The sequence below is a fragment of the Sphingomonas sp. GW821-FHT10F09 genome, from assembly GCF_058809195.1.
The window spans coordinates 1-57,671 of the sequence record NZ_JBXASI010000002.1 but is presented as its reverse complement, the minus strand read 5'-3'; the positions used below and the strand labels follow the sequence as shown (position 1 = coordinate 57,671).

The window sequence follows — 57,671 nt, the reverse complement described above, 5'->3', positions numbered from 1 at the left end:
GGAAAGTCGAGATATTCGCGGATCGCCCAGGGCCCCGCCTCGGATTGCAGCCCGGCATCGTCCCAGAAGCAGAGCGCGGAGCGGAATACCGGGTCCGGGCCGTCGGGGGCGTCGAGCATCACGAGATCGGCGGTGTCGCCGCGCGCGAGGGCGGCGACGGAATTGGTGGTGCCGAAATCGAGGCCGAGGGCGAGAGGTGTGTCGGTCATGCGGCGGCCGTCCTCACACGCGATGGCGGGGTCCGGTCAAGGGGCAAGGGTGCGCACGATCCGCACAGAGCGCGGCTATCGCGCCGGCGGTAAACCGGATAACGCGGTATGGTCGAACGGAAATTCCCTCCGGTCGTCAGGCCCCCGAAGCAGGATAGCGGCGCGTGCAGCAAGGACCGAAGATCGCTTCCACCGGAATCGCCGGGCTCGACGATATTCTCAACGGCGGGCTGACGCCCGAACGCCTGTATCTGGTCGAGGGCACGCCGGGGACGGGCAAGACCACGCTGGGGCTGGGTTTCCTGCTCGCCGGCGCCGCGGCCGGGCAGAGCGGATTGTACATCACGCTGGCGGAAACCGAGGTCGAATTGCGCGCGGTGGCGGCGACGCACGGCTGGACGCTCGATCCGATCACGCTGTTCGAGATGGTGCCGGCCGACGGCCTGGGCGACGATCAGGAACAGACGCTGCTCCATCCGAGCGAGGTCGAGCTGGGCGAGACGGTGCGCGCGATCATGGCCAAGGTCGACGCGCTGCGGCCGGCGCGGGTCATCATCGACAGCCTGTCCGAACTGCGACTGCTGGCGCAGAGCCCGGTGCGCTATCGCCGCCAGATCCTGGCGCTGAAGCATTTCTTCTCGACCCGGCAGTGCACCGTGCTGGTGCTCGACGACAAGAGCGCGAGCGGCAGCGACCTGCAATTGCACAGCATCGCGCACGGCGTGGTGTCGCTCGAACAGTTGCTGTCGGGCTTCGGGGCGCAGCGGCGGCGGCTGCACGTCGTCAAGATGCGCGGCCTGCGCTATCGCGGCGGCTATCACGATTTCGAGATCGAGCGCGGCGGCCTTGCCGTCTATCCGCGGCTGGTCGCGTCCGAACACGGCATCCGCCACGAGATGGGCTTCGTGTCGACCGGATCGCGGGAATTCGATGCGCTGCTCGGCGGCGGACTGGTCGTCGGCACCGCGACGCTGCTGACCGGGCCGGCCGGCGTCGGCAAGACCACGACGATCGTGCAATGCGTCTATGCGGCGCTGGAGCGGGGCGAGAAGGCCGCCTATTTCCTGTTCGACGAACGCGCGCCGACGCTGCTGGCGCGATCGGCAGCGCTGGGCATGGACCTGCAGCCGTTCATCGATGCCGGGCGGCTGGCGCTGCGCGCGATCGATCCGGCCGAGCTGTCGCCCGGCGAATTCGCCGCGGCGGTGCGCCGCGCGGTCGAGGAGGACGACGCGCGGGTGATCGTCGTCGACAGCCTCAACGCCTATCTCCAATCCATGCCGAGCGAGAAGTTCCTCATCCTGCAGATGCACGAACTGCTCACCTATCTAGGCCAGCGCGGCGTGGTGACGATGCTGATCCTCGGCATGCACGGGGTGATGGGCGACGTGCGCGCCGACGTCGATCTCAGCTATCTCGCCGATACCGCGGTGCAATTGCGCTATTTCGAGGCGTTCGGCGAGGTCCGCCAAGCGATCTCGGTCATCAAGACGCGCACCGCCAAGCATGAACGGACGATCCGCGAATTCCGCATCGATACGCAAGGGTTGCAGTTCGGCGAGCCGCTGACCCATTTCCAGGGGGTGCTGACCGGGGTGCCGACCTTCTCGGGCGAGGGCAAGTCGCTGCTCGCCAGCCGCGCCGATCCCGACGCCGGGCGCGGAGGGTCGGCCGGCTAGGATGGACGGCGCCGTCCTCATTCTCGCGCCGCGTGGGCGCGACGCCACCGTCGCCGCCGACCTGCTGCGCCGCGGCGGCATCGATGCGCAGGTGGTGCCGACGCTGGCGGCACTGGTCGCCGGCCTGTCCGGCGCGGTCGCGGCGGTGCTGATTACCGAGGAGGCGCTGGCGGCGGAGGACCGGTCCGCGCTGTCCGCCTGGATCGCCGCGCAGCCGACCTGGTCCGACCTGCCCTTCGTCATGCTCGCCAACGGCGGCCGCGCACCGCGATCGGCGCAGGCGACGGCGCGGGTCGGCGACCTCGGCAATGTCGTGCTGCTCGAACGGCCGCTGCATGCCGAGGCGATGCTGGGCGCGGTGCGATCGGCGATCAAGGCGCGGGTCCGACAGTATGAGGTGCGCGCCGCCGCGGCGACGCTGGAGGATGCGGTGGCGCAGCGCACCGCGGAGCTGGAATCGGCGCGGAGCAACCTCGAATTCGCGCTGGAGGCGGCGGGCATGGGCAGCTGGGAGCTCGACCTCGCCACCGGTACGATCGGGCGCAGCCTGCGTCACGACGAGATCTTCGGCTATGCCGAGCCGCAGTCGCACTGGTCGGTCGAGCGGATGCTCACGCATGTCGACCCGGCGCAGCGCGATGCGGTCGCCGCCGCCTTCCGCGCCGCGCCGCAGACCGGCAGCGTCGACGTCGAATGCGCGATCGAGGGGGCGGACGGCAGCCGCCGCTGGATCACCAAGAAGGGGCGGCTGCGCTACGACGCCGGTGGCGCCCCCGAACGGCTGGTCGGCGTGGTCACCGACGTCACCGTGCGCAAGGAAGCGGACGCGCAACTGGCGCAGGCGCAGAAGATGGAGGCGGTCGGCCAGCTGACCGGCGGCGTCGCGCACGACTTCAACAACCTCCTCACCCCCATCGTCGGCAGCCTCGACATGGTCCGGCGCCGCCACAAGGACGACGAGCGGACGCAGCGGATGGTCGGCGGCGCGCTGCAGGCGGCGGAGCGCGCGGCGACGCTGACGCAGCGGCTGCTCGCCTTCGCGCGGCGGCAGGCGTTGCAGCCAGTCGCGGTCGATATCGGCGCGCTGATCGACGGCATGGCCGATCTGATCCGCCGCTCGCTCGGCCCGACGGTCCGGGTGGTGCTGGAGGTGCCGGGCGACCTGCCGCCGGCGCGGGTCGATCCCAACCAGCTGGAGCTGGCACTGCTCAACCTCGCGATCAACGCGCGCGACGCGATGCCGGGCGGCGGGCAGCTGACGATCACCGTCGCCGCCGCCGAGGTCGACGCGCGCAACGCGGTGACGCTCACCGCCGGGCGCTACGTGCGGATCATGGCGAGCGATACCGGCATCGGCATGGACAAGGCGACGCTGGCGCGGGCGACCGAGCCGTTCTTCTCGACCAAGGGCGTCGGCAAGGGGACCGGGCTGGGCCTGTCGATGATCCATGGCCTCGCCGCGCAATCGGGCGGCACGCTGACGCTGGCGAGCGAGGCGGGACGCGGCACGCGCGTCGAACTGTGGCTGCCGGTGACGCTGGACCAGCCGAGCGCCGCCGCCGACCGGCGCAGCGAACCGGTCCCCGCGCGCCGCGCCGCCAAGGTGCTGCTGGTCGACGACGAGGAGATCGTGCGCACCGCCACCGCCGACATGCTGCGCGACATCGGCTATCAGGTGATCGAGGCGGCGTCTGGCAGCCAGGCGCTGGCGGCGATCCGCGGCGGTGTCGACGTCGAGCTGCTGGTCACCGATTATCTGATGCCGGGCATGACCGGCGCGGCGCTGATCGCCGAGCTGCGCGATACCGGCCATGGCCTGCCCGCGCTGCTCATCACCGGCTATGCCGCGACCGGCGCCGACGTGCCTGCCGACGTGCCGCGTCTGGCCAAGCCGTTCCGCCAGATCGACCTGGCAGCGCGGGTCGACGAATTGCTCCACCTGCCGCGCGGTCATGGCGGCGGCCTGCGCGTGGTGCGCTAGACCCGACTCTGGCGCGGCAGCAGGAGCCAGCTGCCGCACGGCGGCACGGCATCGATCATCCGCTCCAGCGGCTGGCCGGCGAACAGCGTGCACAGGGCGGCGATCGGGCCGCCGTGGCTGACGACCAACGTATCGGCGTCGGTCGGCAGCGCATCCCATGCGGCGCGGGCGCGGGTGGCGAGGTCCTGCCCGCTCTCGCCGCCGCCGGGGTGGAAGCCGGCGGGATCGGTCATCATTCGGTCCATCAGGTTGCCGGTCTCGCGCCAGATCGCGTGCCAGCGCCGCCCCTCCCATGTGCCGAAGTCGCGCTCCAGCCAGCGGGGATCGGCGACCAGCGGCCGGCCGGTGAGGCGTGCGATCCGCCCGGCGAGCAGGCGCGTGCGGATCGCGCCGGAATGGACGATGGTCGTGAAGGATTGCGCGGCGAGCTGCTCCGCCAGCATTCGCATCGCAATGGTGCCGGCGCGGCTCAGCCCCATGTCGGACCGGCCGTAGCAGCGCCCCGACCACGCTCTGGCAACCTCGGTGTGCCGGACGACGAGGACGCGTGCGGTCACGTTGCCGCCGCGAGCAGCGCCAGAAGCTGCGCCATATAGGCGGCAAAGCCGAGGCAGTCGCCGGTGCTGCCGCCGATCCGCGCGCGCAGGAAGCGGGCGAGCCACCAGAGCAGCAGCGCGGTTACGACCGCCGCGGCCAGCAGCGCGGTCGGGCGCAGGATCGCCAGCGGCAGCAGTCCGGGTATTGCGAGCAGCAGCGCCAGCGCGACGCGGCGCGGCGGCATACCGCTGCCCATCCGCGCGGCGGCGCCATCCGCCTGCGCCGCGGGCAGGATCGCGGCGAGCAATATGGCGCACAGCCGGGCGAGCGTCGCCGCTCCGACGATGGCCGCGACCGCAAGCGCGGGCAGCAGCGCGACGATCGCGGCGACGCGCATGGCTACCGCGAGGCCGAGCCCCAGCGCGCCATAGCTGCCGATGCGGCTGTCTCGCATGATCCGCAGCGCCGCCTCGCCGCGCGCGGTGCCGCCGAAGGCATCGCAGAAATCGGCGACGGCATCCTCGTGGAACGCTCCGGTGAGCAACGCCTCGAGCGCCAGCGCGAGCAAGGCGGCGAGCAGCGGCGGCCACCATTGGCCCGCGGCGACGAACGCGGCCGCGGTCGCCGATCCGATCAATGTGCCGACCGGCGGCAGCCACGCCATCGCACGGGCCAGTCCGTCCGCGGCCTGTTCGGGCGTCAGGCGCGCGAGGACCGGCACCGGCAACCGGGTGAGGAATTGCACCGCCAGCAGCGGCGGCGCCCAGACCGGTGCGCGGCCCATGTCAGTCGGCCCGCTCTGCACCGATCGCGTCGAGCCGCGCGACGTCGTTCAGCACCGCCGCGGCGGCATCGAGCAGCGGCAGCGCGACGAGGGCGCCGCTGCCCTCGCCCAGCCGCATGCCCCAGTCGAGCAGCGGATCGAGGCCGAGATGGGCGAGCGCGGCGGCATGGCCCGGCTCGGCGGAGCGATGCCCGGCGATCATTGCCGTCGCGGTGCCGGGCGCGAGCCGCTCGGTGACCAGCGCCGCGGCGGTGGCGACATAGCCGTCGAGCAGGAGCGTCGCGCCACGCGCTGCGCCGCGCGCAAAGAACCCCGCCATCGCCGCGATCTCATAACCGCCGACCGCGGCGATCGCACGGATCGGGTCAGTGGCGTGCGACGGTGCCGCGCGAGCGACGGCATCGGCGACGATACGCGTCTTCGCCATGAGGATCGCGTCGTCGGCGCCTGCCCCGCGGCCGACCGCATCGGCGGCGGACGTACCCGTCAGCAGCGCCGTCAGCGCGGCCGCGGGGGTCGTGTTGCCGATGCCCATCTCGCCCGCGATCAGCACCGCCGCGCCGTCGTCCGCCGCGCGATCGGCCTCATCCGCGCCGACCTGCCATGCCGCCTCGAACGCCCCCACGTCCATCGCTGCGCCATGCGCGAGGCTGGCGGTGCCGTTGGCGACGCGGGCATCGCGGAAGAACGCCGGCGGCGCGGCGACGTGCGGGCCGGCGACCCCGACATCGACCAGCCGCAACGGGCAGTCGTGCGCGCGGGCGAGGGCGTTGCTGGTCGCCCGCCCCGCCAGGATCGTCGCGACCATCATGCCCGTCACCGCCGACGGCCAGGCCGACACGCCGTCGGCGACGCAGCCGTGATCGCCCGCGAACAGTACGATCCGCCGCGGGTGGCTGCGCGCGTCGATCCGCTGCTGGGTCAGCGCGAGCCGGACCGCGAGTTCCTCCAGCTGGCCGAGGCTGCCGCGCGGCTTGGCGAGCGCGTCGAGATGCGCCCGTACGTCGGCTTCGGTCATGCGGCGATCCTTGCAAGGGCGATGAGCGCGTCGATGTCGAGCGCGCGTTCCAGCGTAGCGGCGATCCCGTCGAGTGCGGCGTCGATCACCTCGTGCCGGTCGAACCCGTCCGAGCCGATGCCGAGGGGTGCGATCAAATGCGCGCGTGCGGTGGCGCGGTCGAACAGGCCGTGGACGTAGCAGCCGGCGATCCGGCCATCGCGCGCGACGGCGCCGTCGGACGTATCGTCGTCGAATCGGAGCAGCGGCGGCGTGCCGGGATCGACTTGGGTGACCCCGGCATGGATCTCGTAGCCCGCGAAGCCCGCGTCCGATCCGGCAAAGGTGCCGATCACCGCGCGCGTCCGCTTGTCGGCGGCAATCACCGTATCGATCGGCAGCAGGCCGAGCCCGGCGACCGTCCCGGCCTCGCCCTCGATCCCCTCCGGATCGGCGACGGTGCGGCCGAGCATCTGATAGCCGCCGCAGATGCCGAGCACGCGGCCGCCGCGGCGGACGTGCGCGGCGATGTCGACGTCCCAGCCCTGCGCGCGGAGGAAGCCGAGGTCGGCGATCGTCGCCTTGGTCCCGGGCAGCAGCACCCAGGCGGCATCGCCGGGGATCGGTTCGCCGGGCGGGATCATCGCCAGCCGGATGCCGGGTTCGTGCGCCAGCGCGTCCATGTCGTCGAAATTGGCGATCCGCGACAGCATCGGCACCGCGACCAGCGCGCCCTCGCCCGCCGCCGTGTCGCGCCCCAGCGCCACCGCATCCTCCGCGGGCAGGCGCGCGGCATCGGCCAGCCACGGCACGACGCCGATGCTGCGCCAGCCGGTGCGGTTCGCGATCTCCGTCAGGCCATCGTCGAACAGCGACAGGTCGCCGCGGAACTTGTTGACGATGAAGCCGTGGATCATCGCCGCATCGGCGGGGTCGATGACCGTGCGGGTGCCGACCAGCGACGCGATGACGCCGCCGCGGTCGATATCGCCGACCAGCACCACCGGCACGCCCGCGGCGCGTGCGAAGCCCATGTTGGCGATGTCGCCGGCGCGCAGGTTGATCTCCGCCGGCGAACCCGCGCCCTCGACCACGACGATGTCCGCCTGCGCCGACAGGCGGCGGTAGGCGGCCATGACCTCGGCAAGCAGATCGGGCTTGCGACGGCGATAGTCGCCCGGCCCCATCGTGCCGCGCACCCGGCCGCCGACGACGAGCTGCGCGGTGCGGTCGCTCTGCGGCTTGAGCAACACCGGGTTCATGTCGGTGGTGGGCGCGACGCGCGCGGCGATCGCCTGCAATGCCTGCGCGCGGCCGATCTCGCCGCCGTCGGCGGTGACCGCGGCGTTGTTCGACATGTTTTGCGGCTTGAACGGGCGGACGGCGAGGCCGCGGTTGGCGAACACGCGGCAGAGGCCGGCGACCAGCACCGACTTGCCGACGTCGGAGCCGGTTCCCTGCAGCATCACAGCGCCCATGCGACGGCTCCCGTTGCGATCAACAGGCCGATGCAGGCACGCCGGTAGACGCGCAAGGCCCGGCCGAGGTCGGCAACCGACGCCGCCGGCCCGTTGCCGAGGACCGCGCGCATCGCCGGCTCGCCGTCATAGGTGACCGCGCCGCCCAGCCGTCGGCCGAGCGCCCCCGCCATCGCCGCCTCCGGCCAGCCGCCGTTGGGCGAGGCGTGGTGACGGGCATCGCGGACCATCGTCCGCCAGCCGCCGGGCCCGGCGAGGCAGATCAGCGCGCCCGACAGCCGCGCGGGCAGCCAATTGACGACATCGTCGGCGCGGGCGCAGGCCCAGCCGAACCACAGCAGCCGCGGCGTGCGGTGGCCGACCATCGAATCGGCGGTGTTGATCACCTTGACAAGGAACAGGCCCGGCAGGCCTGCGATGAGCAACCCGGCGGCGGGCGCGACGACGCCGTCGCAGAAGCTTTCCGCGAGGCTTTCGATCGCGGCGGCGGCAATGCCCGCCTCATCCAGCGCAGCGGTGTCGCGACCGACGATCATCGCCACCGCCCGGCGCGCGGCGGGCAGGTCGCCCGTGGCCAGCGGCGCGAGCACCGCGGCGACGTGATCGTGCAGGCTGCGCTGCGCGAGGCCGGTGGTGGCGACCAGCACGACCGCGACCAGGCCCCAGCCCTCGCCCGCGACATGCTGGACGATCCAGCCGAGCGCGGCGGCGAGCGTGACGAGGGTCAGCAACAGCGCCACCCCCGCCAGCCGCTGCCGCGTCGGCCCGCCGCGGTTCCAGCGCCGCTCGCAGCCCGCGATCAGCCCGCCCGCCGCCTGCACCGGATGCGGCCAGCGGCGCGGATAGCCCAGCGCCGCCTCCGCGATCAGTGTCGCGAGCAGGAGCGCCGCAGCGTTCACCGCGCGATCGGCAGGATGAAGCGCTGGCCGCCGGGGGTGACGCCGATCTCGACGTCGACGCCATAGGCCTGGGCGATCAGCGGCGCGGTCAGCACGGCGTCGGCGGGGCCGGCGGCGACGATGCCACCGCCGCGCATCAGCACCGCATCGTCGGCGATCCGCGCGGCGAGATGGAGGTCGTGCAGCACCAGCACGACGCCGCTGCCCGCATCGGCGACGGCGCGCAGCCGCGCGAGCACGTCGAGCTGGTGCGCGGGGTCGAGGCTGGCGAGCGGTTCGTCGGCGAGCAGCCAGTCGGGTTCGCCGGCCAGCACGCGGGCGAGCAGCGCGCGGCCGCGCTCGCCACCGGACAGCCGCTCGACCCCGCGGGTGCGCAGCGCGGTCATGTCGGTCGCCGCGAGCGCGCGCTCGACCGCAGTACGATCGGCGGCACCGGCGCCCCAGCGGCCGTGATGCGGCAGGCGGCCGAGGCCGACCAATGTGGCGACGTCGACGTCCCAATGCACGTCGGCGGCCTGCGGTAGGAAACCGATCCGCCGCGCTCGCTCGCGCCGGTCGAGGCCGGCGACGTCGGTGCCGTCGAGCCGGGCCGCGCCGCTATCTGGCGCGCGCAAGGCTGCGAGGCAGGACAGCAGGCTGCTCTTGCCCGCACCGTTCGGGCCGAGCAGGGCGGTGACGCGGCCGCGACGGAACGCGACGCTGATGCCATCAAGGACGCGGTTGCCGCCGAGCGACAGGCCGATGGCATCGGCGGTCAGCGCGGTCATGCGAGCCTCCGGCGCATCGCGACCAGCAGATAGAGGAAGAACGGTCCGCCGAGCATCGACATCGCGATGCCAAGCCGCAATTCGCTGACCGTCGGCAGCAGCCGCACAAGGCAATCCGCGAGCGTCAGCAACAAGGCGCCACCCAGAGCGGAGGGCAGCAGGATCGCCGAGGGCCGGTTGCCGGCGAGCGGGCGGACGAGATGCGGGACCATGAGGCCGACGAAGCCGATCACCCCGGCCGACGCCACCGCCGCGCCGACGGTCAGCGCGACCCCGGCGATCACCAGGGCCTGCAACCGCCCCGGATCGACGCCGATCGAACGCGCCGCCTGCTCGCCGAGCGTCAGCGCGTCGAGCGACCGCGCGGTGGTCGCCAGCAGCATCGCACCCAGCGCGACCAGCGGCAGCGCGATCGTCACGTCGTCCCAGCTGCGGTCGGTCAGCGCGCCCATCAGCCAGGTGACGATCTGCGACGACACGAACGGCGTCGGCGCGAGGCTGATCGCGAGCGCGGTCATCGATCCGGCGATGCTGGTCAGGATCATCCCCGCCAGCGTGAACAGGATCAGGCTGCCCGAGCGTCCCGCGATGAGCGCGAGCAGCGCCATCGTCGCCCCCGCCCCCGCCAGCGCGAACCCGGGCAGCAGCCACGCCTGCGCAGCATAGCCGAAATAGAGCGACAGCACCGCGCCGAGCGCCGCGCCCGACGACACGCCGAACAGGCCCGGATCGGCGAGCGGATTGCGCAGATAGCCCTGCATCACCGCACCCGACAGCCCCAGCGCGGCGCCGACCAGCAGCGCCAGCAGCGTGCGCGGCAGGCGCAGTTCGACGATGATGATCGAGCGCGGATCGGCCGCGGTCCAGGCATCCCACGGCACCCACACCTTGCCCGTCGCCACCGACAGCGCTGCGGCGAACAGCAGGCCGACGCCCAGGAGCATATTGAGCCGCGTCATGCGCCGATCCCCCGCCGTATCTGTCGCAACCGCACCATCGCGGCGACGATCGTCGGTCCGCCGCAATTCATCAGCCGCGTCGGATAGGGCGCGACCGCGATCCGTGCCGCCAGCCGTCGCACCGCCGGATGCGAGGTCAGCCGGTCCTCGCCGACCTCCGCCGCGCCGACCGACAGCAGCACGCGCGGCGGCTGCGCGATCAGATATTCGAGCGGCAGCACGTCCCATTTCTTGAGGCCATAGACCGCGCTCATATTGCGGAAGCCGGCAAGGGCGAGCAGTTCGTCGGGCAGCGTTCCCGCCCCCGGCACCAGCCCGCCCGATTGCCAGATTAGCGCCGGGACAGGCTTTGACGCCACCGGACGCACCGCCGCAGCGATCCGTGCCGCCAGCGCATCGCCCCGGCCCGCATGACCAGCGATGCGGGCGATGTCGCGTACCTGCTCCTCGCTCTCCGCGACCGAATCGGGCACCGGATATTGCACCAGGCGGATATGCATCCGCTTCAGCGCCGCGATCGTCGCCGGCGCGACATGCGGTCCGCTCATCACCACGTCGGGGGCGAGCGCGACGACCTCCTCCGCGGTGCCGGAGGTGGCCTTGAAGCGCGCCGCCTGCGCGAGCGGGATCGAGGTCGCGCGCGAATCCTGCGAATAATGGCTGATCCCGGCGACCTGGCCGGGATCGGCGACGTGCATCAGCACCGCGTCGATGCACGGGTTGATCGAGACGATGCGCGGACTCCGCACCGGCGCGGCCGACAGTAGCGGCAGCGCCGCGAGGGCGAGCAGCCGCCGCATCAATATTCGACCCCGCGCTGCGCCTTGAAGCCCGCCTTGTACGGATGGCGGACCTCGGTGAAGTCGGTGATGAGGTCGGCGATCGCGAGCAGTTCCGGCTTGGCGTTGCGGCCGGTAATGCAGATATGCTTGGTGAGCGGGCGCTCCTGCAGGAAGGCGACGATCTCGGCGATCGGCAGCGTGTCGTCGCGCAGCACGATGTTGAGTTCGTCGAGGATGACGAAATCGATTCCGGGGTCGAGGATCATCGCCTTCGACCGTTCCCAGGCCGCGCGCGCCGCGGCGATGTCGAGCGCGCGGTCCTGCGTGTCCCAGGTGAAGCCCTCGCCCATCACCTCGAACGTCGCGAGGTCGGGATGCGCCTCGAAGAAGTTGCGCTCGCCCGTCTCCCACTTGCCCTTCACATATTGCAGGATCGCGACCTTCAGCCCCCAGCCGATGCTGCGGATCGCCATGCCGAAGGCGGAGGAGGACTTGCCCTTGCCATTGCCGGTATGGACGATCAGCAGGCCGCGTTCGAGCGTGCGGCGCGCCTGCATCTTCTCGCGCGCCGCGGCGACGCGGGCCATGCGGGCATTGTGGCGGGTGTAATCGGTCGCGTCGTCGGCAGGGGTCATGGGCGATATCCGTCGAGAGCGGTGGCGAGGCGGGTAAGTGCGGCAGCGCCGCGCGGCAGGCCGATGCGCAGCCGGTCGGACCGGTCGGCGAACGGGCGGGTCAGGATCGCGTGGCGTGCCAGCGTCGCGAACAGGTCGTCGCGGCACGCCACCAGCCGGAACAAGGGCGCTGCGCCGACGATGGAGAGGCCGGCGCCGGCGAGCAGGTCGTCGAGCAGCACGCCCGCCTCCGCGATCCGCGCCTGCTGCGCACGACGCCAGCCGCCATCGGCATAGGCCGCCGCGCCGATCGCCACCGCGGGGCCGGATACCGGCCAGTCGCCGATCATCGCGCGAACCTGCGCCGCCAGCTGCGGGCCGGTGACGACGAAGCCGAGGCGGAGGCCGGGGAGGCCATAGAATTTGCCGAAGGAGCGGAGCACGATCAGGCGGTCCGAGGCGTGTGGACAGAGGCCGGGGGCAGGATCGGCATAGGCTTCGTCGACGACGACGGTGCAGCGGTCGGCGAGCGCTCGCAGCGTGGCGGGATCGGTGACCCGGCCGTCGGGGTTGGCGGGGCTGGCGAGCACGAACAGGTCGTGATCGGCCGCGGGCAGGTCGGCGACCGGATCGGCCGCGGGCCATGAAGCGCGATGGCCGGCATAGCCCGGGTGCAGCACCGCCACGCGCGTCGCCGGCACCAGGCCGGCGAGCAGGCGCAGCGCGAGGTCGGTCCCCGGCACCGCAATCACGCCGGCGGGATTGGCGACCCCGAACGCCTGCGCCGCGGCGGCTTCCAGCGCGGCGATCGCCGCCGGTTCGGGCAGATGATCGAGGCCGGGCGGCACGCCGGCGACCGGCCACGACCAGGGGGCGATGCCGGTCGACAGATCGATCCAGTCCTCAGCCCCGCCCCCGAACGCCGCGCGCGCCGCCGCCACCCGCCCGCCATGGGCGCAGAAGGTGGCGAGGACGCGAGGGTCGATCACAGTCAGTAGGTCAGGCGGATGCCGCCGAACGCGCCGCGACCCGGCTGCCCATATTGGTAGATCGTCTGGTAGCGCGCATCGAAGACGTTCTCGACGCGGCCGTATACCTCGAAATGGGCGCCGATCGGGAAGGACGCACGCACGTCGGTGACGACGTATCCGTCGAGCCGGCGCGCATTGGAGGCATTGTCGAAGCTGTCGCCGATCGCAGTGATCGTCGCGCCGGCGGCAAGGCCGAACGGGAAGCGGTAATCGGCGTTGACCGTGACGCTGTCGTCCGGTCGGCGGGCAAGATCGCGACCGAAATTGGCGGTGCCGGTCGAACGGTTCGTCGCGTCCAGATAGGTATAGGCGGCGCTGAACGTCAGCGCCTCAACCGGGCGCAGCAGCAGCGACAGCTCGACGCCCTGCGCGCGGGCACGGGCGATATTGTCATAGGTGCCGTTGGGCTTGCCGGTGCAGATGCCGGTCAGCGGGCGCCCGCACGAGACGAAGGTGATGAGGTCGGACGAAGTGCGCCGGAAATAGGTCGCGCTCGCCTCGACCGCACCGCCCAGTGCCTTTTGCGTCACGCCGGCGTCCCAGCCGTGCGAGCGTTCGGGATCGAGCGCGGTGTTCCCGTATTCGCTCTGCAGCTGGTACAGCGTCGGCGCCTTGAACCCTTCCGAATAGCTGGCACGCAACGCGGTCGCGCCGCCGTTGGGCGAATAGACACCGCTGCCCGAAAAGGTCGTCGCGCCACCGAAGATGTTGTGATCGTCGTGACGCACGCCCGCAGTGCCGGTCAGCCCGGCGATCGGGGTGACGGCGACCTGGCCGTAGACGCTGAAGATGCGCGCGCGGCCACGCGTCACCGGACCGCCGTAGCTCGACGTCGAGAAGCGCGACACCTCACGCTCCGCACCGAAGGTCGCGAACACCGCGGAGGTGACGTCGATCGTCCCCTGATATTCGAGCCGGTCGTTGCGGCCGATACCGCGGAACGTCTCGGTCGGGGTGCCGTCGGGGTCGACGTTGCGACGGTCGCTGTCGGTGTGCGCATAGCCGAAGCGGTTGCGGAAGCGGCCGTCGAACAATGCGGCGTTGAGGCCGGCATAGCCGATCCACTGCTCGCTTTCGCCATATTCGCGGGTATCGCCGAACACGAAGCGCGGCGCGGGGAAGCCGTCGATATCGGTGCGGCCGTTCGCGTAGAAGCCGCGCAGGTCGACCGACACGTTCTGCGCGAGCGCGATGCCGACGCTGCCGTTCGCGCTGTAGTTGCGGAAGCCGTCGCGTTCCGGGCCGGGCGCATAGGTCGAGATGCCGTCGGTGGTGTAATAGCCGCCGCCGAGGCTCGCCGACACCGGGCCGCTCTTGCCCGAAACGTTGGCGAACGCCTGCCCCGTCTCGTGCCAGCCGCCCTCGGCGCGGGCGTTGACGCTCAGCTGCTCGGTCGGCTGGCGGGTGATGAGGTTGACGACGCCGCCGATCGCCTGGCTGCCCCACAGCACCGATTGGGCGCCGCGCAGCACCTCGATACGGGCGATGTTGCCGATCAGCAGGCTGCCGAAGTTGAAGCCGCCTCCGGGCGAGGACGGATCGTTGAGCTTGATGCCGTCGATCAGCGCGACGGTCTGGTCGCTCTCCGCGCCGCGGATGTTGACCGAGGTGGTGGTGCCGACGCCGCCGTTGCGCACCACGGTGACGCCGGGCGTCTGGCGCAGCAGGTCGGAGACGGTGACCGCCTGCCGCTGCGTGATCGTCGCGGTGTCGAGCACGGTCACCGCCTGGCCGACGGTGGACGCGGGCCGCGCCTCGCGGTTGGCGGTGACGAGGATGTCGGTGCCGGCGTCGGCGGCCTGTTCGAGGCCGGTGGTCGACTGCGCGCTCTGCGCGACGGCGGGTGTCGCCGCCGCGATGCACGGCAGCAGGATCAGATAGGCGTAGGTCTTCACGATAGTCCCCCCTCGTAGCATGGACGGGGACACGCATGACGGTTCGCCGGACCGACGGTCCGTCGCGCACGACCCCAACGACGTCGTCACGCGAGGAAACCCTCGATCGCGCGGGAACACCCCGTCCGCACGAAGGACAACCGCGACGGGCAGGTCTCCTGGCTTCCGGGTCGTCGCCTTGCCCGGCCTTCCCGGATCGTCGATGATCCAGTGGCACACGAGGGGAGCAAGGCTCGCCGGTCACAGTTGCGGGGGCAGCCCCGGATGGCGAGCGACCAAAACGCTCGCTTCCGGGTTCCCTTTTCATCCCATCTCTGGGAACCTGTCGCAAACGCGCCCCTAGGGCCGGGACGGGGCGAAAGCAAGATGAAGACGATGTTCCTCGGCGGGGCCCGTTCGGGCAAGAGCCGTATCGCACAGGCCGCGGCGGAGGCGCATGACGGCGCGCTCCACTACCTCGCGACCGCAGAAGCGCATGACGACGAGATGACCGACCGGATCGCGCACCACCGCGCCGATCGCGGCGGGCGGTGGCAGACGGTAGAATGCCCCGTGCTGCTGCCCGAGGCGATTCGCGCCTGTACGGAGGGAGGCGCGGTGCTGGTCGACTGCCTGACGCTGTGGCTGAGCAACCTGATGCTCGGCGACCACGACCTTGCCGAGCGGGCCGATGCGCTGCTGGCGGCGTTCGCGGCCTGCCCGCTGCCGCTGTACGTCGTGACCAACGAGGTCGGGCTGGGCATCGTCCCCGTCCACCCGCTCGGCCGCGCGTTCCGCGACGCGGCGGGGCGGCTCAACCAGCAGGTCGCGGCGGCGATGGACACGACCTATTTTGTCGCGGCAGGCATGGTGCTGCCGTTGCAGCGCTTTCCTCCGGACCCGTCCTATCGGTCGGTCTTGCCTGCCAGATCGGGATAGCGGTCGAGGATCGCGCTGGTGACGCCGTTGGTCCAGCCGAAGCCGTCCTGCACCGGATATTCGCCGCCGCCGCCCGGGGTGCGCTCCTCGATATTGTACTTTTCCAGCATCTTGCCGGTGTCGGCATAGGCCGCCTGCACCGTGCCGAGCCAGCGCGTCGCGACCTGTTTCGCCAGCGCCGGCTCGCCGTTGGCGGCGAGTCCGGCGATCGCCACCCATTGCAGCGGCGCCCAGCCGTTGGGCTCGTCCCATTGCAACCCGGTGCGCAGCGTCGTCGTGCGCAGGCCCCCTTCCGCGAGCAGCGCCGTGCGCGTCGTCGCGGCGACCGCCTTCGCCTGCGCCGACGAGGCGATGCCGACGAACAGGGGATAGAGGATCGCGGCGTTGACGCTCGCAGTGGGCTTGCCGCTCGACAGGTCCCAGTCGGCGTAGCGCGCCGGTTTCGCCTGCCACAGATACCTGTCGATCGCCGCCTTGCGCCGCGTCGCCAGTCCCGCATAGCGCGTTGCGCAGGCGGTGTCGGCGACGGCGGCGCAGCGATCGGCGATGCGGCGTTCCATGGCGTACATCAGGCTGTTGAGGTCGATCGGGACGATGTCGGTGGTGTGGATCGTCGCGAGCGCCTTCGGATCGCGCAGCCAGCGCGAGCTGAAATCCCAGCCGCTCTCCGCGCCGGCACGCAGGTCGCGCTGCGTCGCGGTGGGAGCGCGCGGTGCGGCCTGCGCGGCGGTCGCGACGTCCTCGGCATAGGATTCGTCGCGGGGGGTGTCGCGATCGTCGTAATAGCGGTTGAGCATGCTGCCGTCGGGCATGCGGACGACGCGCAGGCAGGCGGCGGTGGCGGTGACGCAGGTCGCGCCCTTCATCCAGAAGGCATGTTCCGCCTGCAACGCCTTCAGCCGCCGCGCCGCCACCGCCGGGTCCTTGTTCTCCGACAGGTCGAGCATCAGCGCGAAATAGGGCGGCTGCGAGCGCGAGAGATAATAGGTGCGCGTGCCGTTGGGGATATGGCCGTAGCGTTCGATCAGGCTGGAAAAATCGTCGAGCATCGATTCGACGAGCGGCTGCTGGCCGTCGACCTCCAGCCCCAGCATGGTGAAATAGCTGTCCCAGTAATAGATTTCGCGGAAACGACCGCCGGGGACCACATAGGGCGCGGGCAGCGGCAGCGCCGAGCTGCCCGCAACCGGCACGACCGGCTGGCGGACGAGCTGCGGCCACAATGTGCGGACATGGGTGCGCAGGTCGGTGGTGCCGCGGTCGTTCTCTCCGGGCACGATGAAATTGGCGAGCACGAACGCCTTGAGCGCCGGCCCCTGCGGGCGGGTGCGCGCATAATCGGCGAGGATCGCGGCGGGGTCGCGCTTCGGCACCGCGTCGACGAAGGTCTTGCCGTCCGCGAACACGCGCTGCTGCTGCACCGCGCCGAACAGCGGGCCGTAGATGTCGGCCGGCGACCGCACGCGCGTAACGACCCCGGGCGCCTGCTGCGCAGCGGTCACGGCGGGCAGCGCCAGCGATGCCAGCAGGGCGAAACGGCAGAGGCTTTTCATCACGGCGGATCATCCAGCAAAAAGGGCCGATCGCCTTTTGCCGGGCGCGGCGGTGCAAGGGAAGCCTTGCCGACGTCCTTTCCCGATTGCCCCCGGCAGCGATTGGCGGCACACGACCCCCGCCTTCACCCAGGATCATCGCGGTGCCGCCTGCTTCCCGTCCCCGCTTCCCGTCGCTCGACAGCCGTGCGGGGGTCTTGCTCCTCCTGCTCGCGGTCGCGCTGGTCGCGCGGGCGCAGACGTTCGGCAATCCGGTGATCGGCTTCGACGAGCAATTCTACCTGCTGGTCGGCGACCGGCTGCGGCACGGCGCGATCCCCTATGTCGACATCTTCGATCGCAAGCCGGTCGGCCTGTTCCTGATCTTCGCCGCCGCGCGGGCGCTGGGGGGCGACGGCTTCGTGCAATACAAGCTCGTCGCGCTCGCCAGCGTGGTGGCGACCGCGCTGCTGATCCACGCGATCGCGCGGGGTTACGCCGGCCGCGTTGCCGCGCTGATCGCCGCGGCGCTCTATATCCTGTGGCTGAATTTCATGGAGGGCGAAGGCGGCCAGTCGCCGGTCTTCTACAACCTGCCGATGGTCGCCGCCGCGGCGCTGATCCTGACGGTGCGGCACGGCGACGATCCGCTGCGCGCCGGGGCGGGAGCGATGATGCTCGTCGGCGTAGCATTGCAGATCAAGTATAGCGTGGCCGTGGAGGGCGTCTTCTTCGGCTGCTGGCTGATCGCGCTCGGCTGGCAGGCCGGGCAGCGCGGTGCGCGGCTGGCGCGATCGATCGCACTCTGGATCGCGCTGGCGCTGCTGCCGACGCTCGCCGCCTTCGCCGCCTATGCCGCGATCGGGCAGGCGCGGGCGTTCGTCTTCGCCAACTTCCTGTCGGTGCTGGCGCAGGGGCGTGGCGGCGTCGCGACGCAGCTGGAGGGGCTGGCGGCGATCCTCGGCATCCTCGCGCTGCCGCTGCTGCTTGCGGCGACCAGCTGGCGGAATCGAGGTGGATCGACGCGCGATCGCTTCCTGCTCGGCTGGCTCGTCGCCTCGGCTGCGGGCGTGCTGCTCTACTGTCGGTTCGCCAGCCCGCATTATGCCATGCCGCTGCTGCCGCCACTGATGTGCCTGCTCGCACGCAGCATCGATTCCGGCCGCCGCCGCCGCATCGCCGGGCTGGCGCTCGCCGGCGTCGGCCTGATCGGCGGACAGGCGGTGCTGGCGGTCAGCGCGCGGCACAAGGGCGGCGCGGATGCGGCGGCGGCAGTCGCGCGCGCCGCGCGGGTCGAGGGGGCGGGCTGTATCTACGTCTATGACGGCTATCCCGCGCTCTACATGCTGACCGGGTCGTGCCTGCCGACGCGCTGGCCCTTCCCCGGCCATCTCGCCACGCAGGAGGAATCGCGTCCCGCGGCACTGGGGGTCGATCCGGCCCGCGAGGTCCGCCGCATCCTCGCGACGCGGCCGGTCGCGATCGTCGACGACTGGCCGCATTTCGCGGGCGGCAACCCGGTGACGCGCCGCATCCTCGACGCCGCGCTGGCGGCGGATTACGTCCTTGCCGCGCGCATCTGCACCGGCCCTGCGCGGATGCGGCTGGTCTATCGCCGACGGACGGAGGGGCGCCCTGCCCTGCCGACCTCGGCCATCGGGACGCATGCATGCGCATCCTGACCTTCCTCCACAGTTTCGAACCCGGCGGGGTCGAGCGGGTCGCACTGCGGCTGGTCGCGCGCTGGCGGGCGATGGGGGTCGATGCGCCGCTGTTCATGGGGCGGAGCGACGGCGCGTTGCGCGACGAGCTGGCCGCCGGCCTCGCCTATCGCGTTCCGCCGCAGCCGCGGTGCGGCAGCGCCTGGTGGGAGACCATGTGGATGATCGCGCGGCTGCCCGCCGAGATCCGCCGCACCGCGCCGGACGCGCTGTTCTGCGCGGGCAACACCTATACGATCGTCGCGGGTGCGATGAAGCTGCGCTTCGGGCGGCGCTGCCCGCCGGTGATCGTCAAGATCAGCAACGATCTGGCACGGGCCGACATGCCCGCGGCGGCGCGGCCGTTCTGGCGGCTGTGGCTGCGGGTGCAGGCGCGTTTCGTCGATCGCTGGATCGTGATGGACGCCGCGATCCTGCCCGACGTCGACCGCTATCTGGGGCCGGTGCCGCGCACGGTGATCCCCGATCCCGCGATCGATGCGCTGCCGGCACCGGTCGTCCGCACCGCGCGGGACGACGGCACGCGCTATGTCGCGGTCGGGCGGCTGGTCGCGCAAAAGGACCCGGCGACGCTGATCGCCGGCTTCGCGCAGGCGGCGCGACCCGGCGACCGGCTGACGATCGTCGGCGACGGTCCGTTGCGGGCGCGGCTGGAGCAGCAGGCGACGCGCCTCGGCATCGCAACGCAGGTCGCCTTCCTCGGCCACGTCCCCAACGCCGCCGCGGTGATGCGCGAGCAGGACGTGTTGCTGCTGTCGTCACGATACGAAGGTGTGCCGGCGGTGCTGATCGAGGCGCTCGCCGCCGGCCTCGGCATCGTCGCGACCGATTGCGGGTCCGGCGTGCGATCGGTGCTCGACGACGGGCGGCTCGGGCTGATCGTCGCGCAGGGGGATGTCGACGCCTTCGCCGCGGGCATCGCCGCGGCGCGGACGATGGCGGTCGACGTGGCGGCCGGACGCGCGCAGGCGCAGGCGTTCACGATCGACGCCGCCGCGCACGCCTATATCGCGGCGATCCGGCGGACGGCGTATCACTGATCGAAGTCGTTCGCCTTCGGATCGCTGCCGTGGAGTTGCGACCACAGCGCCTGCGTCCCCGCCTCCTGCGCGCGGTTGACGAATTGCGACGCGACCAGCCAGCCCTTCAACGGTCGTAGCGGCAGCAGCGTGCCGAGCGCCATGAACGGGACCGAGGTGACGAGGTGGACCCACCAGGGCGGGTCGAACGCGACCTGCAGCCACACGACGAAGAAGATCAGCGGCAGCGCGATGATGCAGAGCGAGAAGAACGCCGGGCCGTCGTCGGGCGCGGCGAAGCGATAGTCGAGGCCGCAACGGTCGCAGCGGTCGACGATCCTGAGCCAGGATCGGAACATGCGTCCCTCGCCGCAACGCGGACAGAGCCCCTTCCACCCGCAGCGCAGGATCCAGCGAAACGCATCGCGCGGGGGTTCGATCGGTTCGGGGGTGGGGGGCTGTTCCATCGACGGGGCCTGCGCTGACCGACGGGCGTTGTCGATGAGACGGATTGTCCCAGCCCCGCCCCGCCCCGGCCCGGCCCGATCAGCCCCGGCATGACGATCGGGCTCGCGCGAACCGGCCGCCGGCATTAGCATGGCGCCCAACCCCTTACGGAAGAACCCGATATGCCCCGTTTCGCCGCCCTGTTCGCCGCTGTCCCCCTACTGGGGGCGACGCCCGCGTTCGCGCAGATCCCGGCGGATCGCCTGTCGGCGGACGTGAAGACGCTCGCCTCCGACGCCTTCGGCGGCCGCGCACCCGGCACGCCCGGCGAGGCGAAGACGATCGACTGGCTGGTCGCGCAGTTCAAGGCGGCGGGGCTGGAGCCCGGTGGCCCCGGCGGCAGCTGGACGCAGCCGGTGCCGCTGATCCGCACGATGCTCGGCGCCGGTGCGGTCAGCGCCAACGGCAGGCCCCTGATCGCGGGGCGCGACGTCTATCTGTCCACCGTCCGGCCGGATGCGCGCGCCATCGTCACGGACGCGTCGCTGGTCTTCGTCGGCTATGGCGTGTCCGCGCCCGAGCGGCAGTGGGACGATTTCAAGGGCGTCGACCTGAAGGGCAAGGTCGCCGTCTTCCTGGTCAACGATCCCGATTTCGAGGCGGGGCCGGGCGACGATGCCGCGGGCCGGTTCGGCGACCGGCGCATGACCTATTACGGTCGCTGGACCTACAAGTTCGAGGAGGCGGCACGACGCGGTGCGGTGGCGGCGCTGATCGTCCACGACACCGCGGGCGCGGGCTATGGCTGGGCGACGGTCACCGCGCCCGGCGGCGAGAATTACGACGTCGCCGCCCCCGCCGCGCCGCGCGTCGCCCTGCAGGGCTGGATCGAGGGCGCGGCGGCGACGCGGCTGTTCGCCGATGCCGGGCTCGACCTCGCGCAATTGCGCAAGGCGGCGCGGCGGTCCGATTTTCGTCCCGTCGCGCTTCGCGGCAAGGGCCTGTCCGCCGACCTGCCCGTCGCCGTCACCCGCGCCGAGAGCCGCAACGTCATCGCCAGGCTGACCGGCCGCAGCCGCCCCGACGAGACGGTGATGTATGGCGCGCACTGGGACGCCTATGGCGAGGGCACGCCCGATGCCGCGGGGCGGCGCATCCGCCCCGGCGCCAACGACGACGCGCTCGGCACCGCGGGCGTGCTGGCGATCGCCCGTGCCGCCGCCAAGGCGCCGCGCCCGGCGCGGACGCAGGTCTTCGCGTTGTGGACCGGCGAGGAACGCGGCCTGCTGGGATCGGAAACCTATGCCGCCGCGCCGCTCTATCCGGCCGCGAAGACGGTCGCCAACCTGACGCTCGACATCCTCCAGACCGCCGGCCCCGCGCGCGACGTGCTGCTGGTCGGCGCCGGGCAGAACGATCTGGAGGAACGGCTGGCCGCCGCCGCGAAGGCGCAGGGGCGGACGGTGACGCCCGAGGCGCTGCCCGAGCGCGGCCTGTTCTATCGCGCCGACCATTTCTCGCTGGCGCGGCGCGGGGTGCCGACGCTGCTGCTGATGGCGATCAGCGGCGCGCCCGATCTGGTCGACGGCGGACGGGCGGCGGGGCAACGCTGGCTCGACGGCTATATGCGCTGCTATCACCAGACCTGCGACGCCTGGTCGGCGGACTGGAACCTCGCGGGCGCCGCCGCCGACGTCGACCTGCTCCGCCGGATCGGCTTTGACCTCGCCGGCAGCACCGCATGGCCGCAGTGGAATGCGGCGTCGGAATTCAGGGCGATCCGCGCCGCCACCGCCGCGCAGCGCAAGGGCGACTGAGCCCGGCGCCGCGCCGCCGGTGCGTCACCAGCTCCACAAGGTCCCGTCCTCCAGCCGGTTCACCGGCAGGTAGGCGCGCTTGTATTCGTAGCCTGCGGCGAGTGCCTCGTCGATGTCGACACCCAGCCCCGGCGCGTCGCCGGGATGCATCATGCCGTCCGTGAAGGTGTAGGCGTGGGGGAAGACCGCGTCGGTCTCCGCGGTGTGCGGCATGTGCTCCTGAATGCCGAAGTTGGGGACCGACAGGCCGAAGTGCAGCGCCGCGGCCATGGCGACCGGCGACAGGTCGGTCGCGCCGTGGCAGCCGGTGCGGACCTGATACAGATCGGCCAGCGCGGCGATCCGGCGCAGATGGGTCAGGCCGCCGGCATGGACGACGGTGGCGCGGATATAATCGATCAGCTGCGCCTCGATCAGCGTCTTGCAGTCCCAGATCGAATTGAACACCTCGCCCACCGCCAGCGGCGCGGTGGTGTGCTGGCGGATCAGGCGGAACGCATCCTGGTTCTCCGCCGGCGTCGCATCTTCCAGCCAGAACGGACGATAGGGTTCCAGATCGCGGCCGAGCCGCCCGGCCTCGATCGGGGTCAGCCGGTGGTGGATGTCGTGAAGCAGATGCACGTCCCAGCCCAGTTCCTCGCGCGCGGCGGCGAACAGTTCGGGGACGATGCGCAGATATTTGCTGGTCGACCAGACGCTCTCGCCCGGCAGGTCGCCGTCCGCCGGTTCGTAGCGCTGGCCCGGCTTGGCGACGCCATAGGTGCTGGCCAGCCCCGGCACGCCGCATTGCAGGCGGACCGCCTTGTAGCCCTTGGCGACTTCCGCCTTCGCCACCGCGATCGTGTCCGCGACGGTGGTGCCGTTGGCGTGCGAATAGACCATGCAGCCTTCGCGGCTCGCCCCGCCGAACAGCTGATACACCGGCAGCCCCGCGATCTTTCCCTTGATGTCCCACAGCGCCATGTCGACCGCCGCGATCGCGGTCATCGTCACCGGCCCGCGCCGCCAATAGGCGCCCTTGTACAGATACTGCCAGATATCCTCGATCCGGTGCGCGTCGCGCCCGATCAGGCACGGCACGACATGATCGGCCAGATAGCTGGCGACCGACATCTCGCGCCCGTTCAGCGTGGCGTCGCCGACGCCGGTGGTGCCGTCGTCGCATTCGATCTTCAGCGTGACGAAATTACGCCCCGGGCTGGTGACGATGACGCGGGCGGAGACGATAGTCGGCATGGCATCCTCTCAATGCGCCGGCATTGACCGACCGGCTTGTATACTAGAAGACTTGTTGGTACGCATTGCCGGCGCAGAGGTCAACGCCACCGGCCGGCCCAGCAGCGACGAACGGAGAGGTTCATGAAGGCATACCGTTGGCAGGTCGTCGTTCTGCTGTTTCTGGCGAGCGTCATCAACTATCTTGACCGGTCGGCGCTGTCGGTCGCCGCGCCGATGATCGCCAAGGACCTCGGCCTCGGTCCCGAACAGCTCGGCTTCATCTTCTCCGCCTTCTTCGTCGGCTACGTGCTGTTCAATATCGCCGGCGGGCTGCTGGTCGACCGAGTCGGCGCTTGGAAGATGCTCGGCATCTCGATGGCCCTGTGGTCGCTGCTGTGCGCGTCGACCGCGCTGGCGACCGGATTCTGGTCGCTGCTGCTGCTGCGCGTCGTGTTCGGCATGGCGGAGGGGCCGCTGGCGACCTCGGCGAACAAGATGGTCAGCAACTGGTTTCCCAAGCGGCAGGCCGCGACCGCGATCGGCACCGCTTTGTCGGGATCGCCGCTGGGCAGCGCCATCGCCGGGCCGTTCATCGGCCTGCTCGCGGTCAATTTCGGCTGGCGCCTCTCGTTCGTCATCGCGGGCGTCATCGGCCTCGTGTGGATGGCCTTCTGGTTCGCAAGGCTGAGCGAGCGCCCGCGCGGCCACCCGCGCGTGTCCGCGGAGGAGGTCGCGGAGATCGAGGCGGACCAGCCGCCCGTCACGCGCGTCACCGGCCCCGCCCCCAGCCTGCTGTCGCAGCTCGCGCAGCCGGTGGTCGCGGCGACCACGGTCGCGTTCTTCGGCTATAACTACATCCTCTATTTCTTCCTGACGTGGTTCCCGGTCTATCTGACCAACGCCCGCAACCTGTCGGTCCACGACATGAGCATCATGAACGTCCTGCCCTGGGCGCTGGGCTTCGTCGGGCTGGCGACGGGCGGACGCGTGGTCGACTGGGTACGGGCGCGCACCGGCAAGCCGATGCTGGCGGCCAAGCTGGTGTTGACGATCGGTCTGGGCGTCGCGGCGATCGCGGCGGCGCTGGCGGGTCAGGTGACGACCGCGTTCAGCGCGGTGGCGCTGGTCAGCGTCGCGACCTTCTTCCTCTACCTGACCGGCAGCACCTTCTGGGTCATCCTGCAGAACCGCATCAGCGCGGCGCAACTGGGCGGGGTCGGCGGCATCATGCACGGCGTCGCCAATTGTTCGGGCATCATCGGCCCGGCGCTGACCGGGCTGATCGTGGCGCGGACCAGCGTCGGCTATGCGGGCGCTTTCGCACTGGCGGGGGCGCTGGGGCTGATCGCGGCGCTGGTGGTGGCGGTAGTGGTGCGCGATACGCGTGCCGATCTGGCGGGGGCGGCGGCGTGACGCGGCTGTCGCGCGCGACGCTGGCCGATCTGCCCGCGTCGATCGGGCGGCCCGGCTACGACCCCGCGTCCCTCGGCATCGGGATCGTGCATCTCGGCCTCGGCGCGTTCCAGCGTGCGCATATGGCGGCGTATCTCCAGCCGCTGCTGGCCGGCGATCCGCGCTGGGGCGTCGCCGGAGCGAGTCTCAGGTCCGACGACACGCGCGATGCGCTGCGGCCGCAGGACGGCCTGTACGCCGTGTGTGAGGCCAGCGGCGATGGCGACCGTATCACGGTGATGGGGAGCCTGCGCGCGCTATACGGACCGGCCGATGGCGACGCGCTGATGCGGCGGATGGTGGCGCCCGACACGCGCATCGTCAGCCTGACCGTGACCGAAAAGGGTTATCTGCGCGGCAGCGACGGCGGCCTCGACCGCGACGATCCCGCCGTCCGCGCCGACCTGTCGGGAACGGCCACGCCCCGCACCGTGCCGGGGCTGCTGGTCGCCGCGCTGCGCCGCCGCCACGACGCGGGGCTGGCACCCTTCACCGTGCTGTCGTGCGACAATCTGCCCGGCAACGGCCATGTCGTCGCGCGCATCCTGTCCGATTATGCCCGCGCCGACGGATCGGGGCTGGCGGACTGGATCGCGGATAGCGTCGCCTGCCCCAATACGATGGTCGACCGGATCGTCCCCGCGACCACCGACGCCGATCGCCGCCGCATCGCCGCCGCGCTGGGGCTGGAGGATGCGTGGCCGGTGATGGCCGAACCGTTCAGCCAATGGGTGATCGAGGATCGCTTCCCCGCCGGCCGCCCGGCGTGGGAGGACAGCGGCGCGACGATGGTCGCAGATGCGCGCCCGTGGGAGGAGATGAAGCTGCGGCTGCTCAACGGATCGCATTCGACGATCGCCTATCTCGGGCTGCTCGCCGGCTGGGAGACGGTCGCGGATGCGATGCGGGTGCCGGCGCTCGCCGATCACGTCGCCGCGCTGATGGACGAAAGCGCCGCGACGCTGCGGATGGCGCCCGGCACCGACCTTTGCGGTTATCGCGACCAGCTGTTGCAGCGGTTCCGCAACACCGCGCTGAAGCACCGCACCCGCCAGATCGCGTCGGACGGATCGCACAAGATCCCGCAACGCCTGCTCGCGCCCGGTGCGGTACTGGCGGCGGAGGGCCGGGGCATGGATCGCATCGCATTGGGCATCGCGGCGTGGCTGCGCGTCGCGGGCGGCCACGCCGACGACGGCACGCCCCTGCCGCTCGACGATCCGCAGGCGGGGACGCTGCGCGCGCTCGCCGCGCCGGGACGGTCGCCGGGCGCGGTGGTGGCCGCACTGTTCGACGAATCGGGGCTGGTGCCGAAACGCGACCGGCACCCGGCCCTGCGCGACGCGATCGCGCGGATGCTGACCGCGCTCGCCACGCATGGCGCGGTCGGGACGCTCGACCGCCTGCGCGCGGGCGGCGTGCTGTGAGGCAGGTGTTCGCGAGCATCGGCGAGGCGATGGTCGAATTCGCGCCGGAAGCGGACGGCCGTTTCCGGCGCGGCTTCGCGGGCGACACGCTCAACACCGCCTGGGCGGTGCGCGCGCTGACCGATCCCGATGCGGTGTCGGTCCGCTACGTCAGCGCGTGCGGCAGCGATCCCTTGTCGGGCCAGCTGATCGCCTTTCTCGACGATGCGGGCATCGATACCACGCATGTCCGCCGCATCGACGCGCGGCGGATCGGCCTGTATCTCATCAGCCTCGACGGGCACGAACGCAGCTTCCATTACTGGCGGGACACGTCTGCGGCGCGGCTGCTCGCCGCTGATCCGGACTGGCTGACGGCGACGCTGCGCGATGTCGACATGGCCTATCTGTCGGGCATCACGCTCGCCATCCTGTCGCCCGAGCATCGCGACACGCTGTTCGACGTGCTGGGCGGGTTCCGCGCACGCGGCGGTACGCTGGCGTTCGACGGCAACGTCCGGCTGGCGCTGTGGCACGACCGGGCCGAGGCCGCCGCGGCGCTGGAGCGCGCCTATCGCCTCGCGCATATCGCGCTGCCGACCGCCGACGACGAGCTGCTGCTGTTCGACGACCACGATGCCGTCGGCACCGCGCGGCGCCTCGCCGGCTGGGGCGTGCGGGAGGTGGTGGTGAAGCGCGGCCCCGATCCGTGCCTGCTCATGACCACGCAGGGGGTCGAGGCGATCCCCGCCCTGCCCGTCGCCGATGCGGTCGACACGTCGGGCGCGGGCGACGGCTTCAACGGCGCCTATCTCGCCGCACGCCTCGCCGGCCATGCGCCGGCCGGCGCCGTCCGCCGCGCCCACGCCGTCGCCGCCCGCGTCATCCGCACGCGCGGCGCGATCCTGCCGATGGACCTGTTGCGCGCCGACGCCTGACCGCGTTCGCAGTAGAAAAAAGGCGACCGGTCCGCTGGAACCGGTCGCCGGAGTGGAGCGGGGTGGCGGGGAAGAGACGCCACCCCGCCCTGTCAGAATTTGAAGGCCACTTCCGCACCGTACACCCGCCCCTTGTTGAGCGACGAGAAGGTCGATCCCGGGAAGAAGGTCAGCGGCACGTTGGCGCCCAGCGTCACCTCGTCGAGCAGGTTGGTGCCGTACAGCGACAGGCTGTAGCGGCCGCGGCGCAGCGTCAGGTTGGCATCGACAATCGTCGCACCCGGCAGCAGTCCGGTGTTGGCGTCGTTGTAGAAATCCGCGTCGCGATGGTTCGCGGCGACGCGTGCATCGACTCCGATGGCGTCGAAGTCGTGCGTCCAGTTGATCGAGCCGCCATAGGTCCAGGGCGACAGGCGCGGCAGCTTCAGCGCGAGGTCGCGGTCGTTGATCGCGCGGTCGTTGTTGAGGTCGAAGAAGACGTCGGTGTACCGGCCGTCGAGATAGCCGAACTGGCCCGCGAGCGTGAAGCCGTGGCCGGGCTTGAACGTCACCTCGCCCTCGACGCCGCGGACGCGGGCGTCGGCGGAATTGAGGATGCGCTGCGCCGTGCCGACGCCCGGCACCGCGGTCTGGATCTCGCGCTGCAGGTTGCCGATGTCGTTCCAGAAGCCGGCGACGTTGAGGCGCAGCGCGTTGCCGATGTCCTGCTTCAGCCCGATCTCATAGGAGTTCAGCTCCTCGTCGTCGAACGGCCCCGGCGCGATCTGGGTGAAGACGTTGCGGAAGTTATAGCCGCCGCTGCGGAAGCCCCTGGCCCAGAAGCCGTAGACTTGCGTGTCGTCCGACGGCTTCCATTGCAGGCCGAGGCGCGGCGCGAAATTATGCCAGCTGTTGCGGTCGCGGAAGGAATAGTTGCACGTCTCGGCCGCGAGGTTGCAGCCGCCGGGAACGAGGTTGGCGACCGCGACTTGCTTCGTTTCCGACGAATAGCGCGCGCCGGCGTTGATCGTCAGCGTGTCGGCGATATGCCAGTCGACCGAGGCGAAGATGCCATAGGTTTCCTGCTGCTGCGAACCACCGCCGGTGATGTGCGTCGCGCCGCGGTTGAGGTAGCGATCCTCGATATAGCGGATGTTCTGCGTGAAGAAGTACAGCCCGGTCGTCACGTCGAACCGGCCGAAGGTGCCGGCGTAGCGCAGTTCCTCGCTCATCTGGCGCTGCCGGGTGAAATAGTTGACGTTGTAATCGTAGCGCGGCGAGGCATCGATGTCCGCGCTCGATCGCGAGGTGACGGCACGATAGGCCATCAGGTTGGTGATCTTGCCGTCGCCGAACGCGGTGTCGATGTTGGTTTCCGCCGATGCCGAATTCCAGCGATTGTGCGCATAGCCTTCATTGTCGATGTTCACGCGGAAGCTGTCGGCGGGATACAGGCCGCGGTTGGTCGCGACCGCGCCGTCGCCGTCGAAACGCCCGTTCTCGTACCGCAGGATCATTTCCACCGTGTCGGTCGGCGCGATGCTGACCGCGGGGCGGATGATGAGCGTGCGGCTGCGGCCCACATCGCTCCTGCCGTTGAAATCGTTGGTGAAGTAGCCGTAGTCCTTGTCGTACAGGATCGCGAGCTTGGCCTGGATCCGGTCCTTGACGATCGGCCCGGTCACCATGACGCTGCCGCGCGTCTGCGGCCCGGACGACACCGAGGCGCGCACGTCCGCGTGAAGGACGTTGCTCGGCACCGTGCTGCGGATGACGACCGCGCCGCCGGTGACGTTGCGCCCGAACAGCAGGCCCTGCGGCCCGCGCAGCACCTCGATCCCCTCGATATCGAAATTGTTGAGCACGACGCCGGTGTTCACGCCCATGTAGACGCCGTCGATGAACGTGCCGACGGTGGGATCGATCGACGGGATCGAGCTGCTGATACCGAAACCGCGGATCGAGAAGGTGGCATAGCCCGGCTGCGTGCCGACCGCGGTCAGCTGGACGTTGGGCATCGAATAGCTGAGGCTTTGCAGGTTCTGGAAATGCTGTTCCTCGAGCTGCAGCGCGCCGAAGGCGGTGACGGCGATCGGCACGTTCTGGACGTTCTGCGCCGAACCGCGCTTGGTCGCGGTGACGACGATGTCGGCGAGGCCGTCGTCCTTCGCCGCCGGCGTCTCCTGCGTTTCCGGCGCCGCCGCGTCGGCGGGCTTGGCGGGTTCGACCTGCGCCAGCGCCGGCGCCGCGACGCACAGGGCGAGGCCCGCCGCCCCCGTCATGAAACCGATCTTCAGGTGACGCGCGTATCCAGTCATGTCGATCATGGTCAAATCCCCTCCTGTTGTGCGTCCCGCCCGTTGATGTTCTGGGCGGCGGGACGTGGATTACGTGTCGGTCAGAACGTCAGCTGGACCTTCACCGTCCGATCGGGATGATCCTCGATCAGACGAAAGGCCTCCACGGCATCCTCCGCCGCGAAACATTGCGTCACCATCGCCCCGGGGCTGAGCTTGCCCTCCTCCAGCCAGGCGACGACCTGCGGCAGCCGGCCGCGGTTCAGCCGCGATCCGACGATCAGCAATTCCTTGCTGACCACCTGCTGCTGGCTGAGCGGCGACGGCGTCGCGGCGAAGCCGAGCAGGCCGATCCGCCCCGCCGGGCTGGCGACGCGACAGGCGAGGTCGAGCAGCGCGGGCACGCCGGTGCCGTCGATGACGAGGGTCGGCCCGAGCCCGTCGGTTTCGCCGGCGACTTCCGCCGCGATATCGTCCCGCCCCGACAGCAGCACCCGGTCCGCACCGAAGGCGACCGCACGCTCCAGCCGCGCCTCGTCGAGGTCGCAGACGATGCAGCGCGCGCCGTGCAGCCTCGCGACCTGCAACACCGTCAGCCCGACCGTGCCCGCGCCGAGGATCAGCACCGTGTCGTCGGCGTGGATGCCGGTCCGCTCCAGCACGTTGGCGGCGATCGAGAGCGGTTCGGCGAGGCATGCGACCGCATCCTCGATCCCGGCGGAGATCCGGATCGCATTGGCGGCCGGCACCGCGATCCGCTCGCGGAAGCCGCCGTCGCGATGGACGCCGATCACCTGCAGATGCGCGCAGACGTTGGGGCGGTCGTGGCGGCAGGGATAGCAATGACCGCAGGCGACCACCGGATCGATCACCACCCGGTCGCCGACCGCATGGCTGACGACGCCGTCGCCGACCGCATCGACCGTCCCGACCACCTCATGGCCGATGATCCGCGGATATTTCGCGAAGGGATTGCTGCCGTGGAGGATGTGGATGTCGGAGCCGCAGATGCCCGCCCGGGCGACGCGGATCGCGACCTCGCCTGCCGCGGCGGTGACGACCGGCGCTTCCGACAGACGCAGTTCATGCGGCTTTGCCACCGATATCGCGACCACAATCATCCTCGCCTACTTGTATACTAGTCGCCATATCTAGAGGAGGCGGATTATCGGGTCAAGCCGATTTGGATGTGATGGAGTGTCGGATCATTTTACGGTACGGCCCGTGACTTAGCGGACCGTGGGAGCGCACATTGGCAACGAACGTGGCGGAAGACCGGAGCCTGCAGGACCTGGTGCTCGATCCGACCGCGAACGTCGCGTTCCAGGTCCGCGAATACCTCCAGCAGCAGATCGTCACCAACGTCTTCACGCCGGGCATGCGGCTCAGCGAGAACGAACTGTCCGGTTCGCTCGGGATCAGCCGGCAGCCGGTGCGCGAGGCGCTGATCCGGCTGTCCGAACATCATCTGGTCCGCGCGCTGCCGCAGCGGGGCACGGAGGTGACGCGGATCAGCCTGTCGTTCGCGATCAGCGGCCGCTTCATCCGCGAGGCGGTGGAATCGGCGATCGTCGAATGCGTCGCGAGCCGTGCCGCCGATCTCGATTTCGCGCTGTTACAGGACCTGCTGGCGGCGCAGCGCCGGGCGGCGGGCGCGGATGACCATCGCCGCTTCCTGATGCTCGACGACCAGTTCCATCGCGAGCTGGCGAGGCTCGCGGGGCAGGAGATGGCGTGGCGCACGCTCGGCTCGATCAAGCTGCACATGGACCGCGTCCGTCACCTCAGCCTCGAGGATGCGACGTCGATCCTGCGGCTGGTCGAACAGCATGAGGCGGTGTTCGAGGCGATGCGCAAAGGCGACACGGCGAATGCGGTGGCGGCGATGAAGGCGCATCTCGGCGCGATGCTGGTCTATTTGCCGTCGCTGGCGGACCGCCTGCCGCATTTCTTCGCGGATTAGGGCCGATCGACATTCCGATGATGACGTGCCGAAAACGGTGGTTTTGCGTGACCCGGAGCGCAGCCTACTAATGGTACGTGAGCACCGGAAGCACGCGAAACCGCCGTTTGCAGGCCGTCAGGGCTGAATGTCGATTGGCCCTGGGGTCCGGACGCGGCGGGCGTTACCGGAACACGCCGAGCGCGCGCAGCCAATGCTCCATCAGGTCGGGCCAGCGCGCCAGCGCGGGGTCGGACCCGCCCAGCCCGGTGCCATGCTCGCCGACCGCGAAGACGTGCAGTTCGGTGTTGACGCCCCTCGCCTGCAACGCGGTGTAGAAGCGCAGGACGCCGTCCGCCTTGACCACCGGATCGCTGCTGGTGTGGTAGAGGAACGTCGGCGGCATCGCCGCGGTGACGGCGTCGACCGGCAGGTAGCGCGCATAGTCTTTCGGGTCGCAACCGGTCCGGGCGAAGGTGCAATAGGGCGAGCGGCCCTGCGCATCGACCACCGTCGCCTCCAGCCAGGGATAGCCGAGCACGAGGAAGTCGGGGCGGCTACTCTGGCGCTCGACCGGGTCGGTCGCCCCCGCCTGCCCGCGATCGGCGGTGGCGGCGGTCATCGCGCTCAAATGCCCGCCGGCGGAAAAGCCGATCATGCCGATCCGCGCCGGATCGAGGCCATAGCGGGCGGCATCGGCGCGGACCGTGCGGATCGCCCGCGCCCCGTCGAGCAACGGCAGCGGCAGACGCGCGGTCGGGCCGTAGCGATAGCGCAGGACGAAGGCGGTGACCCCGTGCGAGGCGAACCAGTCGGCGACCTGCCGCCCCTCGATATTGCCGGCCAGTTCGACATAGCCGCCGCCCGGCGCGACGATCACCGCCGCGCCGTTCGCCCGCCCCTTTTGCGGGCGGAAAATCGTCATCGTCGGGGTCTGTCCGGGCGTGTCCGCGGTCGCGCCGGGCGCGCGTCCCGGCCACAGCCGCACGACCTCGGTTTCGATAAAGGCGGCATCGCGCGCCGCATCCTGTGCCGGAGCCGCCGCCACCGGTGCGGCGATCGCCAGCACGGCGCCCATCATCCACCGCATCATGCCGCGACGCTCCGCTTCGTCTTGTTGCCGACCCGCAAGGTCGCCACCGCGCCGATCACCATCAACACCCCCGCGACATAGAGCATGCCGCGCGCATCGCCGCCGAGCAGCGGACGGTAGAAGAGCGGGACGGTCAGGCTTTCGATCATCATCGGGATGACGATGAACATGTTGAAGATGCCCATGTAGATGCCGAACCGCGCCGGCGGCACGGTGTCGGTGAGCATCACGTACGGATTGCCCATCATGCTCGCCCAGCCGAGGCCGATGCCGATCATCGGCACGTAGAGCCATTGCTCGCTGGCGACGCCGGGGATCGCCAGCATCGCCGCGCCCGATATGGCGAGGCACGCCGCATGGACCCTGCGCGCGCCATAGCGGCGGGTGACCGGCACCATCGCGAGCGCCGCGACGAAGGCGACCGCATTGTAGAAGGCGCCGATCTGCCCCACCGTCAGCGCGGCGTCGCGGAAGCCCTGGCTGCCCGCATCGCTGGTGCCGTGCAGCGACCGGGCGAGCGCGAAGGCGATGAACTGCCAATAAGCGAACATCGCATACCATTGGCACAGCATCGCGATCCCGAGCCGGCGCATCGCCGGCGGCATGTCGCGGATCGCAGCGACGACGTCGCGCACCGCGCCGCCCAGCGTCACCCGGTCGGCCTGCATCGCCGCGCGCTCCTCCGGCGTCAGCGGCAGTTCGGGGACGCGCAGCACCGACCACAGGATCGTCGACAGCGACAGGATCGCACCGACGATGAAGGCGATGCGCGTGATGTCGGGGATGCCGTTGGCGTCCACCGCATCCTTGTCGAGGCCCCACCACACCAGCAGCGACGGCGCGAGATAGGACAACGTCTGCGCGAGGCCGGTGAAGGCGGATTGCGTCAGGAAGCCGGTCGGCCGCTGGTCCTCCGACAGGCGATCGCCGACATAGGCGCGATAGGGCTCCATCGTCACGTTGTTGGCGGCGTCGAGGATCCACAACAGGCTGGCGGCGACCCACAGCACCGGGCTGTACGGCATCGCGAACAGGCAGAGGCTGCACAGGATCGCGCCGACGAGGAAATAGGGGGTGCGCCGCCCGAGCCGGCTGGTGGTGCGATCCGACAGCGCGCCGATCAGCGGCTGGACGAGCAGCCCGGTCATCGGCCCGGCGAGCCACAGCAGCGGCAGCGACGCCTCGTCCGCACCGAGATAGGCGTAGATCGGCGCCATGTTCGCCTGTTGCAGCCCGAACGAGAATTGCAGGCCGAAGAAGCCGAGGTTCATCTCGACGATGCGGGCGAGCGACAGACGCGGCTTCATGCACGAACTCCTGCGATCCAGGCCACCTGCCAGCCGCCGAGCATCCCGGCCGCGGGCGATCCGGTCAAGCGATCCTCGCCCGCGTGCGGCAACGGCACGGGCTCGCCCGAGAAATTGAGGAACACCGTATCGGTGCCGCAGCCGATCGCGAGCAGCGCCGCGTCGTCGGTCGCGATCGGCACGGGTGCGCCGGCGCCGCCGCTCGCGATCCGCGCCTGCCGCAGCCGGGCAAGGTCGCCGCCGATCCGTGCCGCCGCCGCGCCGCCGATCGCGGTCCAGTCCATCACCGGGCGATGCAACCAGCGGCCTTCGTGGCGCCGCGCCGGGTCGTCGCGATAGCTATGGTCGTTGGTCATGCCGACCTCGTCGCCCATATAGGTGGTCGCGACGCCGCCGCCGGCGACGGCGAGCGCGTTGAGCAGGGCGATGCGCCGGAACGCGGCTTCGCGCGCGTCATCGTCCGCCGCCGCTTCCAGCCCGGCGAGCGAGGCGAGCATGCCGTTGGTGCCGTGCAGCGTCGATCCGTCCGACTGGAACGGCTCGCCGCGTGCCCAGCTGTCGCCGGCCCCCTCCAGATAGCGCGCCGCGGCGGCCAGCCGCGCTTCGGGCGCGGCATCGATCCCGCGCAGGTCGCCGAGCACCGCGCCCCAGCCGATATCGTCATGGCAGCGCGCATAGGTCAGCCAGTTGGCGCCGCGCGGCAGCCCGCCGCTCGCCGCGACGATCGCCGCCGGCAACGCCGCCGACCGCTCGGCCAGCGCGACCCAGCCCGCGACCATCAGCGAATTGTTGTAGACGAGGTGGCATTCCGGCTCGAACCCCTGCCCTTCGTCGGCGCCGAAATAGGGCGGCACGAACGCGGTCGGGACGATCGCCTCCGCTTTCAGCAGCGTCGCCGGCGCGGCGATGTCGAGCGCGGCGCGCAGCGCGCGGACGATGAAATGCGCCTGCGGCAGGTTGCGGCAGTCGGTCCCCGCCTGTTTCCACAGGAAGGCGGTCGAATCGAGCCGGAACGCCTCGAACCCGTGGTTGGCGAGGCGCAGCATCGTCCCGATCATCGCCAGCATGACCTCGGGGTTCGCCCAGTTGAGGTCCCATTGGAACGGATAGAAAGTCGTCCACACCTGCCCGCCCATCGCCGGCACGTCGGTGAAATTGCCCGGCGCGGTGGTCGGGAAGACCTGCGGCAGCATCGCCTCGCGCGCCGCCGCTTCGGCCGCGTCGAGCACGATGTAGAAATCGCGGTAGAAGGGATCGCCGGCCTTCGCCGCCAGCGCCCAGGCGTGATCGTCCGCGGTGTGGTTCAGCGCGAGGTCGACGCACAGGCTGATCCGCCCGGCGCGCAGCCGTTCGGCGAGCGCCTCGACGTCCGCCATCGTGCCGAGCGCGGGTTCGACGCTGAGGTAATCCGCCACCGCGAAGCCGCCGTCGCTGTCGCCGGCCCGCGCCTTGAGCAGCGCGAGCACGTGCAGATAGCGGACGCCGAGCGATTCGAGATGATCGACGCGCGCGGTCATGCCCGCGACGGTGCCGGCATAGCGATCGACATAGGTCGAATAGCCGATCATGTCGGGCGCGACGAACCAGTCGGGATCCGCGACGCGCGCCACGTCGAGCGCCTGCAGCGCCGCCGGCCGCGCCGCCGCGCCGGCCCGCACCGCCGCCTCGATACGGGTCCACAGCGTCGCCACGTCGTGCGTCGCGCCGTACAATCGCTCCAGCTGGCGGCGCAACGTGGCGCCGTGGCGGGCGAACCGGTCTTCGAGCTCGATCATCGCGGTCAGAACGCGCGCAACAGGACGGCGCCGTGGCGCGGCACCTGCACGGTATAATCGGCCGCCGCCGGCACGTCGGCATCGCACCACAGGTCGCGCACCCGCTTCGGCACGGGCAGGCCGAGGGCGCGCCAGTCGACGGTCATCGCCGCCGGTGCCGCGCCACGGTTGAACACAGCGACCGCGGTCGACCCGTCCGCCAGCCGCTTCGACCAGATTTCGGTCGCCCCCGCCTGCGCGACGCGCCGGCCCTGCACGCCCGACCGGTCCTGACCGACCGCGATCACGCCCGGGTTGGCGACGATCGCCTTCACCGCCGGCGTCATGATCCGCAGGTCGTTGCCGAGGATGATCGGCGAGGCGGCCATCGTCCACAGCGTGTAATGCGTGCGATATTCCTCCGGGGTCAGCCCGTCGATGCCGACCAGCATCATGTCGGCGTCGTTCCACGCGCTCGGCCCCGCATCGGCGGCATGGCCGTTGTGATCGAAGCGATAGTCGACCGCATGCCACAGATCGCCCTCGATGCTGTCGCCGCCGGTGCGCCACATATGGCCGCCGACCGCATTGCCCCAGCTGCCGACGTCGTAGAGGCCGTACTGGCACAGGCTGTAGACGATATCGCGCCCGGTCGCCTGCAGCGCCGCGCCCATCACCTGATAGCGCGCCTGCATCTCGACTTTGGTATCGTAGATGTTGCCGGCACTGCACCAGTCGTATTTGAGCAGGTCGACGCCCCACCCGGCGAACGTCTTCGCGTCCTGCGCCTCATGGCCGTGGCTGCCGACATAGCCGGTGCAGGTGACCGGGCCGGGCGAGCTGTAGATGCCGACCTTCAGCCCGCGCGCATGGATGTAGTCGACCAATCCCTTCATGTCGGGGAATTTCGCATTGGGGTGCAGCACGCCCGCGGCGTCGCGCTGGCCCTGCCAGCCGTCGTCGATCGTGACGTAGCGATAGCCGGCATCGCGCAGGCCGCTGGCGACCAGCACGTCCGCCATCGCGCGAACCGACCGGTCGTCGACCGCCTCGCGGAACACGTTCCAGCTGTTCCACCCCATCGGCGGCACCGGCGCGAGGTTGCGCACGCCGAGGTCGCGTGGCGCCGGCAAGGGCAGTTTGGTCATATTGTCGGGGCGCGGCGCGCTCCGCTCGATCGCGGCGAGTTCGGTCGCGGTCACCCGGCGCGCGAGGAAGGGGGCGACGCCGACCACCTCGTCGCCGATCCATATGTCCATGAACCGGCCGTCGGCGGTGGCGCGCGCGCGCATCTTCACGAAGGGCGGCTTGCCGGTCAGGTCGAAGGCATGGCCGTCGGGCCGTGCGACCCAGTTGGCGATCGGGTAATCCCAGCCGTTGAAGCGGAACAGGCCCTTGACCGTGCCGCCCTCGACGGCGAGCCGGAACGAGCGCGGGATGCCGCCGATCGCGATCGAATCGGGCGTGCGGCGCGGCACGACCAGCCAGTCGCCCGCCATGCCGGCCAGCGCGGCCGGCGTCGCCGGTCCGGTCTGCGCCGCCGCGGCGGCCGGCATCAGGCCGGCGCCGGCGAGAGCGAGCGTCGCGATCCCGATCGCGCCGAAGACGTTGCGCAGAGCCATGTTCTTCCCTTCCATTGACCGATGCCGGCGACCCGCCCGAACCGGGGGCCGCCGGCGACGCGTCCGTGCCCTAGGGCCGATCGATATTTCAGATGATGACGTGCCGAAAACGGTGGTTTTGCGTGACCCGGAGCGCAGCGTACTATCGGTACGTGAGCACCGGAAGCGCGCGAAACCGCCGTTTGCAGGCCGTCAGGGCTGAATGTCGATTGGCCTTAGAACTTCAGGCCGATGGTTGCGCTGACGTTGCGGCCGGGGAAGGCGCGCGCGGTGTTGATGCCGTTGGCGGGCAAAGTGTCCGTCGCCAGCCCCAGTTCGGTGATCGCCAGCACGTTGAACAGGTTCTGCGCGTTGACCGACAGGCGCAGCGCGGGGGTGACCGAGAAGGAGGCGAACGCCCCCGTCATCACATAACCCGGGATCTTCAGCCCGTTGTTGTCCGACGCATAGGACGAGGTGGTACCGATGAAGTTCGCGCCGAGGGAGAAGCGGTCGAGCACGATCGACGGCGTCGCCTGGAAGATCAGGTCGGCCTGACGATAGGGCGTATTGCCTTCGAGTGCGGGCTGTACCTCGCTCTCGGTGATCCGCGCATGCGTGTAGGTCGCGCCGCCGGTCAGGTGGAAGATGTCGTAATCGACGCCGGCTTCCAGCTCGAGGCCGTAGGAGCGGTACTTGTTGTTGATGAGCCGCTGCTGCGGGATGATGATCTCGTTCGCTTCCGCCGTCGTCGCGCGGAAGGCGGTGAGGTTGGCGAAGACGGGGCCGGAGCGGAACTTGACGCCGGCTTCCTGCTGGTTGACGAAATTGACCGCGATCTCGTCCGCGATGCTGCCGTTGTCGCGAACGCCGCCGCCGAACAGGACGCGATCGGCGTTGAAGCGCGCGCCGCGGCTGACGCGGGCGAACAGCGCGAGGTCGTTCTGGATCTCGAAGTTCGCGCCGATCGACCAGGTGAAGTAATTCTTGCGATAGTCGACGGGCTTGGCGTTCGCGAGACGGGCGACCGGAACGGTGCGCTCTGGCACCTGGATCACGCCGTCGCCGTTGACGTCGAGCACGGTCAGCCCGTTGTTGGTGGCGTAACGGCCATCCGCCTTCGAGCTGTTCCAGCGCACGCTGCCGTCGACGTTGAGGCGGCCGGTCTTCCACGTCACCGCGAGATAGGGCGCGTCGATCTTGTAGTTCACGTCGTAATACCGCTGGCAGCAATTGCCGAACACCGGTTCGCCATAGGCGATCAGGCCGTTCTGCGTCTGCGCCTGTCCGGCGGCGTTATAGACGTCGAGCAGCGCGGGCCGGTTGCCCGACACCTCCTGCAGATAGCTGTTCCAGTGCCAGTCCATCTCGATCGACTGGAACGACTTGAAATAGCCGAGCGTGACCGTGCCCGACCCCGCGCTGCCGCCGTCGAAGTCGCGGGCCAGCGTCAGGATGTTGGTGACGTTGGTGAAGTCGTTCAGCGTCACGTTGAACAGCAGAGCGTTGGTCGCGAGGCCATTGCCGTTGAGGGCGCCGGGATTGGCGATCGTCTGGCCGGCATTGGGGCCGTTGGCGTAGCGCAGCGTCGCGCCGGCGCCGCCGATCGAGGTGGCGAAGGACGCGGCGGTCGCGACATTGGCGGCATAGGGCGTGGTGAAGCCGCCCGAATTCTTGGCATAGTTGAACTTGTCGTCGAAGTTCCAGCCGCCGCCGAGGTCGAACGACGCCTCGCCGCCGATGCCGCGCACCTTCGTGCGATAGCCGTCGGCGACATCGGTGCGGATGCGCTTGCCGTCGAGACCGACGGCAAGGTCGGAGCGGAAATAGGGCGATTGCAGCGGATCGTTCTTCGGATCGAAACCGGGCAGCGCGCTGAACTTGGGATCGCTGTTGGTGCCGCCGACGCGGATCGGCACCGGGATATAGGCGGGCGCGCGATCGTCGAGGAACTTGCCGTTCAGCCGGACGAAGCCGTTGGCGAAGGTGCGGGTGATGTTGGCCTTGATCTGGCCGCCCTTCTCGGCGTTGTAGCCGATCTTCTTCACGCCATCGCCGATCCGGTAGAAGCCGCCGACGTGGAACGACCAGTCCTCGCCGATCGGCGCGCCGTAATCGGCGTCGATGCGGGTGCGGTCGAAATCGAGGCCGCGGGTCACCGCGACGTTGCCGCCGGCGGTCTTGCCGGTCTTGCTGATGAAGTTGATGATCGCGCCCGGCGCGTTGCTGGTGAAGGTCGAGGCGGAGCCGCCGCGGACGACCTCGACGCGCTGGACGTTGTTGTCGGGACGGACGAAGGCGTCGGCGGTGGCGAAGGCGATGTCGCCGAAGTTGAGGACGGGCAGGCCGTCCTCCTGGAACTGGACGAACTTGGCGCCGCCGCTGGCGACCGGCAGGCCACGCACGGCGATGTTGGCGTTGCCCTCGCCGCCCGAGGCTTCCGAACGCAGGCCCGGCACGTTGCGGACGAGGTCGGCGCTGCCGAGCGGCGCGGCCTGCGCGATCTGCGTCGCGTCGAGCGCGCTGACCGAGATGCTGGTGGTGAGGCGGCGTTCGGGACGCGCGGTGCCGGTGACGATGATGTCCGCGGCCTGATCGTCGGCGGCGGCATCGCCGGCCTGGGCGGCCGCGGCCGGCGGCGACGCAACCTGCGCCTGAGCGACCAGCGGCATGAACGATGCCAAGGCGACGCCGACGAACAAATATGATGCGTTCCGCATGAAACCCTCTCCTGTACGACCTGCCGTTGGCGGCGGTCTCGTTGAGGGCAGCCTATAGCTCAGTTGCAAAGGATTGCAACAATCGTTTGCAAAGGGCGCATGCGATGGATGGAACGAGCGGACGGGGCGCTTGCGCGCCGTCGCCGGCGTCAGGCGGAATCGCGCTCGATCAGCACCGGCGGCATCACCACCGAGGGGGAATCGCGGCCGTCCATGCGGTCGAACAGCGCCCGGATCATCGCCGAGGCGCCATAAGCGACGTCCTGCCGGATCGTCGTCAGCCGGGGCACGATGTGATTGGCGAGCGGCAGATCGTCGAAGCCGATCACCGGCATCCCGTCCGGCACGGCGATACCGCGATCCGCCAGCACGCGCACGATGCGCATCGCGATGACGTCCGATGCGGCGGCGATGCCGTCGATGCCGTCACCCAGGCGATCGAGATGCGCCGTGATCTCCGCGGTCATCACGTCCGACGCCAGATGCGTCGCGCAGGCGAGCGGCGGCGCGATGCCCGCCTCCGCACAGGCATCCTGCAATCCCTGATAGCGATGGACCAGCTCCAGCGTCCGCGTCTCGCCGAAGAAGGCGATGCGGCGGCAACCGCGCGCGATCAGCCGCCGGCCGGCGAGCAGGCCGCCGAGCCGGTTGTCGACGCCGACCGCGCAATGCCGCTGGCCCTCGACCTTGCTGCCCCACACCACCAGCTGCCGGTAGCGCGCGGCGACGCGCTCGATCGCGGCGAACTGGTCGGACTGGCCGATCAGCAGCACCCCGTCGAGCATGCCCGAATCGACGATCCGCTCCAGCCAGTCGTCCGCGTCGGGGATGACGCGCGAGAGCATGATGTCATAGCCGCCCTCGGTCAGCTGGTCGGCGAGATGGCCCATGATCGTCATGAAGAACGGGTCGGACAGATGCTGGCGCTTCTCGTGCCCCAGCGGGACGACGACGCCGACGACGTTCGTCTTCTGCGTCCGCAGGCGGCTGGCCATCTGGTTCGGGCGAAAGCCGTGTTCGGCCGCCAGCGCCTGGATCCGTGCGCGCGTCTCGGCATTGACGAGGGGATTGTTGGCGAGCGCGCGCGACACGGTGCCGGAGTGCACGCCCGCCAGTCGCGCGATATCCTGCAGCGTGCGCGCCCGTGGGGACGTGGGATCGGTGGTCATGACGGTCCGTCGAATGCGTGGGTGGTCAGGTAGGGCCTAAACCACGCCAGGGGCAATCCGTAACGACGCGGCGCCGGCGGGCAGCGGCGTCCTATCTGGCCGCCGTTGCCTCGATCTCGACGAGGAAGGCCGGGCCGGCGAGCGCCGCCACCTGCACGGTCGAGCGAGCGACGGTGCCGGGATTGTCGGCGGTGCCGAAGAATTGCTTGAAGCCGTCGTTCATGCCGGCGAAATCCATCTTGCCGCCCAGCTTCGGATCGCCGGCGACGAAGACGGTGAGCTTGATGATGTCGCTCATCGCATAGCCATGCTCCTTCAGGATCGCCTTGATCTTGTTGAGCACGCTGATCGTCTGCGTCTTCGTGTCGCCGAAATCGGCGATCGTCAGCTGCGCCGGCGGCACCTTTTTGGCGGGGTCGAGCGGCGCGGCGAGCTGGCCGCTGAGGTACAGCGTCGTTGCCCCCGGTTTGACCGTCACCGATTGCAGGATCAGCCCGGCGGGCGTGTTGGCATGCTTCTCGACGGTCTGCGCCATGGCGGACGTGGCGGGCATGGCCAGCAGCGCGGCGGCGAGCAGGGTGGCGCAATAATGGCGATTCATGAGGTGCATTCTCCCGTTGAAGGTCGGACCGCGGCGAACGGATGCCCGCCGCGGCGTCAGATCAGAACGATAGGTCGAGGCGCGCGTGACGATAGCCGCCGCCAGGAAGACATGGGCGTATCGCCGCCTCGATCGACGCCGCGCGGTCATAGCCGCGGCGGATCGCGCGCGTCGGCGCGGGGCGGGTCATGCGGCGCGGGTGGCCGGCCTCGGTGTGACCAGCGCCTGTGCGGTGACGCGGCGGGCGAGGGCCAGCACCTGCGCGCGCGCGGACTGGATGCCGCCCTCCTGCCAGCCGGGCGTCTGGCTGAGCGCGGCGCTGGCGAAATAGACGCGGCCCTCGGGCGCCTGCAGGAAGCGATAGGCTTCGGTGTCGATATGCCCTTCCTGCCGGCCGTTGGCGCTGCCGGCGTTCCAGTCGGGCCAGGGGCCGAGGCTGTAGGGGATCTTGTGCCAGTTGACCGCGAGGCCGCCCACCAGATCGGCGCCGTGGCCGGGGTGCAGCCGGTCGATCACGCCGCGGGTGAAGGCGATCTGTTCGGCGATCGGCCGCTTTTCGAACTCGGCGGCATTGGGGCCGGAGGAATAGCAGCCGAGCAGCATGCCGCGTTCGCTGTGCAGCCCCGCGGAGGGATACCAGACCAGCGTCGTCGGGCCGCCGGTGAACGAGATGCCGCCGTAGATCTGCTCCTTTTCCCAGAAGCGCGGGCTCTCGAACGCGACCTTGTTCGAATAATCGTAGACGACGCCGGCGATCGTCTTCTTCAGCCGGGGCGAGAAATTGGTGTCGATCCCCGCCAGCACCGGAAAGGGGATCGTGCAGATCAGATAATCCGCGACCAATGTCTCGGCCGCGCCGCTCGCCTTGTCGCGATAGACCACCTCGACGTCGCTCGAACGCTGGCGGATGCGCGTCACCTCGGCGCCGCGCAGCGCGGGACGGCGCAGCGCATTGTCCATCGCGGCATGGATGCGGTCCATGCCGCCGACGGGTTCGAACATCGTCGCCTGCATGTAGAGGTTGTCTTCGAACAGCGTCATCGGCAGCCGCTGGTTGGCGAGCAGCTGGTCGAGCGGCATCGCGGTCGACGGCGAGGCGAAGGTGACCCCCGCCCCCGGCGCGGTGCCGAAGCCCGACCGCTCCGTGCCGATGAACCTGCCGTCGGTGCCGAGGTCGCCATAGGCCTTGAGGAACGGCATCAGCCGCTCGCGGTCCGCGGCGGTCAGTTCGGTGTCGAGCGAGCCCTTGCCGATCGCCTTCGCCAGCAGTTCGGCGATGCGGCCGCGCATGTCGTTGATCGCGGTGCGCATCCGGATCTTCGACCCGTCGTCGGCCATCACATAGGCGGAGCGGCTGGAATTGACCTCCACCTCGAGCGGCACGCCGAACTTTTTGGCATAGCCGAGCAGGCCCTGATGGAAGCTCGGAATGCGCGCCGGGCCGGCGTTGAAATAGACGCCGTCGGAAAAGCGGGCGGTCTGCGTCTCCTCGCCGTTCATCTCGATCCGGTCGCCGTCGCGCACCGTCCAGGCGCGCCCGCCGACGCGGGTGCGCGCCTCCAGCAGCGTCACGAGGAAGCCGGCCTGCTCGAGCTCATAGGCGGCGGTAAGCCCGGCGATGCCGGCCCCCAGCACGACGACATGCTTGCCGCGGCCGATCCCGGGCGTCAGCCCGCTCATGTCCTGCGCCTGTGCGGTGCCGACGAGACCCAGCGTCTGCATCGCGCCCAGCGTCGCGCCCAGTCCGCCGGCCAGACCGAGCCGCCCCAGAACCGTCCTGCGTGTCACCATGCCGTAAATTCCCCATGCGAATGTGATCGTGGAGCTACGGCGCGCATGCTCGCGCCGTAGCGAGAGCGTCAGATGTCGACGGACAGCGTCAGCTGGACCGTGCGCGGGCTGAGCGGGCGGAACAGGCCATCCCCGGTCAGGGCCGACGAAATGTACGAGAGCACGTCTTTGTCGAACAGATTGTCGACGTTGACGCGGATGCGCGCGTTGCGCACCGGGCCGATCGAGAAGCCGTCGCCGATATCGGCATAGGCCGAGAAGACGGTGAAGCCCGGCAGCGACGATCCCGGCGTGTTCTCGAACGTCGATTGCCGGCGGCTGGTGTATTTCCCGGTGATGTTGGCGACGAACCACGGCGCCGGTTCGACCGTGACGCCGCCCGACACGACCCATTTCGCGCTGTCGGGCAGATATTTGTCGGCGATCAGATAGGTGCGCGCCGCCGCGACGATATTGTCCTGGAACTGCGCGTGATTGTAGGTGACGTTGCCGTTGAAATAGGCCGCGCCGTGCAGGAACGCCGGCTTGTAATTGGCCAGCAGTTCCGCGCCATAGGCCTTCACCCCGCCGACATTCTGGTAGAAGGTTTCGGTGACGTTGGTCGTCCCCGGCAGGATCGAGGCGATCGCCTGGATGCGATTGTCGAACGTGGTGTAGTAGCCGGTCAGCGAGGCGAAGAATTCGGGTCGCGTCGTGCGCAGGCCAAGCTCGACGTTCTTCGACCGTTCCGGCGCGGGCGCGCCGACAACCGCCGGCGAATTGGTGTAGGCGACCGAGAAGATGTCATCCATCCCCTTGGGCAGCGCCATATTCTCCGCATAGGAGGCGAACAGCTGCGTGCGGCTGTCGCTGAAGCGATAGAGGAGGCCCGCGGTGGGGAGGAAATAGTCGGTGTAGCGGGCGCGATTGTACTTCGGTCCCCAGCCGGCGACGTTCACGCCGTTCACCGTGCGCGCGTAATCGGCGAAATCGCGGTAGCCGCGCTGCTGGTAATCGAGATTGAGTGCCTTGATGCCGAGGTCGATGCTGACCGCGGGCGTCAGGTCGATGCGGTCGCGCACGAACATCTGCACCGTCGCGCGCTTCGACCGGTAATCGCGGCGGCCATAGACCAGTTCGCCGTAATTGGGCGCGCTGGCGGGCGAGCCGTCGATCGTGTTCTGGCGACGCTGATAGCGGCGATAGCGATCGTCCTCCGCCCAGATGCCGACGTCGATCGCCTGGATGCCGAGCTGCGCGTGCAGGCTCTGGAGGATGCCCTGGCGATAGCCGCCGAGGCTCGACACGCCGAACTGCGTGCCGCGCGGCGCGGTCAGCGCCAGCCCCGACACCAGCCGCTGGCGGTTGTAGAAGGTCAGCGTATTGGCATAGCTGTCCGGCGAGCTGCCCCAGCCGTCCTTGTCCTCGTAATAGATGGTGGTTTCGGCATGGACGCCGTCGGCGATGCCGGCGTGGAAGGTGCCGGCGTACAGCTTGTCCTTGCGGACGTTGATCGCCTGTCCGTAATAATAGGTGTAATTGGCGTTGGAGAAGGGCACGCCCGCCGCCACCGGCGCATAGGCGGGCAGCGGATCGCCGTAATAGCCGCGGTAGCGACCGACGTGGCCGGCAAGATCGGGCGTCCTGCTGTTGTATTCGGCGCGCGACAGCGTCGGGGAATCATAGTCGAAGAAGTCGTTCGAGACGAATTTGAACCGCGCCCAGCTGGTGTCGGTCACGTCGACCTGCGCCATCGCCTCCCAATGTTCGCGATCGACCGAGCCGGCGCCGCGCCACAGGTCGGTGTCGAGCTTGGTACGGCTGACGAACGCCTTGAGCGGGCCGATCTTGCCGGTGCTGACCCGGACGAAGGTGCGCTTCATGTCGAAATCGCCGAAGCTCTGCGAGATGAAGGTGCCGAGCTCGTCCTGCGGCACGATCGAGCGGTAGGAGACGACCGGCCCGAGCGACGAATAGGTCGGCATCGTCACCCCGCCCGCGCCCGGCGACGCCTCGACCACGCCCAGATTTTCGTTGTCGACGTAGCGGAACACCGGGCTGCCGCCGAAGGCGTCGCTGCGCCCCATCGGCACGCCGTCGACGACGAAGCCGATCTGGTCGAGGTTGAAGGCGCGCGCCTGCACGCTGTTGCCGAATTCGTAGAGGCCGAGCGCGCCGTCGGTCTGGACGTTGAAGCCCGGCAGCGATTCGAGCATCTTGAGGCCGGAAATGCCCGATGGCGCGGAGAGCAGGGCCTCGCGCGTCACCGCAACGGTGCTGGTGATCCGATCCTCACCCACCGCCTCGCTCGCCTGGCTGATGCGGCGGCCGCTGATGACGATATCCTGCCCCTCGCCGGCCCCCTCGCCCGCCGGCGCCTCGCTCGCCTGCGTGCCGGTGTCGGCATTCTCGGCGGAGGTCGCCTGCGCGGCGGCGCCGCCGGTGGTCAGCATGAGCGCGGCGGTGGCGAGGACGAGGCCCAGCGCCGTAGCGGCGGGGGTCGAGACACGAAGACGGGTCACGCGCAATCTCCTGATCTGGTCGGCGCACCGACGGGACATTGCTATCCAGATCATCCCCCCCGGGACTTCCGCTGCGGCCGCGTGTCGCGGTCCGCCTGCCTTCTGCGCGCGCCTGCTCAGTGCAGGGCCGGACCAGCCTCCCCGTCTGGCATGATCGGCGATGCGATCATGACGTGACCGGAATGGCCGGGCGCGCGGCCGGGTCGGCGGCGGCCTGCGCCGCGTCGAGGACGCGCAGCGCGTTGCCGCCCCACACCTTGGCGACGTCCGCCGCGCCGAAGCCGCGCGCGAGCAGCGCCGCGGTGATCTTCGGGAAGGCGGTGATGTCGTCGAATCCCTCGACCCCGCCGCCGCCGTCGAAATCGCCGCTGATGCCGACGTGATCGATCCCCGCCACGTCGATGGCATGGAGCAGATGCTTCATCACATCGTCGAAGGTCGCGCGCGGCACCGGCCAGCGCGCGTCGATCGCCTTGCGCTCGGCGAGGAAGGCCTTGCGATCCGCCTCGGTCATCGTCGCGCGCGGCGGCAGCTTCGCCATCAGCGCCGCCATCGCCGCCTCGCGTGCCGGGATCTTCGGCTGCGCGATCATATAGCCGTCGAAGGCGTTGATCTGCACGACGCCGCCCTTCGCCGCCAGCGCGCGCAGGTCGGCATCGGTGACGTTGCGCGGATGGTCGAAGATCGCCCGCACGCCCGAGTGCGACAGGATGACCGGCGCCTTCGACAGCGCGATCGTCTGGCGCAGCACGTCGTCGGACGCGTGGCTGAGATCGATCAGGATGCCGAGCCGGTTCGCCTCCGCCACGAACGCCTTGCCTTTGGGGCTGAGGCCGTTCCATTCGGGTGTGTCGGTGGCGCTGTCGGCGAGGTCGTCGTTCTTGAAGTGGACGGGGCTCATCATCGTGACGCCGAGCCGCTGGAAGCTGCGCATCAGCGACAGGTCGGCCTCGAACGGATAGCCGTTCTCCATGCTCATGAACACGAACCGCCGCTTCGCCGCGACCGCGGCACGCGCCTCGGCGGCGGTGGTGACCAGCCGGAAGGCGTCGGGGTGGCGCGCCACCATCTCGCGGATCTGCACCGCGCGGACCAGCGCGGCGTCGCGCGCGTCGCGATCCCCCTCCGGCGTGCGCGGCCCCTGCGCGGTGAAGATCGCGAAGAAGCCGCCGTCGATCCCGCCTTCGACCATGCGCGGGTAATCAACCTGATCGCCGCTATCCGCGCGGCTGTGGCGGTCCATGATGCTCCAGCCGGGGCGGCCGAGATTGGCGGGCGTGTCGAAATGGGTGTCGAGGACGATCGCCGCGTCATGGACCTGCCGAGCGTCCTGCGTGCGCGCGGGTTGCTTCGGGATGCCCTGGGCGGACACCGGGGTCGGCAGCGTGGCGAGCGCGAACGCGGCCAGCGGGACAAGCAAGGTCGTGCGCATCAGAAACGGGTCCTGTCTTCGACGTGACGCTCCACTTCGGTTCGCTCTATCCACAGCGTACGGAAAGTCTTCGAGGTTAGGAAGCGCAATTGATCGCTGCCGTGCGGCGATCCCGGCTGGCTGGAATTACCATAGCTCATCATGCCCAATGCCTTCATCGGCTTGGAGAATTCTATCATCGACACCCAGGTCTCGCCATGAACGGGGGTGCGTTCGCCGTTCTTCATCGGCCCCCAGGTGATCGTGCGGAACACGCCGGTGTTGCCGAAACCGCCGTTGCCGGGAAGGCTGACGTCGCCGAGGTGGAACCGCGACGACTCGCCGAACGGACGGTCGAGCGCGCCGTACAGCTGGCGCGTCTTCGCCACCGCCGCCTTGAGCATCGCGACCGCGGCGGCGGGGTCCTTCAGCCCGCGCGGCGTGGCGAGTGGATCGTCGAGCGTCCACTTCACCGCATAATTGCTCTGGTCGACGAAATTGCGCGGCGCGAACAGGGCGGCCCAGGTCTCGAACAGCAGCGCACCGCGCGCGTCGGCGTCGAATTTATGGTTCCAGCCCGCCAGCAGGGTGGCGGCGGCGGTGATGTCCGGATCGGCATTGCCCTTTGCCGCGGCGAGCAGGTCCGGTAGCAGCCGGTCCGCCATCAGCGAGCCGGTTTCCAGCTTGCGCGCGACGAAATCGTCGAACGACAGTTTCGGCGTCGCGGTCATCAGCATCACCGAATGCTGCGCGCGCTGGCTGACCGGGCCGACCGGCGCGACATAGCCGGGGAACGCCTTGGGATCGAGCTGGCGCGGCCAGGTCGCGAGCCAGGGCGGATCGTTGGCGTTCTGGACGAAGCCGCTGGCGGGATCGACCACCTTGGGCAGGTCGTCATAGCCGTGGACGTCGCGCCACAGCGTCGCCGAGCTGTCGCCCGCCACCGGCTTCGACCAGGTGGCGACGTCGCCGTCGGCGTGGCGCGGCAGGATGCCGTTGTCGATATACATGATGTGGCCGGCGCGATCGGCATAGACGATGTTGAACATCGGCACCTGCATCCGCCGCAGCGCCCGCTGGAAGGCGGCGAAATCGTGCGCCTTGCCCATGTCGAGATATTGCTGGAGCACGCCGGGCCGATCGAGCCCGGCGACCTTCAGCGCGATCGTGCCGCCGTTCTTGGGCAGGTCGAACACCGGCCCCTGCGTCGCATAGCGCTGCGTGAAGGCGACCGTCTTCAGCGTGCCGTCGGGCTGGCGCACCCGGTAGCTCTTCTGCGCGGTGGTGAACGGCAGCACCTTGCCGTCGTAGCGATAGCCGCCGTCCGCCAGCGTCAGCTTGTAGCTGGCATAGCCCAGCATCGTGTTGACGGTGTTGGTGAAGCCGAGGTCGTCGTTGAACGCGAAGCGCAGCACCGGCAGGCCGACCTGCGTCGCGCCATAGACGCTGTAGCCGGGCGCGTTCAGATGCGCCTCGTAATAGGTCAGCATGCTCGGCGCCCAGGGCAGATGCGGGTTGGCGAGCAGCATCGCCTTGCCGCTCGCCGAGCGCGACGGCGCCACCGCCCAGGCGTTCGACCCGCCCGCCTCGTTGGTCGTCGGATCGGCGAGCACCTTGCGGTCCGAGGCGATGTAGACATAGTTCATCAGCCGGTGGGCATGCGCCATCACGTCGGTTCCGCTGACCGGCAGCACGCGGCGCATCGCCGGATCGAGCGCATCGGGATGCGCGGCGGCATAGGCGTTGATGCCGGCGGCGAAGGCGTCGAGGTCGGCGCGCATCTGCGGCGTCTGCTGGCGGAACCACGTCACCGCGCGGGTCGGCACGTCGTTGGCGACGAGCCAGCGGTCCTGCGTCTCATTGTCCGCGCCGCCCCAATATTCGGCGGCGCGCCCGCGTGCCTCGCCGAACAGCCGGAGCAGCAGATTGCCGTGGCTCTGCGCCTGCGCATAGCCGAAGCCCCGGAAGGCGCCGGCCTCCGTCTTCGCATAGACATGGGGGACGCCGAACGTGTCCCACAGGATCTCGCCGCCGCCGGCATGGGTGGCCGGCGTCGCCGCGGGTGCCGCCGCCGCCAGGCCGAGGGCCGCGGCCCGGATGATCGTCGCGCGCATCGCCCCGTTCCTTCTCAAAAGCTGACCGCGACGCGGCCGTAATAATAGCCGCCGGTGAAGCCGTAGGCGCCGCTGGTCGCGTAGAAGCCCGCGCCGGTGTTGACGTTGGTTTGGGTGTCGTTGCGGTCGGGGTAGACGTTGAACAGGTTGTTCGCGCCGACCGCCACCGTCAGGCTGTCGGTCGTCTTCCACGACAGTTCCAGATCGGTGATCCACTTGGCGCCGAAGGTGCGGTCGTTGACCACGGCGTTGCCGTAGGATTTGAAGCTGCCGTAGCGGACGACGCGGGTCGACAAGGTGAAGGCGTCGATCGTCGCGACATTGCCGACGAACAGCTTGGTGCGCGGCAGGTTGACCGTCAGGTTGCTGCGCGACAGCCGGTCGAACAGCACGTAATCGGCGCCCAGCGCGGCGAGCTGCGGCGGGTTCGCCTTCACCCCGGTGATGATCGTCTTGTTGTAATTGTAGCCGAGGTTCCAGGCGAGGCTGGCGACCGTGCCGATCGGGTGGCGATAGGTCGCGACGACGTCGACGCCGCGGGTACGGGTGTCGATCGCGTTGGTGTAATATTGTGCGCTGATATCGGGCGACTGGCCGTTGGCGATGAGGATCGCCGACACCGCATTGCCGGTCAGCGTCGAGGTGATCGCGATCCGGTCGTCGACCCTGATCTGATAGCCGTCGATCGTGACGCTGAGCCGCGCGAGCGGGGTCAGCACGAGGCCGGCGCTGAGGTTGGTCGATTTCTCCGGGGTCAGCGGCTGCGCGCCGAGCGCCAGCGCGGCGGGCGATCCGACCGGCAGCGTCTTGATCTGCAACAGGTTGAGCACCGGCGGCGTGCCGAGGTTGCGGAACTGGCCGGTGGTGGAGGCATAGATCTGCTGCGCCAGCGCCGGGGCGCGGAAGCCGGTGCTCGCCGCACCGCGCAGTGCGACCCAGGGCGTCACGGCGTAGCGCGCATTGACCTTGCCGATCAGCGTGTCGCCGCTGTCGTCGTCATAATGTTCGTAGCGGAGCGCGCCGCCGATCGTGACGTCGCGCGACGGATCCCAGGCGAGGTCGGCATAAGCGGCGAGGTTGTTGCGCTTGACGAAGCCGGCGTCGGACGGCTGGAAGCCCGCCGCGCCCGATGCGCCCGGCGTCGGCCGGCCGAGGCTGGAGGTATAGGTGCCGGCGGCATAGCTGGCGGGCTCGCCCTGCGCGACCTGATAGCTTTCGATGCGGTGCTGCAACCCGCCCGACACCTGCAACCGGCCCGCGCCGAGCGGATAGGAGCGGGTGAGGTCGAGCGAATTGACCGCCTCCTTCGAGATCAGCGACCCGACGTAGAATTCGGTGGGGCTGGTCGGGCCGAGCGAGGCGTTGATCGTGCGATCCGCGCGCTGCCGCGACCGGTTGCGCCCCAACGTCGAGCTGAAATCCCATTTCCATCCCGCAATCACACCCCGCGCCCCCACCGCGACCTCGTAATCCTCCTCGTTGATGACGACGCGCGGGTAGAAGCCGTTGGGGAAGACCTGCGGCAGCGAATTGGCGTTGGTCGCCGGGCGGTAGGTGTAGTTGAGGTCGGACTTGCGCTGGCTGTAGGTGCCGAACGCATAGAGCTCGACGGTGCCGAGGTCGTAGCCGGCGTTGAACGCGGTGTTCAGGCTCTCCTGCGGCATCGCGCCGTAATTAGAGGTGACCAGCCGGTCGATCGTCGCCTCGCGCGGGTCGAGCGCGCCGGCGACCAGCGGATAGAGGCGGATGGTGGAGGCGATCGGCTCGGCGCGGTTCGACGCCTGCTGCTTCTTGGCGCCGGCGGACAAATTGAGGAAACCGTTCTCGCCGAGGTGGAGGCCGATGTTGGCGTCCGCCTGGAACAGCTCGCCGTCGCTGCGGTCCATGTTCTGGCCTGCGGTGAAGGCGCCGAAGCCGCCCGCCGCGTCATGCTTGAGGATGACGTTGATGACGCCGGCGATCGCGTCCGAGCCATATTGCGCGGCGGCACCGTCGCGCAGCACCTCGATATGGTCGACCGCCGCGGTCGGGATCATGTCGAGGTCGGCGGGGACCGAGCCGTTGTAGTAATTGGAGACAGCGTTGATGAGCGACGTCTTGTGGCGGCGCTTGCCGTTGACGAGGATCAGCGTCTGGTCGGGATTGAGGCCGCGCAGGCCGCCGGTGGCGATCACGGTCGAGGTGCCGCCGCCGGCGCGGGTCGGCAGGTTGAACGAGGGCACCAAAGTGTTGAGCGCGGCGAACACGCCCGATTTGCCGGTGCGCTGCAGCTCGGCACCGCTGATGACGTCGATCGGGGTCGGGCTGTCGACGACGGTACGCGGCTGGCCGCGGCTGCCAGTGACGACGATGTCCGCGGCGGGTTCGTCGACCTGTTGCGCGGTCGGGGCGGTCGGGTCCTGCGCGTCGCTGGCCTGTGCCTGCGCCTGCTGGAACGCCGGGGCGAGCGCCGCCGGGCGGAAGGCGGCGGTGCGCACCGGCTGCGGCAGCGCGGTGGCGGACGGCGGCAGCGACAGCGCGATGACACCGCCGCCGCTGCGATTGACGCGCAGGCCGGTGCCCGAGAGCAGCCGGCCGAGCGCCGCCTCCGCCGACATCTGCCCCTTCACCCCGGCGGTGCGCAGGCCGGCGACCCGGTCGTAGGGATAGAGGATCTGCACCCCCGATTGTTCGGCGAAGCGGGCGAGCGCGCCCTGCACCGACTGCGCCTCGATCGCGAAGGCGATCGTCGCCGGCCGGGCGGCCGCGGCGGGTGCCGTAAACGTCATGGCGGCGCCGGTCAGCAACGTCGCCATTATCATGGGTGTCGTCATCGTCAGCCCCCCGGCCATGGTGTTCACTGATGGGGGAGACGGTCGTGACGACACAATCTGCTAACCATCGTGTCATTTTTATTTCATGAAGGCTGGACACCGGTGTCTAATACTGGTCGTATCGCCTCAACAGCACGTCCGCGGGAGAGGATCGCCTTCGTCACGATCGGGGGGGGTCCGTTGGATTCAGTCAGAGCCAGGCTCGAATGGTACAAGCAGGCCATCCTGCCGCACGAGGGCGCGCTGCGGGCGCGGCTGCGGCGGGTGCTGCCCGACGGCGCCGATGTCGACGACGTCGTGGCGGAGGCGATGACGCGGGCCTATGCGACCGGCGACACCGACCGCGTCCAGTCGGGCCGCGCCTATCTGTACCAGATCGCGCGCAACCTCGTCATCGACGCGGCGCGGCGCAGCAAGATCGTGTCGTTCGAGGTGATCGCCGACCTCGACCTGATCGGCGTCGACGACAGCGCGCAGGCGCGGCTGGAAGCGCGTGACGAACTGCGCCACCTGCAGGCGATCCTCGACACCCTGCCGCCGCAATGCCGGCGCGCGTTCGTCCTGCGGCGTGTTTACGATTGGCCGACGGGTGCGATAGCAGAGGAGATGGGCTTGTCCGTTTCCACGGTAGACAAGCATTTGGCACGCGCCGCACTGAAGATCATGCAGGCGATCGGCGAGTACGAGGGTTCGGGTTTTGGATGGTCCCTGCACAGGCGCAACGGCACGAACGGCGATCGAGGCGGAAGCGACGCGTCTGTTCCTGAAGGCCCGCGCCAGCGAGGCTGAGGCCGACTGGGACGCCGCCTATCGCTGGATCGAGCAGGACCCGGCGCACGGCTATGCCTTCGCCAAGGTCGAGGCGGGCTGGGACCTCGCCGCGCGGCTGCGCGACATCGCGCCCGAACGGCTGGACGGCGACCCGGCGCGTGGCGAGGCCATGCCGGTCTCGATCGCCGCCGCCCGCCGCGCACCGGTGCCGCCGGTGACGCGGCGCCTTGCGATGGGCGGGATCGCCGCCGGCTTGGTCGCGGCGGTCGGTGCGGCCGCGTGGCGGTTCGGCGCGGCGGGCGACCATTATGCGACCGGCGTCGGCGAACGCCGCGTCGTGACGCTGGCCGACGGCAGCCTGATGCGGCTCAACACCGACACCGCGGTCACCGTCGACCTCGCGCCCCGACGCCGCTCGATCCGGCTGCTGCGCGGCGAGGCGAGCTTCGACGTCGCGCACGACACGCGCCGCCCGTTCGTGGTCGCGGCGGACGAGGCGCGGGTCCGCGCGGTCGGCACCGCCTTCACCGTGCGGCTGCGCAGCGACCTGACCGAGGTGACGGTGAGCGAGGGGATCGTCGGCGTGCGCGACGGCGGCAAGGCGGAACGGCATGTCGCCGCGGGCAATGCCGCCGCGGTGCGGCGCGGCACGATCGCCGTCACCGCGCTGGCGCAGACCGATATCCAGCGCCGGCTGGCATGGCAGGACGGCCGGCTGAGCTTCGACGGCGATACGCTGGAACAGGCGGTCGACGAGTTTAACCGCTACCGCACCGTGCCGATCGTGATCGGCGATCCGGCGCTGGCCGGCGTGCGGATCGGCGGCACGTTCCGCTCCGATCGCTCCGGCGATTTCGCCCGCGCGCTCGAGCAGAGCTTCGGCATCCGCGCGATCGAGGGCGGCGACGGATCGCTGTTGCTCGTGCCGGCGGCGGACGGATAGCAGAAATGCGCCGCCCGGCCGTTTGGGAGGGGGAGAGGCGGGCGTCGAAGCGTCCCGGCGCGGGCCAGCGGCCCGATCAACCCGCCCCGTCCGTTCAAAGGGGAAGCCCCATGTACCGTCGTTCGTCCGTGTCCCGCCGCCCGCTCGCCGCGCTGCTGCCCCTCTGCCTGCTGCTCGCCGCCGCGCCGCAGGGGGACGAGCCGGGCCATGGCGTACCGCTGCCCGCCGCCGGCACCACCGCGCCCGCCTTCCAGCCGGTCCAAGCCGACCTGTTCGGGGTGGTTGGATCGCTGTCCAACGCCTGGGGCGACATGGACAATGACGGCGACCTCGATTTCGCCGTGTCGCTAAAGAGCGGCGAGGTGCGCCTCTACCGCAACGACGGCGGCACCTTCGTCAGCGTCGGCGCGGCGATGGGCCTGCCCACCGCGGCACACGAGCTGCGCGGCCTGAGCTGGGGCGACTACGACGGCGACGGCTGGCTCGACCTGCTCGGCGGCGCGACCGATCCCAAGCAGCCGACGCTCGTCTTCCACAACCGCAAGGGCAAAGGGTTCGAGGAAGTTGGCGCCGCGATCGGCCTCGGCTTCGCCGGCCGCTCGGCACGGCAGACGAGCTGGGTCGATTACGACAATGACGGCGACCTCGATCTCTACGCCGCCGACCGGATCGGCCCCAACCGGCTGATGCGCAACGACGGCGGCCGCTTCACGCAGGTGTTCGCCGGCACCGGCGTGTCCGATCCGCGTCCCACCGTCGGCGCCTGCTGGTTCGATTACGACGCGGACGGCGACCTCGACCTGTTCCTCGCCAACCAGTCGGGCGCGAAGGACGCCTTGTGGCGCAACGACGGCGGCAGTTTCGTCGACGTCGCCGAACAGGCGGGCGTCGCCGGGCCGGCGCGTACGAAGGAAGAGGGCGGCGTCGGCTGCGCGATCGGCGATTACGACAATGACGGGCGGCTCGACCTGTTCGTCCCCAATTACGGTCCGAACGCGCTCTATCGCAATCGCGGCGACGGCACGTTCGAGAACGTCTCCGTCGCCACCGGCGTCGGCTTCGCCAATCACGGCGTCGGCGCGGCCTGGGGCGATTACGACAATGACGGCTGGCTCGATTTGTCGATCATGGCCTACGAAGGCCCGGTCGGGAAACAGGAGCCGACCAACGCGCTGCTCCACAACGAACCCGACGGCAAGGGCGGGCGCCGCTTCGTCAACGTGCTGCCGCGCAACAACGCGATGAACGCCGGCGACCATGGCGTGCAATGGGTCGATTACGATCGCGACGGTGCGCTCGACCTGTCGATCACCGATGGCTACGGCCCGGTCGGCGGCCATTTCCTGTTCCGCAACCTGTTGCCCGCCGCCGCCGCAGCGCGCAGCCTGTCGGTTCTGGTGCTTGACGCGCGCGGTCATTTCACCCGGCCCGGCGCCGAGGTGCGGCTGCGCGATGCCAGGGGGCGCATCCTCGCGACGCGGCAGGTCGGCACCGGCGACGGCTACAATACGCAAAGCGCCCAGCCGGTCCATTTCGGGCTGGCGACGACCGCCCCGGTCACCGTCGAGGTGACCTGGCTGCGCGGCGGCAAGCGGGTCGTGCAGCGCCGGTCCGGCATCACCGCCGCCGCCTATCGCGGCCGGTCGCTCGTCATCCGCGAGACGCCGTCCCGCACCTGAGGCGGCGGTCCGGCGGCATCGACCTCGTGCATCAGCGTCGCGACCAGCCGGGCCGCCGGCATCGCCCGGGCGAGCGGTGCCCCCTGCCCCGCCCAATGCGCGCCGAAGCCGGATTCGCCCCGCGCCATCGCCGCCGCATGCAGCGCCTTTCCGGCGTCATAGGCGATCGGATAATCGGGCGGCACGAGCCCGGCGAGATCGTCGGCGAGGGCGGTGAACCGGTTGGCGAGCGCGCGCGCCGGGCGGCCGGAGATCAGCGACGTCATCGTGGTGTGATACGCCCCCGGCCCCGCCAGCGCGGCGCGATAGCCCACATCGGCGGCGGATTCGGGGCAGGCGACGAACGCGGTGCCGAGCTGCGCGGCGACCGCGCCGAGCCGTAGCGCGGCGGCGATGCCCTCCCCGTCCATGATCCCGCCCGCCGCGACGACCGGCACGCGGACTTCGCGCACGAGCAGCCGGACCAGTGCCATCGTGCCGAGCGCATCGTCGGGTGCGGCGGGATCGAAGACGCCGCGATGGCCGCCCGCCTCGATCCCCTGCGCGACGATCGCGTCGATGCCGGCGGCCTCCACCAGGCGCGCCTCCGCGGGGCTGGTCGCGGTCGCGATGAGGAAGACGCCGCGCGCGCGCAGCATGGCGATCGCTCCGGCGGACGGCAGCCCGAAATGGAAGCTGACGACGGGCGGCGCGACCTCGGCCAGCATCGCCAGCATCGCGGGATCGTCGGCGAAGCTCGTGTAGATCGTGCGCAGCGCGGCGGGCGGTGCGGCACCGAAGGCGGCGAAGCGCGGCGCGAGCGCGTCGAGCCAGCGGCGTTCCCGGTCGCGATCGGCGACGGCACGCGGGTGGACGAACAGATTGACGTTGAAGGCGGCATCGCGATCGAGCCGCGCGCGCAGCGCCGCGATCATGCCGCGCGCGCTGTCGACGTCGGTCGCGCCGACCGCGATCCCGCCCAGCCCGCCCGCGTTTGACACCGCTGCGGCCAAGGCCGGCGTCGACACCCCCGCCATCGGGGCCTGGACGATCGGCAGGGTCATGCGCAGCGTGTCGAGCATCGCGTCCGTCTCCTCCTTCCGCCTCGGCGGTGCAAGGGGCGATCCGCCGTGCCGCGGGAGTGGCGCGACGGCACCGGCCTGCCTATAGCGCCGCCGATGACCGTCTCTTCCCGTCCGCTGCGCCATGGCGTCTATGCCGCCGTCCTGATCTCGCTCGCCGCGCCCGGCGGCACCGCCGTCCGCAAGGCGAAGCCGCGGGTGACGGCACCGGCCCCGGTCAAAGCGGACGGGACGATCATCCCGCTGCCGCTGAACCCGATCGTCCCGGCGGCACAGCGGGCGTGCACCAGCCGCACGGCGAACGGCCTCGGCTATACGATGCTGCGCGCCGCCCCGGGCACGATGCCGGCCGCCAGCGACGTCGTGCTGGTCAATTACATCGGCTATCTCGCGGCGACGGGCGCGGTCTTCGATCAGGGGATGCGATCGCCTTTCCCGGTCAGCGGCGTCATCCCCGGCTTTTCGCAAGGGTTGCAGATGATGGGGAAGAGCGGGGTCGCGCGGTTCTGCATTCCCGCCGCGCTGGGCTATGGCCCGCAGGGATCGGGACCGATCCCGGCGAACGCCGACCTCGTGTTCCAGGTCGAGCTGATCGACTACAAGACGACGGCGGAAATCGAGAGCATGAAGGCCGCCGCCGAGACGCCCGAGCCGAAGGCGAATCCCCAGCCCTAGTCATCTGGAACTGAAGTAAGCCACATTGTATGCTTCCTGGCGAAGTCGGGAGGCATGGATGGTTGGTCGTCAGGCGGACGTGCTGGTATTGAGCGCGGCTGATCGCGCGTTCCTTGAAACGCATGTGCGTCGCCACAAGACACCGCGCTCGCTATCGGACCGCTGTCGGATGGTTCTGCTGTGTGCGGATGGGTTGCAGAGCAAGGAGGTTGCCGATCGGCTCGGGGTTCACGAGCATACGGTCGGCAAATGGCGGCGTCGCTTTGCGCAAGCGGGCATCGAAGGGCTGACTGACGAGCATCGGGCGGGCCGGCCGCGCACGGTGAGTGATGCGCAAGTCGCGCAGGTGATCGAGCGTACGTTGAACAC

General features: G+C 70.1%; 46 protein-coding genes and 1 riboswitch (1 of these 47 running past the window's edge). Of the genes, 15 read left to right on the top strand and 31 right to left on the bottom strand.

The window, feature by feature from the left end; all coding sequences use genetic code 11:
- Positions 1 to 209, bottom strand: partial view of an Hsp70 family protein gene (locus AC1RTO_RS08240; protein WP_493160398.1) — the 5' portion only. Its footprint begins 1,072 nt before the window's first position; the window shows 209 of its 1,281 coding nt (coding positions 1-209); the start codon lies at positions 207 to 209; the stop codon falls past the left edge of the window.
- A gap of 164 nt (positions 210 to 373) precedes the next feature.
- Between AC1RTO_RS08240 and AC1RTO_RS08235 the strand changes: the two genes are divergently transcribed.
- Positions 374 to 1,888, top strand: a complete 1,515-nt coding sequence (locus AC1RTO_RS08235; protein ID WP_493160397.1) for an ATPase domain-containing protein — start codon at positions 374 to 376, stop codon at positions 1,886 to 1,888.
- Position 1,889: 1 nt separating this feature from the next.
- On the top strand, positions 1,890 to 3,869 hold the full coding sequence (locus AC1RTO_RS08230) for an ATP-binding protein (RefSeq protein ID WP_493160396.1): 1,980 nt from the start codon (positions 1,890 to 1,892) through the stop codon (positions 3,867 to 3,869).
- Here AC1RTO_RS08230 and AC1RTO_RS08225 read toward each other — a convergent pair.
- The 11 genes from AC1RTO_RS08225 to AC1RTO_RS08175 are packed head-to-tail and all read right to left on the bottom strand — an operon-like array spanning position 3,866 to position 14,612.
- Positions 3,866 to 4,426, bottom strand: coding sequence for a histidine phosphatase family protein (locus tag AC1RTO_RS08225; protein ID WP_493160395.1), 561 nt, complete (start codon positions 4,424 to 4,426; stop codon positions 3,866 to 3,868). The genes AC1RTO_RS08230 and AC1RTO_RS08225 overlap by 4 nt on opposite strands.
- Positions 4,423 to 5,190 carry an adenosylcobinamide-GDP ribazoletransferase gene (gene cobS, locus AC1RTO_RS08220; protein ID WP_493160394.1) on the bottom strand — a complete coding sequence of 256 codons (768 nt, stop codon included), beginning with the start codon at positions 5,188 to 5,190 and terminating at the stop codon, positions 4,423 to 4,425. The genes AC1RTO_RS08225 and cobS overlap by 4 nt, the downstream gene beginning before the upstream one ends.
- Position 5,191: 1 nt before the next feature.
- Positions 5,192 to 6,208, bottom strand: coding sequence for a nicotinate-nucleotide--dimethylbenzimidazole phosphoribosyltransferase (gene cobT / locus AC1RTO_RS08215; RefSeq protein ID WP_493160393.1), 1,017 nt, complete (start codon positions 6,206 to 6,208; stop codon positions 5,192 to 5,194).
- Complete coding sequence (locus AC1RTO_RS08210) at positions 6,205 to 7,665, bottom strand: cobyric acid synthase (RefSeq protein WP_493160392.1); 1,461 nt, start codon at positions 7,663 to 7,665, stop codon at positions 6,205 to 6,207. Before AC1RTO_RS08210 ends, cobT begins: the two co-directional genes overlap by 4 nt.
- Complete coding sequence (gene cbiB / locus AC1RTO_RS08205; protein ID WP_493160391.1) at positions 7,653 to 8,564, bottom strand: adenosylcobinamide-phosphate synthase CbiB; 912 nt, start codon at positions 8,562 to 8,564, stop codon at positions 7,653 to 7,655. The genes AC1RTO_RS08210 and cbiB overlap by 13 nt, the downstream gene beginning before the upstream one ends.
- The gene (locus tag AC1RTO_RS08200; RefSeq protein ID WP_493160390.1) at positions 8,561 to 9,331 is read right to left on the bottom strand and encodes an ABC transporter ATP-binding protein; all 771 of its coding nucleotides are present in this window, start codon (positions 9,329 to 9,331) and stop codon (positions 8,561 to 8,563) included. Before AC1RTO_RS08200 ends, cbiB begins: the two co-directional genes overlap by 4 nt.
- Positions 9,328 to 10,290 carry a FecCD family ABC transporter permease gene (locus tag AC1RTO_RS08195; protein ID WP_493160389.1) on the bottom strand — a complete coding sequence of 321 codons (963 nt, stop codon included), beginning with the start codon at positions 10,288 to 10,290 and terminating at the stop codon, positions 9,328 to 9,330. Before AC1RTO_RS08195 ends, AC1RTO_RS08200 begins: the two co-directional genes overlap by 4 nt.
- A complete protein-coding gene (locus AC1RTO_RS08190; protein WP_493160388.1) occupies positions 10,287 to 11,090 on the bottom strand; it encodes an ABC transporter substrate-binding protein in 804 nt (267 codons plus the stop codon). The genes AC1RTO_RS08195 and AC1RTO_RS08190 overlap by 4 nt, the downstream gene beginning before the upstream one ends.
- A complete protein-coding gene (cobO, locus tag AC1RTO_RS08185; protein ID WP_493160387.1) occupies positions 11,090 to 11,707 on the bottom strand; it encodes a cob(I)yrinic acid a,c-diamide adenosyltransferase in 618 nt (205 codons plus the stop codon). Before cobO ends, AC1RTO_RS08190 begins: the two co-directional genes overlap by 1 nt.
- Positions 11,704 to 12,675: an aminotransferase class I/II-fold pyridoxal phosphate-dependent enzyme gene (locus AC1RTO_RS08180; protein ID WP_493160386.1), complete on the bottom strand. Its 972-nt coding sequence runs from the start codon at positions 12,673 to 12,675 to the stop codon at positions 11,704 to 11,706. The genes cobO and AC1RTO_RS08180 overlap by 4 nt, the downstream gene beginning before the upstream one ends.
- Before the next feature lie 2 nt (positions 12,676 to 12,677).
- Positions 12,678 to 14,612 carry a TonB-dependent receptor plug domain-containing protein gene (locus AC1RTO_RS08175; RefSeq protein WP_493160385.1) on the bottom strand — a complete coding sequence of 645 codons (1,935 nt, stop codon included), beginning with the start codon at positions 14,610 to 14,612 and terminating at the stop codon, positions 12,678 to 12,680.
- A gap of 131 nt (positions 14,613 to 14,743) precedes the next feature.
- Positions 14,744 to 14,953: riboswitch (cobalamin riboswitch) on the bottom strand.
- A gap of 25 nt (positions 14,954 to 14,978) precedes the next feature.
- On the opposite strand from AC1RTO_RS08175, the gene cobU reads away from it, so the two are divergent.
- A complete protein-coding gene (gene cobU / locus AC1RTO_RS08170; RefSeq protein WP_493160384.1) occupies positions 14,979 to 15,530 on the top strand; it encodes a bifunctional adenosylcobinamide kinase/adenosylcobinamide-phosphate guanylyltransferase in 552 nt (183 codons plus the stop codon).
- Here cobU and treF read toward each other — a convergent pair.
- Positions 15,497 to 17,083 carry an alpha,alpha-trehalase TreF gene (gene treF, locus AC1RTO_RS08165; protein ID WP_493160825.1) on the bottom strand — a complete coding sequence of 529 codons (1,587 nt, stop codon included), beginning with the start codon at positions 17,081 to 17,083 and terminating at the stop codon, positions 15,497 to 15,499. The genes cobU and treF overlap by 34 nt on opposite strands.
- Before the next feature lie 143 nt (positions 17,084 to 17,226).
- Here treF and AC1RTO_RS08160 point away from each other — a divergent pair, with 143 nt between their 5' ends.
- On the top strand, positions 17,227 to 18,744 hold the full coding sequence (locus tag AC1RTO_RS08160; protein ID WP_493160383.1) for a glycosyltransferase family 39 protein: 1,518 nt from the start codon (positions 17,227 to 17,229) through the stop codon (positions 18,742 to 18,744).
- Positions 18,732 to 19,823 (top strand): glycosyltransferase, encoded by a 1,092-nt coding sequence (locus AC1RTO_RS08155; RefSeq protein ID WP_493160382.1) that lies wholly within the window; start codon positions 18,732 to 18,734, stop codon positions 19,821 to 19,823. Before AC1RTO_RS08160 ends, AC1RTO_RS08155 begins: the two co-directional genes overlap by 13 nt.
- On the opposite strand, the gene AC1RTO_RS08150 is transcribed toward AC1RTO_RS08155, so the two are convergent.
- On the bottom strand, positions 19,817 to 20,269 hold the full coding sequence (locus AC1RTO_RS08150; RefSeq protein WP_493160381.1) for a DUF983 domain-containing protein: 453 nt from the start codon (positions 20,267 to 20,269) through the stop codon (positions 19,817 to 19,819). The two genes, AC1RTO_RS08155 and AC1RTO_RS08150, sit on opposite strands and share 7 nt — an antisense overlap.
- A gap of 162 nt (positions 20,270 to 20,431) precedes the next feature.
- Here AC1RTO_RS08150 and AC1RTO_RS08145 point away from each other — a divergent pair, with 162 nt between their 5' ends.
- On the top strand, positions 20,432 to 22,066 hold the full coding sequence (locus tag AC1RTO_RS08145; RefSeq protein WP_493160380.1) for a M28 family peptidase: 1,635 nt from the start codon (positions 20,432 to 20,434) through the stop codon (positions 22,064 to 22,066).
- Between the two features lie 24 nt (positions 22,067 to 22,090).
- Here the strand turns inward: AC1RTO_RS08145 and manD are convergent, their stop codons facing one another.
- Entirely contained in the window at positions 22,091 to 23,302 is a 1,212-nt protein-coding gene (manD, locus tag AC1RTO_RS08140; protein ID WP_493160379.1) for a D-mannonate dehydratase ManD, read from the bottom strand.
- Between the two features lie 123 nt (positions 23,303 to 23,425).
- On the opposite strand from manD, the gene AC1RTO_RS08135 reads away from it, so the two are divergent.
- From AC1RTO_RS08135 to AC1RTO_RS08125, 3 genes are read left to right on the top strand one after another with little or no spacing between them, the layout of a single operon-like run.
- Positions 23,426 to 24,697 carry an MFS transporter gene (locus AC1RTO_RS08135; protein WP_493160378.1) on the top strand — a complete coding sequence of 424 codons (1,272 nt, stop codon included), beginning with the start codon at positions 23,426 to 23,428 and terminating at the stop codon, positions 24,695 to 24,697.
- Positions 24,694 to 26,163: a mannitol dehydrogenase family protein gene (locus AC1RTO_RS08130; protein ID WP_493160377.1), complete on the top strand. Its 1,470-nt coding sequence runs from the start codon at positions 24,694 to 24,696 to the stop codon at positions 26,161 to 26,163. Before AC1RTO_RS08135 ends, AC1RTO_RS08130 begins: the two co-directional genes overlap by 4 nt.
- Complete coding sequence (locus tag AC1RTO_RS08125; RefSeq protein ID WP_493160376.1) at positions 26,160 to 27,080, top strand: sugar kinase; 921 nt, start codon at positions 26,160 to 26,162, stop codon at positions 27,078 to 27,080. Before AC1RTO_RS08130 ends, AC1RTO_RS08125 begins: the two co-directional genes overlap by 4 nt.
- A 92-nt stretch (positions 27,081 to 27,172) precedes the next feature.
- On the opposite strand, the gene AC1RTO_RS08120 is transcribed toward AC1RTO_RS08125, so the two are convergent.
- Together AC1RTO_RS08120 and AC1RTO_RS08115 are read right to left on the bottom strand one after the other, a co-directional pair.
- Positions 27,173 to 29,386, bottom strand: a complete 2,214-nt coding sequence (locus tag AC1RTO_RS08120; protein ID WP_493160375.1) for a TonB-dependent receptor — start codon at positions 29,384 to 29,386, stop codon at positions 27,173 to 27,175.
- Between the two features lie 71 nt (positions 29,387 to 29,457).
- On the bottom strand, positions 29,458 to 30,456 hold the full coding sequence (locus tag AC1RTO_RS08115; protein WP_493160374.1) for a zinc-binding alcohol dehydrogenase family protein: 999 nt from the start codon (positions 30,454 to 30,456) through the stop codon (positions 29,458 to 29,460).
- A 152-nt stretch (positions 30,457 to 30,608) separates the two neighbouring features.
- Between AC1RTO_RS08115 and AC1RTO_RS08110 the strand changes: the two genes are divergently transcribed.
- Positions 30,609 to 31,319, top strand: coding sequence for a GntR family transcriptional regulator (locus AC1RTO_RS08110; RefSeq protein ID WP_493160373.1), 711 nt, complete (start codon positions 30,609 to 30,611; stop codon positions 31,317 to 31,319).
- Positions 31,320 to 31,482: 163 nt separating this feature from the next.
- On the opposite strand, the gene AC1RTO_RS08105 is transcribed toward AC1RTO_RS08110, so the two are convergent.
- The 13 genes from AC1RTO_RS08105 to AC1RTO_RS08045 all read right to left on the bottom strand — a co-directional run bounded on the left by AC1RTO_RS08105 (position 31,483) and on the right by AC1RTO_RS08045 (position 52,155).
- Positions 31,483 to 32,391, bottom strand: coding sequence for an alpha/beta hydrolase (locus AC1RTO_RS08105; RefSeq protein ID WP_493160372.1), 909 nt, complete (start codon positions 32,389 to 32,391; stop codon positions 31,483 to 31,485).
- Positions 32,388 to 33,698 carry an MFS transporter gene (locus AC1RTO_RS08100; RefSeq protein ID WP_493160371.1) on the bottom strand — a complete coding sequence of 437 codons (1,311 nt, stop codon included), beginning with the start codon at positions 33,696 to 33,698 and terminating at the stop codon, positions 32,388 to 32,390. Before AC1RTO_RS08100 ends, AC1RTO_RS08105 begins: the two co-directional genes overlap by 4 nt.
- The gene (locus tag AC1RTO_RS08095; protein WP_493160370.1) at positions 33,695 to 35,473 is read right to left on the bottom strand and encodes an alpha-amylase family glycosyl hydrolase; all 1,779 of its coding nucleotides are present in this window, start codon (positions 35,471 to 35,473) and stop codon (positions 33,695 to 33,697) included. The genes AC1RTO_RS08100 and AC1RTO_RS08095 overlap by 4 nt, the downstream gene beginning before the upstream one ends.
- A 5-nt stretch (positions 35,474 to 35,478) precedes the next feature.
- On the bottom strand, positions 35,479 to 37,074 hold the full coding sequence (locus tag AC1RTO_RS08090) for a glycoside hydrolase family 27 protein (RefSeq protein WP_493160369.1): 1,596 nt from the start codon (positions 37,072 to 37,074) through the stop codon (positions 35,479 to 35,481).
- 215 nt (positions 37,075 to 37,289) lie between these two features.
- The gene (locus tag AC1RTO_RS08085) at positions 37,290 to 39,773 is read right to left on the bottom strand and encodes a TonB-dependent siderophore receptor (protein WP_493160368.1); all 2,484 of its coding nucleotides are present in this window, start codon (positions 39,771 to 39,773) and stop codon (positions 37,290 to 37,292) included.
- A 149-nt stretch (positions 39,774 to 39,922) separates the two neighbouring features.
- Entirely contained in the window at positions 39,923 to 40,942 is a 1,020-nt protein-coding gene (locus AC1RTO_RS08080) for a LacI family DNA-binding transcriptional regulator (RefSeq protein WP_493160367.1), read from the bottom strand.
- A 91-nt stretch (positions 40,943 to 41,033) separates the two neighbouring features.
- The gene (locus tag AC1RTO_RS08075) at positions 41,034 to 41,552 is read right to left on the bottom strand and encodes a RidA family protein (protein ID WP_493160366.1); all 519 of its coding nucleotides are present in this window, start codon (positions 41,550 to 41,552) and stop codon (positions 41,034 to 41,036) included.
- A gap of 52 nt (positions 41,553 to 41,604) precedes the next feature.
- A complete protein-coding gene (locus tag AC1RTO_RS08070; protein WP_493160365.1) occupies positions 41,605 to 41,733 on the bottom strand; it encodes a hypothetical protein in 129 nt (42 codons plus the stop codon).
- Entirely contained in the window at positions 41,730 to 43,223 is a 1,494-nt protein-coding gene (locus tag AC1RTO_RS08065) for a flavin monoamine oxidase family protein (RefSeq protein ID WP_493160824.1), read from the bottom strand. Before AC1RTO_RS08065 ends, AC1RTO_RS08070 begins: the two co-directional genes overlap by 4 nt.
- Positions 43,224 to 43,402: 179 nt before the next feature.
- On the bottom strand, positions 43,403 to 45,766 hold the full coding sequence (locus AC1RTO_RS08060; protein WP_493160823.1) for a TonB-dependent receptor: 2,364 nt from the start codon (positions 45,764 to 45,766) through the stop codon (positions 43,403 to 43,405).
- Between the two features lie 235 nt (positions 45,767 to 46,001).
- Positions 46,002 to 47,267, bottom strand: a complete 1,266-nt coding sequence (locus tag AC1RTO_RS08055) for a dipeptidase (RefSeq protein ID WP_493160364.1) — start codon at positions 47,265 to 47,267, stop codon at positions 46,002 to 46,004.
- Entirely contained in the window at positions 47,267 to 49,360 is a 2,094-nt protein-coding gene (locus AC1RTO_RS08050; RefSeq protein WP_493160363.1) for a penicillin acylase family protein, read from the bottom strand. Before AC1RTO_RS08050 ends, AC1RTO_RS08055 begins: the two co-directional genes overlap by 1 nt.
- A 14-nt stretch (positions 49,361 to 49,374) precedes the next feature.
- Positions 49,375 to 52,155, bottom strand: coding sequence for a TonB-dependent receptor domain-containing protein (locus AC1RTO_RS08045; RefSeq protein WP_493160361.1), 2,781 nt, complete (start codon positions 52,153 to 52,155; stop codon positions 49,375 to 49,377).
- A 198-nt stretch (positions 52,156 to 52,353) separates the two neighbouring features.
- Between AC1RTO_RS08045 and AC1RTO_RS08040 the strand changes: the two genes are divergently transcribed.
- The 3 genes from AC1RTO_RS08040 (at position 52,354) to AC1RTO_RS08030 (ending at position 55,566) form a co-directional block, all read left to right on the top strand.
- Positions 52,354 to 52,962: an RNA polymerase sigma factor gene (locus tag AC1RTO_RS08040; RefSeq protein WP_293874473.1), complete on the top strand. Its 609-nt coding sequence runs from the start codon at positions 52,354 to 52,356 to the stop codon at positions 52,960 to 52,962.
- A complete protein-coding gene (locus AC1RTO_RS08035; RefSeq protein ID WP_493160360.1) occupies positions 52,871 to 53,887 on the top strand; it encodes a FecR family protein in 1,017 nt (338 codons plus the stop codon). Before AC1RTO_RS08040 ends, AC1RTO_RS08035 begins: the two co-directional genes overlap by 92 nt.
- A 110-nt stretch (positions 53,888 to 53,997) precedes the next feature.
- Positions 53,998 to 55,566 carry a CRTAC1 family protein gene (locus tag AC1RTO_RS08030; protein ID WP_493160359.1) on the top strand — a complete coding sequence of 523 codons (1,569 nt, stop codon included), beginning with the start codon at positions 53,998 to 54,000 and terminating at the stop codon, positions 55,564 to 55,566.
- Here the strand turns inward: AC1RTO_RS08030 and AC1RTO_RS08025 are convergent.
- On the bottom strand, positions 55,518 to 56,627 hold the full coding sequence (locus AC1RTO_RS08025) for an NAD(P)H-dependent flavin oxidoreductase (protein ID WP_493160358.1): 1,110 nt from the start codon (positions 56,625 to 56,627) through the stop codon (positions 55,518 to 55,520). The genes AC1RTO_RS08030 and AC1RTO_RS08025 overlap by 49 nt on opposite strands.
- Positions 56,628 to 56,723: 96 nt before the next feature.
- Here AC1RTO_RS08025 and AC1RTO_RS08020 point away from each other — a divergent pair, with 96 nt between their 5' ends.
- Both AC1RTO_RS08020 and AC1RTO_RS08015 read left to right on the top strand, forming a co-directional pair.
- Positions 56,724 to 57,302: an FKBP-type peptidyl-prolyl cis-trans isomerase gene (locus AC1RTO_RS08020; RefSeq protein WP_493160357.1), complete on the top strand. Its 579-nt coding sequence runs from the start codon at positions 56,724 to 56,726 to the stop codon at positions 57,300 to 57,302.
- Between the two features lie 58 nt (positions 57,303 to 57,360).
- On the top strand, positions 57,361 to 57,671 hold a 311-nt coding region (locus AC1RTO_RS08015; RefSeq protein ID WP_493160356.1), incomplete at its 3' end, for a helix-turn-helix domain-containing protein.

Coding starts and splice junctions, on each gene's coding strand:
- cobS (WP_493160394.1), bottom strand. CDS start 5,190: ATGGGCCGCGCACCGGTCTGGGCGCCGCCGCTGCTGGCGGTGCAATTC.
- cobU (WP_493160384.1), top strand. CDS start 14,979: ATGAAGACGATGTTCCTCGGCGGGGCCCGTTCGGGCAAGAGCCGTATC.
- treF (WP_493160825.1), bottom strand. CDS start 17,083: ATGAAAAGCCTCTGCCGTTTCGCCCTGCTGGCATCGCTGGCGCTGCCC.
- AC1RTO_RS08100 (WP_493160371.1), bottom strand. CDS start 33,698: ATGAAGCCGCGTCTGTCGCTCGCCCGCATCGTCGAGATGAACCTCGGC.
- AC1RTO_RS08230 (WP_493160396.1), top strand. CDS start 1,890: ATGGACGGCGCCGTCCTCATTCTCGCGCCGCGTGGGCGCGACGCCACC.
- AC1RTO_RS08210 (WP_493160392.1), bottom strand. CDS start 7,665: ATGGGCGCTGTGATGCTGCAGGGAACCGGCTCCGACGTCGGCAAGTCG.
- AC1RTO_RS08135 (WP_493160378.1), top strand. CDS start 23,426: ATGAAGGCATACCGTTGGCAGGTCGTCGTTCTGCTGTTTCTGGCGAGC.
- AC1RTO_RS08050 (WP_493160363.1), bottom strand. CDS start 49,360: ATGCGCGCGACGATCATCCGGGCCGCGGCCCTCGGCCTGGCGGCGGCG.
- AC1RTO_RS08095 (WP_493160370.1), bottom strand. CDS start 35,473: ATGATCGAGCTCGAAGACCGGTTCGCCCGCCACGGCGCCACGTTGCGC.
- AC1RTO_RS08075 (WP_493160366.1), bottom strand. CDS start 41,552: ATGCACCTCATGAATCGCCATTATTGCGCCACCCTGCTCGCCGCCGCG.
- AC1RTO_RS08030 (WP_493160359.1), top strand. CDS start 53,998: ATGTACCGTCGTTCGTCCGTGTCCCGCCGCCCGCTCGCCGCGCTGCTG.
- AC1RTO_RS08145 (WP_493160380.1), top strand. CDS start 20,432: ATGCCCCGTTTCGCCGCCCTGTTCGCCGCTGTCCCCCTACTGGGGGCG.
- AC1RTO_RS08080 (WP_493160367.1), bottom strand. CDS start 40,942: ATGACCACCGATCCCACGTCCCCACGGGCGCGCACGCTGCAGGATATC.
- AC1RTO_RS08085 (WP_493160368.1), bottom strand. CDS start 39,773: ATGCGGAACGCATCATATTTGTTCGTCGGCGTCGCCTTGGCATCGTTC.
- AC1RTO_RS08150 (WP_493160381.1), bottom strand. CDS start 20,269: ATGGAACAGCCCCCCACCCCCGAACCGATCGAACCCCCGCGCGATGCG.
- AC1RTO_RS08025 (WP_493160358.1), bottom strand. CDS start 56,627: ATGCTCGACACGCTGCGCATGACCCTGCCGATCGTCCAGGCCCCGATG.
- AC1RTO_RS08120 (WP_493160375.1), bottom strand. CDS start 29,386: ATGATCGACATGACTGGATACGCGCGTCACCTGAAGATCGGTTTCATG.
- AC1RTO_RS08070 (WP_493160365.1), bottom strand. CDS start 41,733: ATGACCCGCCCCGCGCCGACGCGCGCGATCCGCCGCGGCTATGACCGC.
- AC1RTO_RS08020 (WP_493160357.1), top strand. CDS start 56,724: ATGACCGTCTCTTCCCGTCCGCTGCGCCATGGCGTCTATGCCGCCGTC.
- AC1RTO_RS08045 (WP_493160361.1), bottom strand. CDS start 52,155: ATGGCGACGTTGCTGACCGGCGCCGCCATGACGTTTACGGCACCCGCC.
- manD (WP_493160379.1), bottom strand. CDS start 23,302: ATGCCGACTATCGTCTCCGCCCGCGTCATCGTCACCAGCCCGGGGCGT.
- AC1RTO_RS08055 (WP_493160364.1), bottom strand. CDS start 47,267: ATGCGCACGACCTTGCTTGTCCCGCTGGCCGCGTTCGCGCTCGCCACG.
- AC1RTO_RS08190 (WP_493160388.1), bottom strand. CDS start 11,090: ATGCGGCGGCTGCTCGCCCTCGCGGCGCTGCCGCTACTGTCGGCCGCG.
- AC1RTO_RS08195 (WP_493160389.1), bottom strand. CDS start 10,290: ATGACGCGGCTCAATATGCTCCTGGGCGTCGGCCTGCTGTTCGCCGCA.
- cobO (WP_493160387.1), bottom strand. CDS start 11,707: ATGACCCCTGCCGACGACGCGACCGATTACACCCGCCACAATGCCCGC.
- AC1RTO_RS08155 (WP_493160382.1), top strand. CDS start 18,732: ATGCGCATCCTGACCTTCCTCCACAGTTTCGAACCCGGCGGGGTCGAG.
- AC1RTO_RS08200 (WP_493160390.1), bottom strand. CDS start 9,331: ATGACCGCGCTGACCGCCGATGCCATCGGCCTGTCGCTCGGCGGCAAC.
- AC1RTO_RS08105 (WP_493160372.1), bottom strand. CDS start 32,391: ATGATGCGGTGGATGATGGGCGCCGTGCTGGCGATCGCCGCACCGGTG.
- cobT (WP_493160393.1), bottom strand. CDS start 6,208: ATGACCGAAGCCGACGTACGGGCGCATCTCGACGCGCTCGCCAAGCCG.
- AC1RTO_RS08090 (WP_493160369.1), bottom strand. CDS start 37,074: ATGGCTCTGCGCAACGTCTTCGGCGCGATCGGGATCGCGACGCTCGCT.
- AC1RTO_RS08065 (WP_493160824.1), bottom strand. CDS start 43,223: ATGAGCGGGCTGACGCCCGGGATCGGCCGCGGCAAGCATGTCGTCGTG.
- AC1RTO_RS08060 (WP_493160823.1), bottom strand. CDS start 45,766: ATGCTGACCACCGGCGGCGCCGCCGCGCAGGCGACCTCCGCCGAGAAT.